A 57,671-nucleotide genomic window follows, 5' to 3' on the forward strand; every position below is an offset into this window, starting at 1 on the left:
GAGGTATTGCCGAAACTCACGCTGGCGCAGGTTGCCGCGCAGCTGGCGGGAGCGAATGCTGTTGTTTCCGTTGATACAGGTTTAAGCCATTTAACCGCGGCGCTGGATCGTCCGAATATTACGATTTTTGGTCCGACCGATCCCGGATTGATCGGGGGTTACGGTAAAAACCAGCATCAGATGGTCAGCCCGACCCAGCAAACGAAGGATATCAGCGCAGATGCTATTTTTTCATTTTTACAGGGCAGCCGTTGGCTTTCCAACAGGGATATCTAACGCATGAGTTACGTATTTCTGCTGATTTTACTCTTTCCGGTGAAGCTTATCCGGAAGCTGTTCCGCAAAGAGACAGGTAAAAACCTGGTCATTCAGACAGCAAAAATCGGCGATTTTGTTAATGCAACGCCCCTTCTGGCATACCTGCAAAAAAGCGACGTGCTCATCAGTCGTAGCGTGGGTGCGCTGGCGAAGCATGATGAGACGATCGATGAGATTTTTTTTATCGAGCAGCATAAGCGTAACCTGTGGCGAAAGCTGGTCTTTGCCTGCCGGATCATGAACCGCTATGACAATGTCTATCTCCTGCAACCCAATAGCGTGAACCTCTTTTTCGCCTCCGTGTGTAACGCTAAAAACAAACAGTTTTTAAGCACTTACACGCGCAGATGGTATCACGGTATTTTCTATGCAACGGCAGACGGTACTGTTGAACACGGTAAGAAGACTCTTTCAGTCACGAACTATCTCAAACTGGCCGATCGCACCTTAACCTGGCAAGACTCGCCAAAGCACGCCACAAAGCCACTTTTCAAACCTGCGACCTATCCGGCAATCCTCGATAAACCCGGCGTGATCCGCATTGGCATCAGCGTAGCCGCGGGAAATAAAGCGAAAACCGTTCCGCCGGTCATCTGGAAGCAAATTTCCGATCGTCTCGCCGACCTGCCCTGCGAATTTTATGTGTTTGGCGCCCCGAATGAACAATCGTGGATGGACGACATCACCCGCGCTTACGGTGAACTGCCCAACTTTATTAATCTGATTGGCAAAATCTCGCTTGAAGAGCTGCCGTGGGCCATTTCTAAAATGGATTGCTATATCGCGTCTGACTCGGGGAATGTCTACATTGCCGATGCAGTCGGCGTGCCGGTAATCTTACTGTTCGGGCCTTGTTGCCACTATGAACAGCGTCCGCTGGGCAACGTATTGCTGATTGGTAATGATGACAACATTTGCTCATATGTTTTTGAAACACGATATTACTTCTCACAGAGCCGGGAAGAACTCTTCGCTGTAACAGACGAAGCGCTACGTGAACTCAAACACTTCATTTGCGAGTTACCCACAATTAATACAGACGCATACTCCTTTGATGCTCAGGGAAACTAATTATTATGGCTTTTCTAAGCATCATTATTGCCGCGCATAACGCCAAAGATACGCTTCACACCACGCTAGAAAGCCTGCAAAACGCGATTGAGGGTGCGTGGGATGATGTAGAGATCATTATCTTTAACGACAGTTCAAACGACTCAACGCAGGATATTATTGAAGCGTGGCTGCCAATGCTTCCGAATGCGCAATCCCGATACGTCGAGTACCGTAACGTAGGCCATGTTCGAAACAGTGCCCTCTCGCTGGCCACAGGTGAATACATTACCATGCTGGATAGCGATGACCGGATGAAACCGGGCAGCATCAGGGACGCGGTGGCGTTTCTCAAATCAGAGCGCCCTGATATGCTCCTGACGCGCCTGCTGGAAATTCGCGACACCAAAAAAATGACAGCCGACTGGCAGGGGTTCTCTCCTGTTGCTTTGTCACAACATGAGGCAATAAAGCGGTTCCTGCAGCACAAAGATTTTCAGGCACATCTCATCGGGCAATTCATTCATCGGGAATTGTATGTGAATAACCCGATTCCTTCGATGGTCTGCTATGAAGATTTTGCCGTGTTTCCCGGCATGCTGATGCAATCGAGTAAAATAGTCTATCAGCGTCAGGGACATTATTATTACATCAAACGTAACGACAGTTTGTCGAGCCGTCTCGACGCCAGTAAAATCGCTACGCTGGTTGATTGCACATTACAAATGGAAGAAACATTCCCTCGTTCTTTTAAGCATCTTGTTAATTGTCACTGGTTTGATATCTACAGAAACCACCGGCAGCATCTGACTGACCTGCAACTCAAACTGGTTAAACAGCGGGTCAATGCACTTTATTCTCTCTCTTTCTTCTTTACCAGAGATGTACGTTTCAGCTACAAAAAAAGGGTCATTGAGGCATTATGGAAAAAGTAAAACTGCGGCTTTATCAGCTGACGCTGATTTTGAGCCTTATTTCGCTTGCGCTGGCGCTGCTGAGTTCAGGTAAGCAGCGAGAGTTTTTCTATATTGCGATTTATGCCAGCATTATCGGCTTAGCGTGCGAATATAAAAAAATCACAATGCGTCCTTTTTCTATCGCATTGCCGATTATATTGATTGGCCTGCTTAATCTTGGCTGGTATCTGGTGTATGAATATCATAGCGAAGGTCTGAACGTTTATAGCGATTATCTCGGTGCAAGTAAAAAATTAATTCTGGCAAGTATTCTCATTTTTTACCTTGACCGGTTTAAGTCTTATATTGATAGAGCATCCTTCCAGAAATATTTTTTATACGCCTCTGGTGCAGGGTTTATACTCGCCACTGGCTATGGCTTATGGCAGGCTTCACAGGGTATGGGGCGTATCGAGATGGCCATAAACCGTGCGACCGTGTCGGCCTATGTTTATTCTGTATTGTCACTGGCGTTTGTATACAGCCTTTATCTACAGAAAAATATCAAACTGTATGTAGCCGCAGGACTCATCATCTTAATATCTTATTTCGTCATTCTTCTAACGGGCACCCGTGCCGCAATGGGGTTATATCTACTCCTGGCGATTGTACTCACGCTTTATCACTTCAGAAGAATACACCTTAAATCTACGCTGATTTTCTTATGTATTGTGGCGGGTATTGTTATCGTTAGCTACAAACCATTAATCCTACCCAAGCTACAACAAACACAAGCTGAAGTTGAAAGTTATCAAAAAGGTAATGATGCAACCTCGCTCGGCGCACGTTTTTCTATGTGGAGTGTTGGCATTCAAAACGGGCTGGCCCATCCTTTAGGGCAGTCAGTTGAAGACCGCGAAATATGGACACAGCAATATGTGAAAAATGGGCACCCACACCTCGCGGCTGCACTCGAGTTTATCAGGGTGCATCTGCACAATGAGTTTATTGAGAAATATTCTCTGCAGGGGATCCCAGGGCTGGCGATATTAGTGTTTTTCTATATATCGATGATCGTTTACGCCCTTAAAAACAGAAATGGCCTGCTGCTGACGACCATGCTTCTTTTATTACTCTATGGCCTGACTGACGTCATACTGTTGAGTTCTGAGGCTTTAATCTTCTTTGTCACCGTGTTTGCGCTGAGTACCCCTTTTTCGCAAACCAGGCAACGCTAATGATAATGCCCGCCTGGCGGGCATTATTTTTTCTTGTATTGATAAAACTCCGCCAGCGTCATCCCTACCGTCTTATCGGATAACCAGCTAAAAAGCGTTTCTAAATCCTGATACAACCCTTCAATCGCCGCCTCATCTTTAAACGTTGGGCTTCCGCCAGGCATAAATTCCGACGAATGAAGCATAAACTCCACGTACTCACTTCCCTGCGACAGGCTTTGCTGTGCGACCTGAATCATTTGCGCCGCATTCCCACCGGACGGTCTTAGCCAGTTCACAGAGGGAGAGCGATATTTACCGCGAAGCCTGTCGTAACCCTGTTTGATCGTGTTCAACCACGCCGGGTGTTTATACTGAATGCTCATCGGCACTTCGAGTAATGGGCTATGGCCTGCCCGGGAAATATTGTCTAAATCCATGAAATAGGCGTGGTCGGGGAAATGCTGATAATCCGTTCCGCCATTACCCTGTGGGGCGCCTTTCGCATTGCGCCAGTTCACGCGTGGCGTCACGGAGCAATCCACCTGGTAGCCCAGTTCAACGAGCAATTTTGCGTAGCGACTGTCAAATGCCCAACGTCCGGCACGGTGGCTTAACATTTTGGTCTGGAAGGTCTCTTCCAGCAGGCGTGTCATGAACAGCACTTTTTCGCGCATCACCTCATCCGAAAATTCAACCAGATAAGGCTGCCATCGCCAGTCATCGCCCGTGAGATCGTGCTCCGGCGGGCTATTCCATGCGTGAAGGTGCATTCCCACCTCCCCCTGACCGCGGGCGATTGCGTCCCTGGCGAATTCGATGAAAACGGGTTCGATCGCCATCTCGTAATTGGTCAGCCACACGGGCTTAAAGCCGAAACGCTCACAAAGCGCCTGGAAACGCGCCAGATAACGCGCATTTTCCGTTTTAATGACGCGGTGATTTTGCCAGAGATTATCGCCCTCAGTATCAATTGTGATGATAAACGCTGGTTTGTTCATAATGAGTCCGCAAGACAGGAAAGTTAGCGCTATGTTACGCACTCTCCAAAGCATGAGTAAACCCTTCCAGGGAAATTACTGAGATTATGGAGAAAGAGTGCAAGTCGCTATCAGGTCTATTAGAATTGCCATCAGTACAACGCCGATAAGATGATGATGAATAACTTACCTGACACACCTGATTTGCGCATTTTACTTATCAAACTCCGCCATCATGGCGACATGTTGCTGACCACTTCCGTCATTGATTCGCTACGTCAAAAATGGCCGCAGGCGCAGATTGATGTCCTGCTGTATGAAGAAACGCGCGATATGCTCGCCGCGCATCCGACGATCGGTACAATTTATGGAATCGATCGTAAATGGAAACAGCTTGGCACGCTGAAGCATCTTCAAAAAGAGTGGCAGTTGCTGCGTGCGTTAAGAAATCAGCATTATCATCTGGTGATTAACCTTGCCGATCAATGGCGTAGCGCGATCGTCACCCGTTTCACCGGTGCACCCGTTCGCCTCGGATTCGCGTTTAACAAACGCAACAGTTCATTCTGGCGTTTTTGTCACACCGATCTGGTCTCTGTCGACGGCCACAAATCCCTGCATACGGTCGAACAGAATCTCTCCATTCTGGCGCCATTACCGGTCGCGCCGCAGCCTGCCGTCACCATGGCTTACACCGCAGAAGACTGGGATCATGCCCGCCAAAAGCTGACGCAGACGGCTGTGGGCGACAGCTATATCGTGATCCAGCCGACGTCCCGCTGGTTCTTTAAATGCTGGAGCGAAGACAAAATGGCGCAAACCATTACTGCACTGCAGCAGGATGGTCATACGGTTGTGCTCACCGCGGGGCCGGATAAAAAAGAGCTGGCGATGATCGATCGCATTCTCGCCGCCTCGCCAAAGACGGGAGTCGTCTCGCTGGCGGGCCAGCTAACGTTGCGCCAGCTGGCCTCACTTATCGATCATGCGCGTCTTTTTATCGGCGTTGACTCCGTTCCAATGCATATGGCCGCCGCGCTGCAAACGCCCTGCGTGGCGCTATTTGGCCCTTCTAAACTCACGTTTTGGTCTCCATGGCAAGTCAACGGTGAAGTCATCTGGGCCGGCGATTACGGCCCGCTACCCGATCCGGATGCCATTGATACCAAAACGAAAGAACGCTATCTCGACGCCATTCCCGTTGATGCTGTCGTCTCCGCCGCAAGGAGATATCTGTCATGAAAAACCATCGTCTGGCCATTGTTCGCCAAAAGTATCGCCCTGATGGCGGAGCGGAACGCTTCGTTTCGCGCGCTCTCACCGCGCTGAGCAATCAGAACCTTGAGCTCAACGTCATCACGCGTGAGTGGCAGGGAGAGAAGCAAGACGACTGGCATATCCATATTTGCAACCCTCAAAAATGGGGCCGCATCAGTCGAGAGCGCGGATTTGCACAGGCCGCGCGCGCGCTGTGGCAGCAACAGCAGTTTGATATTGTTCAAAGCCATGAGCGCATCCCGGGTTGTGATATCTATCGCGCGGGTGATGGGGTGCATCGTCGCTGGCTGCTTCAGCGCGCGCGCATTTTACCAGCCTGGCGTGCGCAAATGCTGATGTATGACCGCTATCACCGCTACGTGATGCGTGCGGAACGGGAAATGTATCAGGCGCCTGAGTTGAAAGCCGTAATCTGTAATGCGGAGATGATCAAACGCGAAATCGTTGAAGACTTTGATATTGACGCAAATAAAATTCATGTGATTTATAATTCTATTGATTCCAGCCGCTTCGTTCCGGCCCAGGAGGCACAGCGTGCGATGCTGCGCCAGCAATTTGGTTTGCCAGCCGATGCCGTTGTGCTCTGTTTTGTTGGCTCAGGGTTTGAACGAAAAGGATTAGCCAGCGCCATACGCGCTATCGCTGGAACATCAGCCTGGCTGATTGTGGTTGGGCAAGATAAAGCAGAGCGTCGTTATCGCGACCTCGCCCGTTCGTTAGGCTGCGAGGGGCAAATCCGTTTCCTGGGGGTGCAAAAAGAAACTCTGCCTTTTTATCAGCTATCCGATGGTTTACTGTTGCCAACGCTGTATGATCCCTTTCCTAACGTCATTCTTGAAGCGATGGCCTGCGGCTTGCCCGTCATTACTTCAGAGAGTTGCGGTGGTGCAGAGTTTATTCAACAAGGCCAGAACGGATTTTATTGTGACGCACTTGATATCAGTACATTGAAGGAAGCGGTAGCCACCATTCCTTCACTGGAAAAAAATAACTATATGGGACGAGCGGCACGTGAACGTGTAAAAGACGCCACTCCCGAAAAACTATCAAGTCAGCTTATTACGCTTTATCAAAAATTACTGGATTAAAAATGCGCATCCTAATGATTATTGATGGTTTACCCGGTGGAGGAGCTGAAAAAACGGTTCTTACGCTCTCCCGTGGATTAATAGAAATGGGACATCAGGTCTCTCTATTCTCTCTGCGGAAAGTGTGCGACTACGCCATCCCGGACGGCATCGATTATCAGGTTGTTCAGGACACATGTAAAAAACCGTGGCGAAAGCTGACGGAAATCCCACGCCGCGCCCAACTGCTGGATCAGGCGATTGAGCAAGCTGAGCGCAGCGGCAAATTTGATGTGGTGTTCTCTCACCTGCACAAAACAGACCGCATTGTGTCGCACTGCCGCGCGCTGGAACGTGACAAAGTCTGGTTCTGCGTGCACGGCATGTTCTCGTTTTCCTATCTTCGCCATCGCAGCGGACTTTCGCGCTGGTTTAAACATCTTAAAATTCGTCATACCTACGAAAACCGCAACGTTGTCGCCGTCTCAGGCGCCGTGTTGACAGATCTTTCCGAGACGCTGGCGCTCAATCTTCGACGCAAAGCGGTTATCCATAATCCTTTCGATATTCCTGAAATTCAGCGTCTGGCGGATGCGCCCTTCGAGATGCAGGGAAAGGATTACATTATTCATGTTGGCCGCTTCCATGAACACAAACGCCACGACCGACTTCTACGTGCGTTCGCCCTGAGTAAAATTGACACAACGCTGGTCATGATGGGCAATGGGTCTGACGCTCAAATTCAAAAACTCAAGCAGCTTGCTGCCGAGCTGGGTATTGAAAACAAAACGGTTTTCCGCCCGTTCGAGTCCAATCCCTATCCCTGGATTAAAGGGGCACGCCTTTTAGTGTTAAGTTCTGACTGCGAAGGTTTTGGTAATGTGCTGGTCGAAGCCATTATCTGCCAGACGCCACCGGTCAGTACAAATTGCCCCGGAGGCCCTGCCGAAATCCTCACCGGCGCTTTAGCGCGCGGGCTGGCAGAGTTAAATGACGAGTCACTGGCAAAAACGCTGGCGGATATTTATACCGCCCCACCGGTCGTTGGCGATACAACCATCGCGTCGTTCGGTATCAATGCCATTTGCCAGCAATATATTGCTCTGGTCGACAATCAAAAATAATCAGGTTTCTTATGCAAAATTCAGCCCCATTGTTAAGCGTGGTGGTTGCCGTTTATAACGGTGAAGCTTTCCTGGATCAGTTCTTTACCTGCCTTGTCAATCAACGCATCGACAGCATGGAAGTCATCATTGTCAATGACGGCTCTACTGACCGCTCGATGGAGATCGTCGAAAACTGGCGAGAAAAACTGCCGCAGCTGCAGGTCATAGAACAGCAAAACCAGGGCGTATCCATCGCGCGTAACACCGGTCTGGCCGTTGCGACGGGTCAATATCTTTCTTTCCCGGATATTGATGATGTCTTTAAACCCGGCATGTACCAACACCTGCTGGATATGGCCGTCACGCAGGATCTGGATGTCGCCACCTGTAACGGGAACTACGTCTGGGAGAATAACAAGAAACCCTCGCGCCCGATCTTCCCTGAAGACAAACTGGCTTCGACTGGGGTCATGGCTGGCCCTGCGTGGTTAAAAATGGCGCTGGACTCTCGTAAATTCCTTCACGTCACCTGGCTGAACATCTATCGCCACGACTTTATCCGTAAACACAATTTCCATTTCGAACCCGGCCTGCGCCATCAGGATATTCCGTGGACCACCGAAGTGCTGCTCGCGGCAGAGCGGGTTCAGTACACCAGTGAACGTTATTACGACTACTACATTCACTCTGCATCGGTGTCCCATATGCCGGACAATGACGACACGCTGATACGTTCCGCGCGTCACTACATGAAAATCCTGCAGATGCTCGACGCCATCAATCAGCGCTACCCGGATAAAGTGAAAGGGATCCCTGCCTGCCACTGGCAAATTGCCAAAGAGGGCCTGGGCATTATTCACACCTTCGACAACATGAAGGATGAGAAGAAGAAATCAATGATTATTAAAGAGTTCTTCGAAACAGGCATCTGGAAACTCATCTGGAAAAGTGCAAAAAGTCCGCGTCTGCGCTGGCGGCTGGGTCGACGTTATTTCCGTTTGAAACGGTATCTGGCATAAGAGATAGCTTTACCTGGCCTAAATGCTTAGAATTTGCCCGCCGAAACTAAAAAAACGGATAATCGCTTGGAATTGTTGTATACCGCTCTGCTCTACATCATTCAGCCACTGGTGTGGCTGAGACTGTTGCTTCGTAGCCGAAAAGCGCCTGCGTATCGTAAACGCTGGGCTGAACGCTATGGCTTCTGCCGCAATAAAGTCGTACCGGACGGTATTTTGCTGCATTCCGTTTCTGTCGGTGAAACGCTGGCGGCGATCCCGCTGGTTCGCGCCCTGCGTCACCGCTACCCTTCGCTGCCAATCACCGTCACGACGATGACGCCAACCGGCTCGGAGCGCGCGTTATCCGCTTTCGGTAAAGACGTGCAGCACGTCTATCTGCCTTACGATCTGCCCTGCGCCATGAATCGTTTCCTGAATACCGTTCGCCCGAAGCTGGTGATCGTGATGGAAACCGAACTGTGGCCGAATATGATTTCCGCCCTGCATGCCCGTAAAATCCCGCTGGTCATTGCCAACGCGCGCCTTTCAGAGCGCTCGGCGAAAGGTTACGGCAAGCTGGGTAAGTTTATGCGCCGCCTGCTGAGCAAAATTACGCTGATTGCCGCGCAGAACGAAGAGGATGCGGCACGCTTTATCGCGCTGGGCCTGAAACGCAACCAGCTTGCGGTAACGGGCAGCCTGAAATTTGATATTTCCGTTACCCCTGAACTCGCCGCCCGTGCGATCACGCTGCGTCGCCAGTGGGCCCCGCGTCGTCAGGTCTGGATTGCCACCAGTACTCATGATGGCGAAGAAGAGATCATTCTGCAGGCTCACCGCAAGCTGCTGGAAAAATTCCCTGATTTACTGCTGATCCTCGTGCCGCGCCATCCGGAGCGTTTTAAAGATGCCCGTGAAATGGTGCAGAAAGGCGGCTTCAGCTTCACGCTGCGCAGCAGCGGTGAAATCCCTTCCGGCAGCACCCAGGTGGTGATTGGCGATACGATGGGCGAGCTGATGCTGCTGTACGGAATCGCTGACCTCGCGTTTGTCGGTGGCAGCCTGGTCGAGCGCGGCGGTCATAACCCGCTGGAGCCGGCAGCCCACGCCATTCCGGTACTGATGGGGCCGCACACGTTTAACTTCAAAGATATCTGCGCGAAACTACAGCAGGCCGATGGTTTAATTACCGTGACCGATGCGGATTCGGTGGTTAAAGAGGTATCGACCCTTCTGACTGACGAAGATTATCGCCTGTGGTACGGGCGCCATGCCGTCGAAGTGCTGCACCAGAACCAGGGCGCACTGACCCGACTGCTGCAGCTTCTGCAACCTTATCTGCCCCAGCGGAGCCACTAATGTCAACGCGTCTGTCGGTCGTCATGATCGCCAAAAACGCCGCCGACCTGCTTCCGGATTGCCTGGCGTCGGTTGCCTGGGCTGACGAAATAGTCATTCTTGACTCTGGAAGTACGGACAACACGGTGAACGTTGCCCGGGCAGCGGGCGCAAAAGTCTTTATCGACGCTGACTGGCAAGGCTATGGCATCCAGCGCCAGCGCGCGCAGGGCTATGCCACAGGTGATTATGTCCTGATGCTCGACACCGACGAACGCATCACGCCTGAGCTTCAGCAGGCCATTCAGGCGGTGATTTCCTCGCCCCAGCCAGGCGCCGTATACAGCATTGCCCGCCGCAACTACTTCCTTGGCCGTTTTATGCGCCACAGCGGCTGGTATCCTGACCGCGTGATGCGCCTCTACGAGCGCGAGCGATATCAGTACAACGGCAATCTGGTGCATGAATCCCTGAGCTGCGATAGCGCCCAGGTGATTCCCCTGACGGGCGATTTGCTGCACCTGACCTGCCGTGATTTCGCGAGCTTCCAGCGTAAACAGCTCAACTATGCCACCGCATGGGCTCAGGAGCGTCACCAGCGCGGCAAGAAGGCCTCGCTGACGGGTATCTTCACCCACACGCTGGGCGCGTTCCTGAAAACGCTGCTGCTGCGTGGTGGCGTCCTGGACGGCAAGCAGGGCTGGTTACTCGCGGTTGTGAATGCCCAGTATACTTTCAACAAATACACCGAGCTGTGGGCGCTCTGCCGCGGCTACTCAGAGAAAACGTGAGCCATGAGCACAAAAGCGATTTATCCGGGTACCTTCGATCCGATCACCAACGGTCATCTTGATATCATCACCCGTGCGGCGTGCATGTTCGACAAGGTGATCCTGGCCATTGCCGCCAGCCCCAGCAAAAAGCCAATGTTTGATCTCAACGAGCGCGTACAGCTCGCCACCGATGCCATTTCGCATCTGCCGAATGTTGAGGTGGTCGGGTTTAGCGACCTGATGGCAAACTTCGCCCGCGCTCAGCAGGCCAATATTCTGATCCGTGGTTTACGCGCGGTGGCAGACTTCGAGTATGAGATGCAGCTGGCGCACATGAACCGCCATCTGATGCCGGAGCTGGAGAGCGTGTTCCTGATGCCCTCCAAAGAGTGGTCGTTTATCTCTTCCACACTGGTAAAAGAGGTGGCGCGTCATCACGGCGATGTCACCCATTTCCTGCCGACTAACGTCCACCAGGCATTGATGGAAAAGCTAAAGTAGCCTTATTTCTGGCACTGACGGCAGTAGAACGTGGCGCGCTGGGCGTGCTTCGTGGCAATCACTGGCGTGCCGCAGACTCTGCACGGTTCGCCTTTACGGCCATACACCTGCAGCTCCTGGGCAAAATAGCCCGGCTTGCCGTCACTTTGCAGGAAGTCCTTCAACGTTGTCCCGCCCTGCTCAATCGAGCGAAGTAATACGGCTTTAATCACCCGGACCAGCAGCTCGCACTCCTGCGCCGACAGCGAAGAGGCCAGCCGATCGGGATGGATCCCCGCCGCAAACAGCGATTCGCTGGCGTAGATATTCCCCACGCCGACCACCAGCTTGTTATCCATCAGCCAGGGCTTAATCGGGCTTTTCTTCTTCGCACACTTCGCCTTGAGGTATTCTGCGTTAAACGCGTCTGAGAGCGGCTCCGGGCCCAGATGCGCCAGCACGTTATGCCCTTCCAGCTCCTTCGTCCACAGCCACGCGCCAAAGCGCCGTGGGTCGGTGTAACGGAGCACTTTGCCGTTGCTCATCACCAGATCGACGTGGTCGTGCTTTTCCGCAGGCAGTTCTTCGGTAAGAATGCGCAGGCTCCCGGACATCCCCAGGTGGATAATAATCCAGCCGTCGGGCAGTTCCAGCAGCAGGTATTTCGCGCGACGCTGTACGCTAAGGACGGGTTTATCGCTCAGGGCATGGATCTCATCGGACACCGGCCAGCGCAGACGTCCATTGCGGACCACCGCGTGAAGAATCGTCGCGCCGACCAGATGGGGCTCAATGCCGCGACGGCTGGTTTCTACCTCAGGTAATTCAGGCATGGTTCCTCCGTTGAGATGCAGAATGCAAAAAACCCCGCAGTTGCGGGGTTTTTCGATACAAGGAGACTAAAATTATTTGATTTTAGCTTCTTTGTACAGTACGTGCTGGCGTACAACTGGATCGAATTTTTTCAGTTCCAGTTTTTCCGGCTTAGTACGTTTGTTCTTCGTGGTGGTGTAGAAGTGACCTGTACCAGCAGAAGAAACCAGCTTGATTTTCTCGCGAATACCTTTAGCCATGATTTATTTCCTCTTTAAGTACTTAGTACTTTTCGCCACGGGCACGCAGTTCGGACAGAACTGTATCGATGCCTTTCTTATCGATTACACGCATACCTTTAGCAGATACGCGCAGGGTGACAAAACGCTTCTCGCTCTCAACCCAGAAACGGTGAGAGTGCAGGTTCGGCAGGAAACGGCGTTTAGTCGCGTTCAGTGCGTGGGAACGGTTGTTACCGGTCACCGGACGCTTGCCAGTAACTTGGCAGACTCGGGACATGTCTATTCTCCAAAAATCAAATTAGCTCGAGCTTCGTATGGGGTATCGGCGCCTCGTCAGGCTTTACAGCCCGGTCATCGCATAGTTCTAAGTGAACTCTCGATTGCCAGGCCCAAATGCCAAACCCGAGATTCTCAAAGGTGGCGTAGTATACGCTGACTCGGCGGTGTGCTCAAGTCCCGAACAGACAAAGATCCCGATGGATCGCGAGAAATAGCCTAAATCCAGCCATGTTCTGCGAAAGAAATGTACTCACCGCGGCCAATTATCAGATGGTCCAGCACACGAATGTCCATGAATTGACAGCATTTGATAATGCGTTCGGTGATTTCTTTGTCCGCTCTGCTCGGTTCTGCACAGCCAGAGGGGTGATTATGCGCGAGGATCACGCCCGCTGCATTCACTTTTATCGCTTCCCGCACAATTTCACGCGGATGCACCTCAACGTGACTCAACGTGCCCGCAAAGAGACAGCTATGTTTCAGCACCCGATTTCTGTTATCGACAAAGATCACCATAAAGATCTCGCGTTCAATATCAGTTAACTGGCTTTGCAGGAATTCACGCGTCATTTCTGGCGTCAGGATCGGATCTTCCTTCTCCATGCGGACATTGTAAAAACGGCGGGCAAGTTCAGCAATGCCCCTCAGCTGGGCATATTTCGCCACGCCAATTCCCTCAACGTGCTTAAACTGCGCCAGATCGGCGGTCAATAAACCGTACAGCGAACCGAAATGTGCTATCAGCTCTTTTGCCAGCGTAAATACCGTTTTTCCGGGCGTTCCGGTACGTAAAAAGAGCGCCAGCAGTTCATCGTCTTTTAACAGGGTAACGCCATAGCGCAGCAGTTTTTCGCGCGGCAGCAGCTCCTCATCCTCTTCTTCCATGCTCTTTCTCCCCTTTTTAACCTCATGCTGCCACAGGCCAATCCGTCGCTCGACGGCCACATTGAGTTCTTGCGTAGCGCCTCGCAAAGTGGACGAAGTACAAAATCACTCCGCTTTGGGGATTGTGATAAAATGCCCGCTCTCTGGTGAAACCCAACAGGAAAGAATCATGATGAGCCTGGCCGGTAAAAAAATCGTTCTTGGCGTGAGCGGCGGCATTGCTGCTTATAAAGCGCCGGAGCTGGTGCGTCGTCTGCGCGAGCGCGGAGCTGACGTGCGGGTCGCGATAACCGAAGGCGGTAAAGCCTTTATCACTCCCCTGAGCCTGCAGGCCGTTTCAGGATACCCGGTATCTGACAGCCTGCTCGATCCGGCCGCCGAAGCCGCGATGGGCCATATTGAGCTGGGAAAATGGGCAGACCTGGTTATCCTCGCTCCCGCCACGGCTGATTTAATCGCTCGGGTGGCAGCCGGTATGGCAAACGACCTGGTCTCCACCATTTGTCTGGCCACCCCTGCGCCTGTTGCCGTCGTTCCTGCCATGAACCAGCAGATGTACCGTAACGCGGCCACCCAGCACAATCTGGAGACGCTGGCCTCACGCGGCCTGCTTATCTGGGGTCCGGACAGCGGCAGCCAGGCCTGCGGCGACGTTGGCCCGGGTCGCATGCTTGATCCGCTGACGATTGTTGATATAGCCGCAGCCCATTTTTCGCCTGTCAACGATCTGCAACATCTCAACATCATGATTACCGCGGGCCCCACGCGCGAGCAGCTGGATCCGGTGCGCTACATCACCAACCACAGCTCCGGCAAAATGGGCTTTGCGATTGCCGCCGCCGCCGCAAGGCGTGGCGCGAACGTCACGCTGGTGAGCGGCCCGGTATCGCTGCCTACCCCTGCGTTTGTGAAGCGAATTGACGTCACCACCGCGCTGGAGATGGAAGCCGCCGTGCAGGCACATGCGCAAAGCCAGCAGATTTTTATCGGCTGTGCGGCCGTCGCAGACTATCGTGCCGAGACTATCGCCGAGGCTAAAATTAAAAAGCAAGGCGATGAATTAACAATAAAAATGGTGAAAAACCCGGACATTGTCGCCGGTGTCGCCGCACTAAAAAGCCATCGTCCATACGTTGTTGGGTTTGCCGCAGAAACGAATAATGTGGAAGAATATGCCCGGCAAAAACGTACCCGCAAAAACCTCGATTTGATTTGCGCGAACGACGTATCGCTGGCCACACAAGGATTTAACAGCGACAGCAACGCACTGCACCTTTTCTGGCAGGATGGAGATAAAGTCTTACCGCTTGAGCGCAAGGAACTCCTGGGCCAACAATTACTCGACGAGATCGTTACCCGTTATGATGAAAAAAATCGACGTTAAGATTCTGGACCCGCGTGTTGGCGAGCAATTCCCGCTGCCAACCTATGCCACCTCCGGCTCTGCCGGTCTTGACCTGCGCGCCTGTCTCGATGACGCCGTAGAACTGGCTCCGGGTGCCACTACCCTGGTTCCAACTGGCCTGGCGATTCACATTGCTGACCCGTCTCTGGCAGCAGTGATCCTGCCGCGTTCTGGTCTGGGCCATAAGCACGGCGTTGTGCTGGGTAACCTGGTCGGCCTGATCGACTCAGACTACCAGGGTCAGCTGATGGTCTCCGTCTGGAACCGTGGTCAGGACAGCTTCACCATTGAACCTGGCGAGCGTATCGCCCAGATGGTCTTTGTACCGGTGGTACAGGCAGAATTTAACCTGGTGGCAGACTTTGACGCCACCGACCGTGGCGAAGGCGGCTTCGGCCATTCCGGGCGCAAATAACGGCCCGAAAGACACGTATCTCACAGCGTTATAATGCAATAACAAACCGCAAACGCCCGTTTGCGGTCGCTGTGTGGATGCCAGCCTGGCAAGTGCTTATTTTCAGGGGTATTTTGTAACATGGCAGAAAAACAAACCGCGAAAAGGAATCGTCGCGAAGAAATACTTCAATCTCTGGCTCTGATGCTTGAATCCAGCGATGGCAGTCAACGCATCACCACCGCTAAACTGGCCGCCTCTGTAGGCGTGTCTGAGGCGGCGCTGTACCGTCATTTCCCGAGCAAGACCCGGATGTTTGACAGCCTGATCGAGTTTATTGAAGACAGCCTGATCACGCGCATCAACCTGATTCTGAAAGACGAAAAAGACACGACCGCGCGTCTGCGTCTGATTGTGCTGTTAATCCTGGGCTTCGGTGAACGCAATCCGGGCTTAACCCGTATCCTCACCGGCCACGCGCTGATGTTTGAACAGGACAGACTGCAGGGCCGCATTAACCAGCTTTTCGAGCGTATTGAAGCGCAGCTGCGCCAGGTACTGCGCGAAAAGAAAATGCGTGAAGGCGAAGGTTACACCATTGATGAAACGCTGCTGGCGAGCCAGATTCTGGCGTTTTGTGAAGGGATGCTCTCCCGCTTTGTGCGTAGCGAATTCAAATACCGTCCAACGGACGATTTTGACGCCCGCTGGCCATTAGTGGCTGCTCAGTTGCAGTAATCCGTAAGCCCGGTAAGCGTAGCGCCACCGGGCAATTTAATTACACCCCGAACTCTTCCCGGTATGCACGTACCGCCGCCAGATGGTCCGCCATCTCAGGCTTCTCTTCCAGATACGCAATCAGGTCTTTCAGGGTAATAATCGACGTCACTTTGCAGCTGTAATCGCGTTCGACTTCCTGAATAGCGGAAATTTCACCGCGACCACGCTCCTGACGATCCAGAGAAATCAGCACGCCAGCAAGCGTCGCACCGTTGGCCTGGATAATCTCCATTGATTCGCGGATCGCCGTACCCGCGGTAATCACGTCATCGACCAGCATGACGCGGCCCTGCAGCGCGCTGCCGACCAGATTCCCGCCTTCACCATGGGTTTTAGCTTCTTTGCGGTTAAAGCAGTACGGCACGTCGCGGTCATGGTGTTCCGCCAGCGCCACCGCGGTGGTGGTCGCAATCGGAATGCCTTTATAGGCCGGGCCAAACAGCAGGTCAAATTCAATCCCGGAATCCACCAGCGCTTCGGCATAGAAACGGCCTAACAGTGCCAGATCGCGCCCGGTATTAAACAGCCCGGCGTTGAAGAAATAGGGACTCTTACGCCCGGATTTCAGCGTAAATTCGCCAAACTTAAGTACCTGCTTGTTAAGCGCAAACTCAATAAACTGGCGCTGATACGATTTCATGGATTTGCTCCTTTGGTTTTTCTGTCTTACAGGCAAAAAAAAGGCGACTCATTGGTCGCCTTTAAAATCAATTTTCTAACGCCGCTTTCTGCGTCGTTACAATGGATTCGATTCCCCCTCGGGCCAACGCCAGCAGGGAGAGAAGCTCTTCGTGGGTGAACGGCTCGCCTTCCGCCGTGCCCTGCACCTCAATGATGCGACCGTCTTCGGTCATCACCACGTTCATGTCGGTTTCGGCTGCGGAATCTTCAACGTATTCCAGATCGCAAAGCGCTTCGCCGTTAACGATACCAACAGAAACCGCCGCAACCATGCCTTTCATTGGGTTGGTTTTCAGCTTACCGGCCGCAACCAGCTTGTTCAGGGCATCCGCCAGCGCCACGCAGGCGCCGGTAATGGATGCGGTACGCGTACCGCCGTCTGCCTGAATGACGTCGCAATCGAGAGTGATGGTGAATTCGCCAAGGATTTTCAGGTCAACGGCGGCGCGCAGCGCACGCGCGATCAGACGCTGAATCTCCATGGTACGGCCGCCCTGCTTACCCTTTGCCGCTTCACGGGCATTACGGGTATGGGTCGCACGCGGCAGCATGCCGTATTCTGCGGTGATCCAACCCTGGCCCTGACCTTTCAGGAAGCGCGGAACGCCTTCTTCGATGGAGGCGGTGCACAGCACTTTAGTGTCACCAAACTCAACCAGCACGGAGCCTTCAGCGTGTTTTGTATAGTTACGGGTCAGGGTGACGGGACGCACCTGGTTGGCGCTACGGCCTGATGGACGCATGATGGATTCTCCGGCTTGAAACGAATGTGGCTGCGCATTATACGGATAAAGGACGCTTATTCCTATCCTGAGAAGCCCCCGAAAGCTATAATCCCCCCATCTCTCCTTTAAAAACGGGAATGTCTATGATCCGCAGTATGACCGCCTACGCCCGGCGTGAAATCAAGGGTAGCTGGGGTAGCGCCACATGGGAAATGCGCTCGGTAAACCAGCGTTACCTGGAAACGTATTTCCGTATGCCGGAGCAGTTCCGCAGCCTTGAGCCTGTCGTACGTGAACGTATCCGTACGCGTCTGACGCGCGGAAAAGTGGAATGTAACCTGCGCTTTGAGCCTGATGCGAGCGCACAGGGCGAGCTCATCCTCAACGAAAAACTGGCAAAACAGCTCGTGAATGCGGCGAACTGGGTCAAAATGCAGAGCGATGAAGGCGAAATCAACCCGGTTGATATTCTGCGCTGGCCTGGCGTCATGGCCGCCGGTGAGCAGGATCTGGACGCCATTGCCGCTGAAATCCTGGCAGCTCTCGACGGCACGCTGGACGACTTTATCATTGCCCGCGAAACCGAAGGCCAGGCGCTGAAAGCGATGATTGAGCAGCGTCTTGAAGGCGTGAGCACCGAAGTAGCGAAAGTCCGCACCCATATGCCAGAAGTGCTGCAATGGCAGCGCGAGCGCCTTGTCGCCAAACTGGAAGAAGCGGAAGTTCAGCTGGAAAACACCCGTCTGGAACAAGAACTGGTGCTGATGGCGCAGCGTATCGATGTCGCTGAAGAGCTGGACCGTCTGGAAGCGCACGTTAAAGAAACCTACAACATTCTGAAGAAAAAAGAAGCTGTGGGCCGCCGTCTGGACTTTATGATGCAGGAGTTCAACCGCGAGTCGAACACCCTGGCGTCTAAGTCGATCAATGCAGAAGTGACGAATTCAGCGATTGAGCTGAAAGTGCTGATTGAACAGATGCGCGAGCAGATCCAGAACATCGAGTAATGCTTTTCGGGTGGTGTCGACAGCACCACCCATTACTATTTCTAATCCATCTTAACGCCAATTTTGTCGCCTTACCGCCTTTCATCAAGCTTTCTCTATAGAACTTGATAAAAATTTTTAGGGCAAACTGGCTCGCCTTAGAAAATCTCAATCGTGATCTTGCGCACAAATCGCTAACCTCCCCCGCGTTCACACCGGAGGGTATATGCTGCTTCACATCCTTTATCTCATTGGCATCACCGCAGAAGCCATGACCGGCGCACTTGCCGCCGGACGTCGCCGTATGGATACCTTCGGCGTGATCATTATTGCTACGGCGACCGCACTGGGCGGCGGTTCCGTGCGCGATATTCTGCTTGGCCATTACCCGCTCGGCTGGGTTAAACACCCTGAATACGTGATTATCGTGGCAACGGCCGCCGTGTTAACCACCATAGTGGCGCCCGTTATGCCCCATCTTCGCCGCCTGTTCCTGGTGCTTGATGCGCTGGGGCTGATCGTATTTTCGATCATCGGCGCGCAAATCGCGCTCGATATGGGGGAAGGACCGGTTATCGCCACCATCGCCGCCGTGGTCACGGGCGTATTCGGCGGTGTGCTGCGCGATATGTTCTGCAAACGCATCCCCCTGGTCTTTCAAAAAGAGCTGTATGCCGGCATCTCCTTTGCAGCAGCGGTGCTCTATATCGCCCTGCAGCATTACGTTTCAAATCATGATGTGGTGGTCATCTCGACGCTGCTGTTTGGCTTTACGGCCCGCATGCTGGCGCTGCGTCTGAAGCTCGGGCTGCCCATTTTTCATTACAAACACAGCGCCCACTAGCTTCAGAACCCGTTGATGTGCTGTTCAGCGAGCCATTTCGCCAGCACATCAATCTGAGGCGCGTGAACCCAGTTTACGATTTGTCGCGCTTTCTCCTCTCCCGTTCCCGGCAGGGTCTGCCAGTGCTTTGCGTTGCGCCCGCTCATCTTCTGCCACGATATGTCTCCCATCGCCTTCAGCGAAGCCTGGGTCAATGGCACACCCATTGCCATGAGCCAGCGGATAAACGGCTTCTCGCGCACCAGATTAAATCGGTGCCAGAGCGCCAGCCCGCGTGCTGAGGAAAACCCCGGTGTAGCCTGCAGCTGCGCCTGCGTTAATAACAGCCATGAAAAGAGATGTTCAAAATGATGCGCCTGCCAGAGGGTCCGCCAGCCTGACTCACCTAATCCTTCAATATCGAATACCTGCTTTGAACTGAGCCAGGTCAGCCGGGCAAAGAACTGCTCCATACACTCCGGCGAAGCATAGAAACAGCTAAGAGCATGATAGCGTGAGGCCGGTGGCTCTGGTTTATGTCTGTCAGTCCCGCGCCAGAGCACCTTATCAAACCGGGGGATACCCTGCCCGGCCAGGCTGATCTGTATCTGATCCCCCGGAGCAATATCCAGACTCTGCAAGCGCCCAACCGAGCCCAGACTCACCCGCTGCACCTGTTTATCATCCAGTTGTACGGGTTCCAGCGCTGCTACAACGGAAATTTTGCCCGTGCGCCCCACGGAAAAATGAATATCGCTCACCTCAGCGACCTGGGCTGCGGGAGGATATTTCCACGCGACAACCCAGCTGCCTTCTCCCGGTAACCACTCTTCGCCCGCAGGTTCATCCTCCGAACGCACTACAATGCCATCCGTGACAAAGGGTAATGCGGTCACGTGCCAGGCCGCGCGCTGCTTCTCGACGGCATCGACAGAATCGGCGGGTAGCGTGTACCGTGCCGACAGCGTAAAACCGGCCTGAGACAGTTCAGCTAAAGATGTCCGCATATCTTTCGGTCCGTCCGGCCAGGCCCAGATGAATACGCCGATTTTGCTCAATAGCGAGTTATCCTTTTGCCGCATCATCGCCCCCGCCACCTTTGCGCGAGCGTTCATTCCGCCCAACTGGCTCTGAATGTGGTTGTCGCGTAACCAGTAAAGCTCGCCCTGCAAGACGCTATTCGCCAGCGCGCCGGTGAGCTTTTGCGGAACCGACGGGATTAAACGCACCTTATCGGTCCAGTCTTCCCCTTTCAGGCCATCACCGCGACTGATAGCCTGGGTTAACTTTCCGTTGCGATAGACCAGCGTTACCGCCACACCGTCAACTTTGGGTTGCAGCCACAGATGTTGTCGGGTACGCATCCACTGTCTCAACTCCTCTTTGCTGGCCACTTTATGTACGCCCGTATGGGCAACGGGATGTTTTACACTTCCCGCCAGCGCCGGGAGTTTCTCTTCTGAAGGCTCACCGCCAAAACAGCGCTGCCACTGCGTTAATCGCCCGTGAAGCTGGTCGTAAACCTCGTCGTTGATCTCACTTACGCCCTGCTTCCAGTAAGCCTCATCCCAGCGTTTGATTTGGGCGCTTAACGACGCCATCTCTTTTTCTGCTTTTGCCTGCGACCACACCGGACACACCGCCGCGCCAGAGCCACACCACAACAGCATTAACCCGCTTATCCATCGCCACATCGCTACCCCTCCTTTGCATTGCAGGAGGTATACCCGGATGCCTGAAACAACGCTAACGACAACGTTTCACAATGCGAGACGCTATCCGGTGTTTCTTTTGGTTGCTGAAAACCACAGATAAAACCTGAAAACGGCACGCAAAATTCAATAATCCAGGGGAAAAAGTGTGACAAAGGCTACGTCACACGGCGGTGACGTGTATAATAAGCCCGTATGTAGGACTTCTTCGTTAACACATACAAAAGACTCTCATGGCTCAAGGCACGCTTTATATTGTTTCTGCCCCTAGTGGCGCGGGTAAATCCAGCCTTATTCAGGCACTGTTAAAAACCCAACCGTTGTACGACACACAGGTTTCTGTTTCTCACACCACGCGAGCGCCGCGTCCGGGTGAAGTGCACGGTGAACACTATTTCTTTGTGGATCACGACGAATTCAGAGCGATGATCGGCAGAGACGCGTTTCTTGAACACGCTGAAGTATTCGGTAATTACTACGGTACCTCGCGTGAAACCATTGAGCAGGTTCTGGCCACGGGCGTGAATGTGTTCCTGGATATCGACTGGCAGGGCGCACAGCAAATTCGTAAGAAAATGCCTGACTCGCGCAGTATCTTTATTTTACCGCCATCGAAAGATGAGCTGGATCGCCGCCTGCGTGGCCGCGGTCAGGACAGCGAAGAAGTGATCGCAAAGCGTATGGAACAGGCTGTTGCAGAAATGAGCCATTACGCGGAATATGATTACCTTATTGTGAATGATGATTTTGATGCCGCACTGAGCGATCTCAAAACCATTCTTCGTGCAGAACGTCTGCGTATGAGCCGCCAGAAGCAGCGACATGACGCATTAATCACCAAACTGTTGGCAGACTGAACCCACTTTCAGTATCATGCCCAGTCATTTCTTCACCTGTGGAGCATTTTAAGTATGGCACGCGTAACTGTTCAGGACGCTGTAGAGAAAATTGGTAACCGTTTTGACCTGGTGCTGGTCGCCGCGCGTCGCGCTCGTCAGATGCAGGTAGGCGGTAAAGATCCGCTGGTACCGGAAGAAAACGATAAAACCACCGTTATTGCACTTCGCGAAATCGAAGAAGGTCTGATCAACAACCAGATCCTCGACGTGCGTGAGCGCCAGGAGCAGCAAGAGCAGGAAGCCGCAGAACTGCAGGCCGTAACCGCTATTGCTGAAGGTCGTCGTTAATTAAACCTGCGGGTCGCCCTTGTATCTGTTTGAAAGCCTGAATCAACTGATTCAAACCTACCTGCCTGAAGACCAGATTAAGCGTCTTCAGCAGGCGTATCTCGTTGCACGTGACGCTCACGAGGGCCAGACACGTTCAAGCGGTGAACCCTATATCACGCACCCTGTAGCGGTGGCCTGTATTTTGGCCGAGATGAAACTCGACTACGAAACGCTGATGGCCGCTCTGCTGCATGACGTGATCGAAGATACCCCTGCCACTTATCAGGACATGGAACAGCTGTTTGGCAAAAGCGTTGCCGAACTGGTGGAAGGGGTCTCTAAGCTTGATAAGCTGAATTTCCGCGACAAGAAAGAGGCGCAAGCCGAAAACTTCCGCAAGATGATTATGGCGATGGTGCAGGATATCCGCGTCATTCTCATCAAACTCGCTGACCGTACCCACAACATGCGCACGCTGGGCTCACTTCGCCCGGATAAACGTCGCCGCATTGCCCGTGAAACCCTCGAAATCTACAGTCCGCTGGCGCACCGTTTAGGTATTCATCACATTAAAACCGAGCTGGAAGAGTTGGGTTTTGAAGCGTTGTACCCGAACCGCTATCGCGTGATTAAAGAGGTGGTGAAAGCCGCACGCGGTAACCGTAAAGAGATGATTCAAAAAATCCTCTCGGAAATTGAAGGGCGCTTACAGGAAGCGGGAATTCCGTGCCGCGTCAGCGGTCGCGAAAAACATTTGTACTCCATCTACTGCAAAATGGTGCTCAAAGAGCAGCGTTTTCACTCGATCATGGATATCTACGCCTTCCGCGTAATTGTCCACGACTCGGACACCTGCTATCGCGTGCTGGGGCAGATGCACAGCCTCTACAAACCGCGTCCGGGCCGCATGAAAGATTACATCGCCATTCCAAAAGCGAACGGCTATCAATCTTTGCACACCTCGATGATCGGGCCACATGGCGTACCTGTTGAGGTGCAAATTCGCACCGAAGACATGGACCAGATGGCAGAGATGGGTGTTGCCGCACACTGGGCGTATAAAGAGCACGGTGGCGAAAGCAGCACGACCGCACAAATCCGCGCCCAGCGCTGGATGCAGAGTCTGCTAGAGCTTCAGCAGAGTGCGGGTAGCTCATTTGAATTTATCGAGAGCGTTAAATCCGATCTCTTCCCGGATGAGATTTACGTTTTCACCCCAGAAGGCCGCATTGTCGAACTGCCTGCGGGCGCAACGCCGGTCGACTTCGCTTACGCCGTGCATACCGATATCGGGCATGCCTGCGTCGGCGCGCGCGTCGACAGACAGCCTTATCCGCTGTCTCAGCCGCTCTCCAGCGGCCAGACGGTAGAAATTATTACCGCGCCGGGCGCACGTCCGAACGCGGCCTGGCTGAACTTTGTCGTGAGCTCCAAAGCACGCGCCAAAATTCGCCAGCTGCTGAAAAACCTCAAGCGCGATGATTCCGTCAGCCTGGGGCGTCGCCTGCTCAACCACGCGTTGGGCGGTAGCCGTAAGCTGGCTGAAATTCCGCAGGAGAACGTACAGCGTGAGCTGGAGCGCATGAAGCTTGCGTCGCTTGACGACCTGCTGGCAGAGATTGGCCTCGGCAACGCCATGAGCGTGGTGGTGGCGAAGAATCTGCAGCAAGGCGACACGACAGCGGTGCCTGCAACCACGCAAAGCCACGGACACCTGCCGATTAAAGGCGCAGACGGGGTGCTGATCACCTTCGCAAAATGCTGTCGTCCAATTCCTGGCGACCCGATTATTGCGCATGTCAGCCCGGGTAAAGGGCTGGTTATCCACCACGAGTCCTGTCGTAACATTCGCGGCTACCAGAAAGAAGCCGAGAAGTTTATGGCGGTCGAGTGGGATAAAGAGACCGCGCAGGAATTTATCACCGAAATTAAGGTGGATATGTTCAACCATCAGGGTGCTCTGGCGAACCTGACGGCAGCGATCAACACGGCTTCTTCCAACATTCAGAGCCTGAATACGGAAGAAAAAGATGGCCGCGTGTACAGCGCCTTTATTCGTCTGACCGCCCGCGACCGCGTGCATCTGGCGAATATTATGCGCAAGATCCGCGTCATGCCGGACGTGATTAAAGTCACCCGAAACCGAAACTAGGTTTATGAATTCACAACGTTATGCACGTATCTGCGAAATGCTCGCCAGGCGTCAGCCTGACCTGACGGTCTGCATGGAGCAGGTGCATAAACCTCATAACGTCTCTGCTATCGTCCGTACCGCAGATGCCGTCGGTGTGCATGAAGTGCACGCCGTCTGGCCGGACGGCCGTATGCGCAATACGGTCTCGGCGGCGGCAGGCAGCAACAGCTGGGTGTCTGTCAAAAATCATCACACCATTGGCGAAGCCGTATCGCACCTGAAAGGGCGCGGGATGCAGATCCTGGCCACGAACCTGTCCGCTAAAGCCGTAGATTTCCGCGAGATCGACTACACCCGACCGACCTGCATTTTGATGGGTCAGGAGAAAACCGGGATCACCCAGGAAGCGCTGGATCTGGCGGATCGTGACATCATCATTCCGATGATCGGCATGGTGCAGTCTTTGAACGTCTCCGTGGCGTCCGCGCTCATTCTGTATGAAGCGCAGCGCCAGCGTCAGAACGCCGGGATGTACGAGCGCAGCAACAGCATGCTGCCGGAAGATGAGCAGCAGCGCCTGCTGTTTGAAGGTGGTTATCCGGTGCTGGCTCGCGTTGCGAAGCAGAAAAAATTGCCTTACCCCCACGTCAACGCGCAGGGCGAAATAGAAGCCGATGCCGAGTGGTGGGCCACCATGCAGTACGCCGGGTAAGCGATGAAAGGCCGCCTGCTGGATGCCATCCCGCTTAACAGCCTGACGGGCGTGGGCGCGGCGCAAAGCAATAAGCTGGCAAAAATTGGCCTGCACACCGTGCAGGATCTCCTGCTTCATCTCCCCCTGCGTTACGAAGACCGCACCCAGCTCTACAAGATTGGCGATCTTCTTCCCGCCATTTACGCCACCGTTGAAGGCGAAGTCCTGAACTGCAACATCACCTTCGGCGGACGCCGAATGATGACCTGCCAGATCAGCGACGGCACCGGCATTCTCACCATGCGTTTTTTCAACTTCAGCGCGGCGATGAAAAACAGCCTGGCGACGGGCCGCAGGGTGCTGGCCTATGGCGAAGCCAAACGCGGGAAATACGGCGCAGAGATGATCCACCCGGAGTACCGTGTGCAGGGCGATCTCAGCACGCCGGAAATGCAGGAGACGCTTACCCCGGTTTACCCGACAACCGAAGGCATCAAGCAGGCGACGCTGCGCAAGCTCACCGATCAGGCGCTGGAGCTGCTGGATACCTGCGCCATTACCGAGCTGCTGCCGCCCGAGCTGGCGCAGGGCATGATGAGCCTGCCCGAGGCGCTGCGCACCCTGCACCGCCCGCCGCCAACGCTGCAGCTCAGCGATTTAGAAAGCGGCAAACACCCCGCACAACAGCGTCTTATCCTTGAGGAATTACTGGCACATAACCTGAGCATGCTGGCGCTTCGCGCGGGCGCGCAGCGTTTCCACGCTCAGCCGTTAAGCCAGAATGATGCGCTCAAAGATAAGCTGCTGGCCTCGCTGCCGTTTAAGCCCACCGGCGCGCAGGCGCGCGTCACCGCCGAGATTGAACGCGATATGGCGCTCGACGTGCCGATGATGCGTCTGGTGCAGGGCGACGTGGGCTCCGGTAAAACGCTGGTTGCCGCCCTGGCGGCCCTGCGCGCGATTGCTAACGGTAAACAGGTGGCGCTAATGGCGCCGACCGAGCTGCTGGCTGAACAGCACGCCAACAATTTCCGCGCCTGGTTTGCGCCACTCGGAATTGAAGTGGGCTGGCTTGCCGGGAAGCAAAAAGGCAAAGCGCGCCTTGCGCAACAGGAGGCTATTGCCAGCGGGCAGGTGCAGATGATTGTCGGCACGCACGCCATCTTCCAGGAGCAGGTGCAGTTTAACGGTCTTGCGCTGGTGATTATCGACGAGCAGCACCGCTTCGGCGTACATCAGCGTCTGGCGCTCTGGGAAAAAGGCCTGCAGCAGGGCTTCCACCCGCATCAGCTGATCATGACCGCTACGCCGATCCCACGCACCCTGGCGATGACCGCCTACGCCGATCTGGATACCTCCACCATTGACGAACTGCCGCCGGGCCGTACGCCGGTCACCACGGTCGCCATTCCCGACACGCGCCGCAGCGATATCATTGACCGCGTGCGCAACGCCTGCACCCAGGAAGGGCGTCAGGCCTACTGGGTCTGTACGCTGATTGAAGAATCTGAACTGCTGGAAGCGCAGGCTGCCGAAGCAACGTGGGAAGAGCTTAAGCTGGCGCTGCCCGAGCTGAACGTGGGTCTGGTTCACGGACGCATGAAGCCCGCCGAAAAACAGGCGGTGATGCAGTCGTTCAAACAGGGTGATTTGCATTTGCTGATCGCCACCACGGTGATCGAAGTCGGCGTGGACGTCCCCAATTCCAGCCTGATGATCATCGAAAACCCGGAGCGTCTCGGCCTTGCCCAGCTCCACCAGCTGCGCGGGCGCGTCGGCCGCGGCGCGGTTGCGTCCCACTGCGTACTGCTCTACAAAGCGCCTCTTTCCAAAACCGCCCAGATGCGTCTGCAGGTGCTGCGCGACAGCAACGACGGTTTTGTGATTGCGCAAAAAGACCTGGAGATCCGCGGCCCGGGCGAACTGCTGGGCACGCGTCAGACGGGTAACGCGGAGTTCAAAGTAGCGGATTTACTGCGCGATCAGACCATGATCCCCGAGGTTCAGCGCCTCGCCCGCCATATTCATGAACGCTACCCCGAACAGGCGGCAGCGTTGATTGAGCGCTGGATGCCGGAAACCGAGCGGTATTCCAACGCCTGATTTCAGGCAAACATCGGCAGCATCAGGTACAGCTTGATCACCAGCGCGTTGACGATATCAATAAAGAACGCCCCAACCATCGGGACCACCAGAAACGCCATGTGCGATGGTCCGAACCGTTCGGTGATCGCCTGCATGTTGGCTATAGCCGTTGGGGTAGCCCCCAGACCAAACCCGCAGTGACCGGCCGCCAGCACCGCCGCATCGTAGTTTTTGCCCATCATGCGCCAGGTCACGAACATGGCGTACAGCGCCATAAACAGCGCCTGCACCGCAAGAATCGCCACCATCGGCAGCGCCAGCGAGGCCAGCTCCCACAGCTTGAGGCTCATCAGCGCCATCGCCAGGAACAGCGACAGGCAGACGTTGCCGAGCACCGATACCGCCCGTTCAAACACGCGGTAGAAGCCCATCAGCGCCAGACCGTTGCTCAGGATCACCCCGATAAACAGCACGCAGACAAACGTCGGCAGTTCAAACGCGGAACCCGCCAGCCATTGCGCAACCACTTTGCCCACGGTCAGGCAGATGGCGATCGTCGCGATAGTTTCAATCAGCACCAGCGAGGTGATGCTGCGGCCAACGTCCGGCTTTTCGAAGGCGGTCGGCACCAGCTCATCGTCCGGCCTGCCGTTCGGCGTGGTGGAGTGCTTAACCAGATACCGCGCCACCGGACCACCAATTAGGCCACCCAGCACCAGGCCAAAGGTCGCACAGGCCATCGCCACTTCCGTCGCGTTTTCAAACCCGTAGCGCTCGATGAACAGCTTGCTCCACGCGGCCCCGGTTCCGTGACCGCCCGAAAGGGTAATCGACCCCGCCAGCAGACCCATCAGCGGATCCAGCCCCAGCAGCGTTGCCATGCCGATGCCAATGGCGTTTTGCATCAGCAGCAGCCCCACCACCACAATCAGGAATACGCCGAGCACCTTACCGCCCGAGCGCAGGCTCGCCAGGTTGGCATTCAGGCCGATAGTGGCAAAGAAGGCCAGCATCAGCGGATCTTTCAGGGACATATCAAAATCGATTTCCCAGCCCATGCTTTTTTTCAGTATCAGCAGGGCCAGCGCCACCAGCAGGCCACCGGCGACAGGTTCAGGAATGGTGTATTTCTTCAGAAGGGAAACGCTATGTACCAGCTTGCGACCAAGCAGAAGAACCAGCGTTGCGGCAACAAGGGTCGACAACGTATCGAGATGAATCATAAAAGGCTCCTGTTATGCGCGTGTTCCATACACACGCGGCGTTATCCTGGGCCGGTTTGCGCTCTTCATGAGCCCCCGGCGCAAAAAGTGTAATTTTTTTTCCCCACGCGTTGTAGAAAACCTGCTCACAGCGGCAGATTTTCTTCCCTTTTTTTGCTGGCAATCGTTTGCTTTTACCAGGTGGTCAGATAAAATGCCCGCTTTTCCACCGTGGGATTGCCGCCGATGTCCGTTAACACCATAGAGTCGCCTGATGCGCAACCGATTGCGCAGAAGCAAAATAGCGAACTGATTTACCGCCTTGAGGATCGCCCGCCGCTGCCGCAAACGCTTTTCGCCGCCTGCCAGCATCTTCTGGCAATGTTTGTTGCGGTGATCACCCCGGCGCTGCTAATTTGCCAGGCGCTCGGTTTACCGGCGCAGGACACGCAGCACATTATCAGCATGTCTCTCTTCGCCTCCGGCGTGGCCTCGATTATTCAAATTAAAGCGTGGGGGCCGGTGGGGTCGGGATTATTGTCGATTCAGGGCACCAGCTTTAACTTCGTGGCACCGCTGATCATGGGCGGTACGGCGCTAAAAACCGGCGGTGCGGATGTCCCAACCATGATGGCGGCGCTGTTCGGCACCCTGATGCTGGCCAGCTGTACGGAGATGGTCATCTCCCGCGTTCTGCATCTGGCTCGCCGCGTTATCACCCCGCTGGTTTCTGGCGTCGTCGTAATGATTATCGGCCTGTCGCTGATTCAGGTGGGCCTGACCTCCATTGGCGGCGGCTATGCCGCAATGAGCGACCACACCTTCGGCGCGCCGAAAAACCTGCTGCTGGCGGGTGTCGTGCTGGCGATCATTATTCTGCTTAACCGTCAGCGTAATCCTTACCTGCGCGTCGCCTCGCTGGTGATCGCCATGGCGGCGGGTTACCTGCTGGCGTGGGCGCTGGGCATGCTGCCGGAGAACACCGCGCCGACCAACAGCGCGCTGATCGTCGTTCCTACGCCGCTGTACTACGGACTGGGCATTGACTGGGGCCTGCTCCTGCCGCTGATGCTGGTCTTTATGATCACCTCTCTGGAGACCATCGGTGATATCACCGCCACCTCCGACGTCTCCGAGCAGCCGGTGTCCGGCCCGCTGTACATGAAGCGTCTGAAAGGCGGCGTGCTGGCGAACGGCCTGAACTCGTTTGTCTCTGCGGTATTCAACACCTTCCCGAACTCCTGCTTCGGCCAGAACAACGGCGTGATCCAGCTGACCGGCGTTGCCAGCCGCTACGTCGGTTTTGTGGTGGCGCTGATGCTGATCGTTCTCGGCCTGTTCCCGGCGGTAAGCGGCTTTGTGCAGCACATCCCTGAGCCGGTGCTGGGTGGCGCAACGCTGGTGATGTTCGGGACCATCGCGGCCTCCGGCGTGCGTATCGTCTCCCGCGAGCCGCTGAACCGCCGCGCGATCATGATTATCGCCCTGTCGCTGGCCGTCGGTCTGGGTGTTTCCCAGCAGCCGCTGATCCTGCAGTTTGCGCCTGACTGGGTGAAAAACCTGCTCTCTTCCGGCATTGCCGCGGGCGGTATCACCGCTATCGTTCTGAACCTCGTTTTCCCGCCTGAAAAGAACTGATCCTCTTCACGGCAGGCAGCCAATGCCTGCCGTGACATCTAATTACACCATTCCCGCCTTGAGGATTGCGCATAAATCGTGCATAACTCCCTTATGTGCGTTTTGCGGGATGGAAGACCATGAAATTTATTGGAAAGCTCCTCATCTATCTTCTGGTAGCCCTGCTCATTGTGCTGCTGGCGTTCTACATTTTGCTCCAGACCCGCTGGGGCGCGTCTCAGGTCAGCAGCTGGGTGACGGTGAATACCGACTACGAACTCAGTTTCGACAAGATGAATCACCGCTTTTCGTCGCCTTCCCACATCATTCTGGAAAACGTCACCTTCGGTCGGGACGGTAAACCCGCCACGCTGGTAGCCAAAAAAGTCGATATCGGTCTGAGCAGCCGCCAGATAACCGATCCGCTGCATATGGACACCATCACCCTGTTCGACGGCACGCTGAATCTCTCGCCCCAGACGGCACCGCTGCCTTTCCAGGCGGATCGCCTGCAGCTGAACAACATGGCCTTTAACAGCCCGAATACTGAATGGGACTTGAGCGCGCAGAAGGTCACGGGCGGCGTCAGCCCGTGGCAGCCGGAAGCGGGCAACGTGCTGGGGAACAACGCGCAGATCCAGATGAGCGCGGGCTCGCTGACCCTGAACGGCGTACTGGCGACCAACGTGCTGATCGAGGGCCAGCTCAACGGCAAGGAAGTGGTGCTGAAAACGATTGGTGCCGACATGGCCCGTGGCTCGCTTACCGGCTCCGCCCTGCGCAACGCCGACGGGAGCTGGATTATCGACACGATGCGCCTGAATGAGATCCGCCTGCAGAGCGATAAAACGCTGATGGCGTTCTTCGCGCCGCTGGCCTCCATCCCCTCTCTGCAGATTGGTCGTCTGGACGTGACCGACGCCCGGCTTCAGGGCCCGGACTGGGCGGTGACCGATCTCGATTTAAGCCTGCGCAACCTGACTCTCAGCCAAGGCGACTGGCAGAGCCAGGAAGGCCGGCTGTCCATGAACGCCAGCGAGTTTATCTACGGCTCGCTGCATCTTTTCGACCCGATCCTGAATGCGGAGTTTTCCCCGCAGGGCATGGCGCTGCGTCAGTTCACCTCCCGCTGGGAAGGCGGCATGGTGCGCACGTCCGGTAACTGGCTGCGCGACGGTAAAGCGCTGGTGCTGGACGATGTTGCCATCGCCGGGCTGGAGTACACCCTGCCGCAGAACTGGAAAACGCTGTGGATGGAGCCTCTGCCGGAATGGCTGAACAGCGTCACGCTGCAAAAATTCGGCCTGAGCCGCAACCTGGTGATCGACATCGATCCCGCCTTCCCGTGGCAGATCACCTCTCTGGACGGCTACGGCGCAAACCTGCAGCTGGTGAAAGATCGCCAGTGGGGTATCTGGGGCGGTAGCGCAACCCTGAACGGCGCGGCGGCGACCTTTAATCGCGTGGACGTGCGCCGTCCGTCGCTGGCGCTGAATGCGAACGCCGCCACGGTGAACATTACCGACCTGAGCGCCTTTACCGAGAAAGGCATTCTGGAAGCCACGGCGACGGTTTCTCAGCTGCCGCAGCGACAGACCACGGTGAGCCTGAACGGGCGCGGCGTGCCGCTCAACGTGCTGCAGCAGTGGGGCTGGCCTGCGCTGCCGATTACGGGCGACGGCAATATTCAGCTCACCGCCAGCGGCAGCGTGCAGGCCAGCGCACCGTTGAAGCCAACGGTGAACGGCAAGCTGAACGCGGTAAATATGGATAAACAGCAGGTGCAGCAGACGATGACGGGCGGTGTAGTATCGACCGCACCCTCACCCCAGCCCTCTCCCTGAAAGGGAGAGGGAGCAAACCCTTCCCTCGCCCCTTTGGGGAGAGGGTTAGGGTGAGGGGAATTAAAGGTGAACCACCACCTCATCCCCCTCCGCTTTCACCACCACGCCCCACTCGCTGCCCGCGTGCGAGCCGCCCTTCACGCCGCTCACCTTCTGTACGTTGCGCAAGCACACCGACCAGTTTTGTGCGTCTCCCGCGCCGGTAAAGGTCACGATGTCGCCCCGACGTGACGCCTTCAGCGTAAACGCCACGGAGCCGTCCGCCGCAGGTACTTCGCTCACCGCCGTTGCGCCATCGTCCAGGTTAAACAGCTGGAAGGCCGTCCCCGCGTTCCACGCGTAGTCCGGCTTCTGGTTATTGTTGCCCAGCGCCAGCAGGGTGTTATCGCGCACGTAGACCGGCAGGCTCATGAAATCGTGCTGCTGCTTATGCCAGCGGCTGCCCTGAATTTCGTCGTTATGCCACAGATGCGTCCAGCGTCCTTCCGGCAGGTAGAACTGCACGTCGCCCGCCTCGGAGAACACCGGCGCGACCATCACCGCATCCCCCAGCATGTACTGGCGGTCGAGGTAATCGCATGCCGGATCGTCCGGGAACTCCAGCATCATCGCCCGCAGCATCGGCGTGCCGAACTCGCGGGCCAGCGCCGCCTGGCGATAAAGATACGGCATCAGCTGGCACTTCAGCTGGGTGAAGTAGCGCACCACGTCGCAGGACTCGTCATCGTACGCCCACGGCACGCGGTAGGATTTGCTGCCGTGCAGGCGGCTGTGGCTGGAGAACAGCCCGAACGCGCACCAGCGCTTGTAGACGTGCGCCGGAGCGGTGTTTTCGAACCCGCCGATATCGTGGCTCCAGAACCCGAAGCCGGACAGGCCAATCGACAGCCCGCCGCGCAGGCTTTCGGCCATGGATTCATAGTTGGCGTAGCAGTCACCGCCCCAGTGCACCGGAAACTGCTGCGCCCCAACGGACGCCGAGCGGGCAAACAGCACCGCCTCTTCCTCCCCCACCGTCTCTTTCAGCACGTTCCACACCAGCTCGTTATAGATATAGGCGTAGTGGTTGTGCATCTTCTGCGGATCGGACCCGTCGAACCACTGCACATCCGTCGGGATACGCTCGCCGAAGTCGGTCTTGAAGCAGTCGACGCCGATCTCCACCAGGCCTTTCAGCCTGTCGGCATACCACCGGCACGCGTCCGGGTTGGTGAAGTCATAAATCGCCAGCCCCGGCTGCCATTTGTCCCACTGCCACAGGGAGCCGTCCGGGCGCCTGAGCAGGTAGCCCTTCTCTTTCAGCTCCCGGAAAATCGGGGATTTCTGGCCGATGTACGGGTTAATCCACACGCAGACCTTCAGCCCTTTCTCCTTCAGGCGTCGGATCATCCCTTCCGGATCCGGGAAGGTCACCGGGTCCCACTCGAAGTCGCACCACTGGAAGGCCTTCATCCAGAAGCAGTCGAAGTGGAAGATGTGCAGCGGCAGGTCGCGCTCGGCCATGCCGTCGATAAAGCTGTTTACCGTGGCTTCGTCGTAGTTGGTGGTGAACGAGGTGGTCAGCCACAGGCCGAACGACCACGCAGGCGGCAGCGCCGGACGCCCGGTAAACCGCGTATAGCGGTTCAGCACCTCTTTCGGCGTCGGGCCGTCGATCACGAAGTATTCGAGATATTCCCCTTCCACGCTGAACTGCACTTTGGAGACCTTCTCGGAGCCGACTTCAAACGAGACGTTTTCCGGATGATTCACCAGCACGCCGTAGCCGCGGTTGGTCAGGTAGAACGGGATGTTTTTGTAGGACTGCTCGGTGCTGGTGCCGCCGTCGCGGTTCCAGGTTTCGACCGTCTGGCCGTTGCGCACCAGCGCGGTAAAGCGCTCGCCCAGACCGTAGACCGTTTCCCCCACGCCCAGATCCAGACGTTCGAAAATGTAATTGCGGTCGGCGTTGGTATCCTGCACGTAGCCGTTGTTTTTCAGCTGGCTGCCGGTAATGCGCTGGCCGTTGCGAAGGAAATCCAGCGCCCAGAACTCGCCTTTGGTGACGCGCACGCTGACGCTGCCGCTTTTCAGCTCGGCAAAGTCGGCGTTGTTTTCAATCTCTACCTTCACGTCTTTCAGAACGTTCAGCGGATAGTGCGGGCCGTTATTCAGCGCGCCCTGGAAATGCTCGATGCGCACCCCGACAATCCCTTCCTGCGGGGAAAACAGGCGCACCGTGAACATCAACGTGTCGAGCTGCCAGGTGCGTTCGCGCACGTCGCGCGGCGCCACATACACCACAAGGTCGTTGCCCTGCTGCTCCACGTCGAACACCTGAACCGGATACGTCACGTTCAGGCCCGGTTGAATAAGCCAGTTTCCATCACTGATTTTCATGCTCTCATCCTCTTAGTTCTGCAATTCTTTGCTGACCGGCAGGTTTTCAAATTCCTGCTGATTGCGGCGCGCGCCCTGCGCCAGCTCGCCCATGATTTTGGTCAGGAAGGGGGTTTTCAGCGTGTAGTAGCGCTTGGCGATAATGGCGCTCAGCACGTAGCAGGCCGCCGGGGCCAGGGTAAACAGGCCGATAATGATGCTGATGGTCGCGCTGTTCTGGGTTTTGGCTGCCGCGTCGTAGCCGCCACCTGCCAGCATCCAGCCGATCATCGCCCCGCCCAGCGCCAGGCCGAGCTTCAGCACGAACAGCGTGCCCGCAAAGCTGATGCCGGTCAGGCGCTTGCCGTTGGTCCATTCGCCGTAGTCGACGGTATCGGACATCATCACCCACTGGATCGGTGTCACCAGCTGGTGCAGCACGCCGATGACGAAGATAAAGGCGAACATCAGCACGGTGGCGTGCATCGGCACGAAGAACATCGCCACGCTGACCACCGCCAGCGCGGCGTTGGTCCACCAGAAGATGCTGACCTTGCACTTCCAGTCGGTGAGCGGTTTCGCCAGCGCGGAGCCAATCAGGTTGCCGACGCAGTAGGTAGTGAGGAACGCGACGAACACCTCCGGCGAGCCCATGATCCAGGTGCAGTAGTACATCATCGCGCCGCCTCGCACGCAGACTGCGAGGATGTTGAGGATGGTGAGTACGCCGACGATGCGCCACTGGTCGTTGTGCCAGATGTCGCGCAGGTCTTCCCGCATGGAGGTGGTGCTCGGCGGCACCTGGATGCGCTCTTTGGTGGTAAAGAAGCAGAACGCCAGCATCAGGAACGCGACCACCGACAGCACGGCGATCCCGCCCTGGAAGCCGAACGCCTTATCGTCGCCGCCAATCAGGTTCACCAGCGGCATCATCAGCACCGTGGAGAGCATGCCGCCCGCCGTTGCCAGCACAAAGCGCCAGGACTGAAGGGAGATACGCTGCGTCGGGTCGTTGGTGATCACGCCGCCCAGCGCGCAGTAGGGGATATTGACCACGGTATAGAGCAGGGTCAGCAGGGTGTAGGTAACGGCGGCGTAAACCATTTTGCCGTTGAGGCTGAGGTCCGGCGTGGTGTAGGCCAGCACGCAGACGATGCCGAACGGGATGGCACCAAATAAAATCCACGGACGGAATTTGCCCCAGCGGCTGCGGGTGCGGTCGGCAATCAGCCCCATGCACGGGTCGGAGATCGCATCCAGCGCGCGCGCCAGCAGGAACATGGTGCCGACAAACCCGGCGGGAATGCCGAAAATATCGGTGTAGAAAAACATCATGTACAACATGACGTTATCAAAAATGATGTGGCTGGCGGCATCTCCCATGCCGTAGCCAATCTTCTCTTTAACTGACAATACTTCGCTCATCTTTTTTTATCCTTCACGCTGTAGGGGGCGCTGAGACCGGTTACAGAGTTTTAAACCATTGTTTCAGGAGCGGGTATTGCGTTTTCTGGTTAGCAGATTACGTTTCTTGTTTTTTGTGATCGCGGTAAATGTTGGGAGCACGAGGGGCTAACATGAGGATTTTCTTAGGAATTAACTGAAACAGGGGTGTACAGGTCAAAAGAGAGGTGAAAAAAGTGTGTCGGGGTATGTGGTAAATGCCTGAAAGTAGCTATAATGCGCCCCGCCTCCATGTAGCAATCGAGGCGCGGAAGATCGTCATCTCCGGTGAGGTGGCTGGACTTCAAATCCAGTTGGGGACGCCAGCGTTCCCGGGCAGGTTCGACTCCTGTGATCTTCCGCCAAAAATGCCATCCGCTTTAATAAAAACTTTATTAATAAATAAATTCCCACATCCCAGTCACCTTATGTGAACATGATCACTTATTCATTTAAATTCTGTAAGGTAAAGATGTTCTAACTATTAATGGGCATCTCATGAAAAAATTTTCTGGTCGCAAAGTTGATTAACATTCAACTATCCGGTTATCCCGGATAGTTCACTAGTTAGGAAAACGCCAATTTTCAGAGAGATAGATCGCTATAATCTCGAAGCAATACACGCCAGCATGAATAGAAAAAACGCTGGAAAGCGCCTCGCAATTTCTTAATTGCACGATCCCGTTTGATATCTCAACTTTGTCATACTCTTGCCACTAACAGCCAGGCTATCGATGACAGCCATTGCATTTATTAACTACAGCTTATATTCTTTTTTATAAGCTACAGCTTATCATGGAAGAAAGCATGTGGACGGTTCTGTTCGGAAAGGTATTCGAGCAATGGCTGCTTGAGCAGGAAGAAGGATTACAGGATAAGGTACTGGCAGACCTGCTAAATCTGCAAAAATATGGGCCACGTCTTCCACGGCCCTATGCTGATACGGTTAAATTCTCACGGTATAACCATATGAAAGAATTATGTATTCAATATGCTGGACGTCCGATACGTGCTTTCTTCGCATTTGATCCTGTCCGTCAGGCCATTGTGCTTTGCGCGGGCGATAAGAGTAACGACAAAGCCTTTTATGAAAAAATGATTCGCATCGCAGATGCCGAATTTTCCTTCCATCTGACAAGCCTGGAGGCAACCAAGTGAAAACCTTAAATGAAGTGATTGCGTCACGTTCACCGGAAAGCCAACAACGTATTAAAGAGATGGCAGATGAAATGATCCTCGAGACGGGTCTGCAACTTTTACGTGAAGAGCTGAGACTTTCGCAAAAAAATGTTGCCGATCTGATGGGGGTGAGTCAGCCCGCAGTGACACAGCTTGAGCAACGTGGAAATGAACTCAAAATTGCCACGCTTAAGCGCTACATTGAGGCAATGGGGGGGAAACTTCATATCGACATTGAACTTCCCACAGGAAAACGCGTTGCATTTCATATCTAAAAGTATGATTTCTGCGTTAAGTTAATATTCATTCACCCAACCGCATATGCAGCAACGGAAACGGATTCCCCTGCCCGTCCAGTTCCGAGCGTCCGACCTGCTCAAACCCCATATGGCGATAAAATCCCACGCCCTGCGGGTTCTGCTCATTCACGTCCACTTCATTCGCGCCGAACTCTGCAATAGCGTATTGCAGCAGTAGTTTCCCGACGCCCTTCCCGCGGCTCGCGTCATCAACAAACAGCATTTCAATGCGGTTTTCATCCACGCCTAAAAAGCCGTGAATAACGCCTGCGTCATCGCGAGCGATCACGACCTTGAGGTTTGGCAGATAGGCGTTAAGCAATAGCGGGCGCAGCGCCGCAATATCGCTTTCCTGCAAAAAGTGATGGGTGGCGCGGACGGAGGATTCCCAGATAGCGACCAGACGTTCGAAGTGTGAGGGGAGTGCGGTTTCTATTTTCATGGGGGGATCATTATAGAGCGCAGAGATTAAATCAAGTATCCAGAAGCATGGAGGCAATAAAACGAAGACCTTAAATGAAGTTATAAACTCTCGTACATCTGAAAGTAGAGAGCGTATCAAGGAAATGGCCCGAAAGTTGGTTCAGGAAACCAGGCAAATGATAGATCATGGCAAGCAAGAATCATCACCTGGGAATGAGAACAGGGAAACGAGTCAATCCTTCATGACAGTTGTTCGGTTTAACCGAACAACTGAGGAACGGTAAATATTGTTGCGCCCTGCTCCCCCTCACCCTAGCCCTCTCCCTCAGGGAGAGGGGACTGTCCGTGCGATTTCTGGCCAACACAGCGTATGTACCCACTAAACCCTAATCTCCATCACCGCGTACACCCCGTCCTTCGGCACCACCACGGTGACGTTTTCCACCGGTACGCCCGCCGCGAGGTGAATATCCTGCAGCTGCTGTAACGATCTCGGGTGAATATCCTCCCAGCCGATACCCCGCAGCACAAAGTCAATTTGCGGGCTGCTGGTGAGCATGTTCGACACAATCACCGCGCCGCCGGGCTTAACCAGCCGCAGCGCGCGCTGGAGAAAAATCACCGCATCGGTATCGTTGAAGTATTCAAAAATCCCCAGCGCGTCGACCAGTTCGGCCTGGTGCTCGCCGAGCTCCAGCAGCAGGTCCTCGTTACGCACCAGCGTATGGAGCAGGTTGCGCCTGAGCAGCGTCAGCTGTTCGCCCACCACAATCCCTTCCTGCGCCGCCATGGTTTCGGCCCAGCTGAGCGCCACCGGGTCTTTGTCCACCAGCGTGAGATACACCCGCTGGCCGTCAAGCTTTGCTTCGCGCAGTGCCTCCAGCACCGGAATGGCGGCACCGCTTGCGAGGCTAACCCAGTTATTTTCACTTTCGTTGTGAATGTACTTATCCACCAGCGCGGCCAGCACCCTGGCGCGGGATCGCACGCCAACCGCATCGTTAGCGTGTATAAACCACTGGCGGCTGTCGCTGTCCATTTTCGTGCCGTCGGGCAGGCGGTCCTCCAGCGGGTTTTGCACCACAAACAGCGCCAGCGCGGAGGGCACCAGCCGGGTGCGCCACGCGGTGAGCGCCGGGCGGTTGCGGAAGGCCTGTTCGGAATAGCGGTTCTGCGGGACAAGCACGGCCTGCCCCCCTTCGTCGTATTCCACCCTCGGAGGCCGGAGCGCTGGCTCGGCTTTCAGGGCGCGGTCAAGGGAGGCGATCTCACGGGCAGCGTCGTCTTTCATCGGCCACTGGTCGCTGACGTCGGGAAATGACGCGCTGAAAATCGTCATATTTTCCGGTGCATCGCCGCGAAAAGGCTGCCAGTTCATGTCGTCTTCCCTCCGTTAGGCTTTTAACGGAAGTCTATCCAGGCGAGCCAGTAATACCCTACGAAGAAAGCACGAAATAGGTGCATCAGTTCTGCGACGTGCGCCATACCCCCGGCGTGCAGCCGTACTCGGTCTGAAAATGACGAATAAAATGGGCGCAGTCGCTAAACCGCATCCGCCGCGCAATATCCGTCACGCTCTGCTGAGAGTTTTTCAGCAGCCAGCAGGCATAGCGCAGCCTGGCGCTGCGAATAAATTCACGCGCCGTTTTGCCAAACTCGGCGTGAAACAGGCGGTTAAGCTGGCGTTCGCTCAGCTTAACGTCCTGCGCGAGCCTGGCGGCGTTCAGCGGGTGAGTCAGATACTGTTCGACGATCGTCACCGCCCTGCGCAGCCGTGAATCAGGGATCATGGCGATATTCGCGGGCCGCGGCGTGGCGGCGTCATGCGGAGGAAGGGACAGCCGCCGGGAGGTGGTGGCCGCAATGTCGTCTCCCCCGTGGGCGCGGATCAGCGACGTTACCAGGGTGAGCGTTGAGATCCCGCCCGGGCAGGTCAGCACATCGCCTTCGTCGATAAAATCGAGGCCTTGCTCAGCATAAACCTGCGGAAACCGTTGCGTGAAAACGTCATGGTGATGAGGATGAATCGAGGCGCGGCGCTCGTTCAGTAACCCTTCCTCCGCCAGAATAAAGCTGCCGGTACCAATACCAATCAGGGGAACGTTGTTGTGATAAGCCTCCGTGAGAAACGCTCTGTCGCCACGGTGTCCCTGGTGAAGATGCTCCAGACCTCCGCCGATCGCCGCAATATAGTCGAAATCGCCGGGCGGCGCATGGGCGGCCTCAGGCCGCACGCTGAGCCCTGAGCTGCTCACTATCGGTAAGTCGGGATAAGTGCTTATCAGGCTGAGTTTAAAGCGTATTTTCTGGCTACGCTTCTGGACGCTGGATGCAATACGTAACGCCTCTATTAATCCTGAATATGCGAAAAGCGAGAAATGGGGCCACAGGAGTAAACCCATATGCAGGGATTTATTCCGTGCAGGCGTCATTCTGACGCTATCATCAATTATATTTTTCATTAACTTGCCGAAGAATAATTACATTATCGCAACATTATTGTCGCTGTTATATTTTCCTAAGATAGGTCCTGGCTGTTAAATCAAGCATAAATGATGCCCGCAAAAACTTAAAAACATTTCTCCCTGTCGCTATCCGTTTTTTGACGTGTGGCACACATAGGTCGGCAGCGTCCCCAGAATAAATAAATAATTCTCATTCTGCTGTTTCTTAATACGCATATAAATATTCTTATTCGGATAGATAAAAAATAAGGGCTCGTACTTCTCCAGCCAGCTGTCGCTGATGTTGTCGTCCGGAAATTTCATATTGCGTATGGACGTCAGATTATAGACGCTGTCTTTGCGCACAATCTGAAAGAAAACTTTGCGATTCAGGGTCTTCGTGGGATCGCTTTTCAACCGGCCATTCATGCTGAGTATTCCGCTGTTACCCTCCACAGTATAATTCAGCCACAGAGAGAGCGTTTCATCACGGTGATGCTGAATAAAGTTCGCCTGGCAGGAAAAGGGCTGGATGTAATGGCGATGCCAGAGGTAATACGCCGCCACGACAGCCCCCATCAACAGGCACAGGCAGAGCGCAACAAGCGTTTGACGGTAGCGAACCATACTAGCGATCCTCTATAAAATAATCGGACATACAGCGGTTGGGTTCCGTCATTGGCCTGTCACAGCGAATGACCGATGCGCGAGGCAGCAGGATGTAGCCGCTGACGTACACCCAGGGATAGTTCGCGCACTGGTCCTTAAACGGGGCGGCATAGGCCAGGGCTTTATCCCGATCGCGCTGCGTTTCAATATCGCGAGAAAAATAGAGCTGGCATTCGCCCATCTTCATCGCGAAGCGATACCCGTCGACGAAATAGCTGTCATGCAGCAGGTTATGGCTGATAACGCTCACGCCAGCCAGCATCAGCAATAGCACCAGCGCGCCCGGCAGCCAGAAGCGGCGTGTCGGGGCCGTCGGGGCGACGGTCTCTTCGGCGGCATCCGGAGCAGCACGTTCTTCCTCATCAGCCTGCGGCTGCGTCTCTTTAACGGTGATTTGCGTATCGCTTGCGAGCGTCAGTCCAATGCGCGGGATAGTGACAATCGGATCGGTTTCAAACCCCACTTTCTTCAGCCCCTTACGCAGAATAGAAATATTCTGGTAGTAGGTATTAGGCGAAACCAGCATCCCCCGGCGCTGCCAGACAATATCCATGCACTCCTGTTGAGTCACAATACTTCCGACTCTTTCTATTAATAACAACAAACAGCGCCCCGCCGGGGAATTTAATACCACCACCCGATCAGGATTGTTGAGATCGCGTAATGTGCTGGCCGCTGGATGAAACTCTACCAGGCCATTAATAATGTAATGCTTATGCATAGAATGGGCTAAATACCTCCGGTCAACGCCTGTTGCTCCAGTAGATTCCCTTCACGGTTAACCTGCGTATCCCTCGCCTGTGTAAGGATTAATGTGACGGATAAATGCGCAACTGTATATCCTGGCGCCTGGCGAAAAATCTTATTTTTCCTTTCTCTTTATCTGACCGGTCTGAAGTTTTCTTAACCGCGATTTTAAGCCGTCTTGACACTGACAAAACTCGACAAAGGTGCCCGTTGAACGCTTTAGCCATCATTGTCTGAATTATTCAGCGCGCTTAATTTGTTTTTTTAATCAAAAGCAGAGAGAACGCGCTCTGCCAGCGGGTTTCGAAATTACGACCAATTCGAAAGCTGTCGTCTTAATTAACAATTTCGGTGCGAAACTGTTAGCCACCGTCAGTAACAACCCTCGTCGCATGACGTCTCCAGACTATTTCCTTACAAAACATTTATTAAAGCCAACTTTTCAATAAAAACTACCGGTATGATTATTTACAGGCAAATAAGCAAAAGCCGGTTCAGCGAGGAGAAATTGACGCTACACCTAAACCGTACTTAAAACAAATTAAGATTAATTCAGGTTACCTCTTTTACGCCCTGAGTATAGTGGGCTCACACCGTGCAATGCTTAATTGCTTCGAAAATACAGGCATCGTTCTGCCAGACAGACGAGTCTCATTACAATTATAAATCGAGGGAATGACATGGCGAATAAGCTCAACAACACACGTCATTTAAATATCGCGCTATTGGGTGGAGATCACTTTGCGCGCCAGGGGATCGCCGCGTTATTAAAAAATATTGTCCCGGCTATGCAGATTACAACATCGATCGATAATTACGCGGAGATCGAAACGATACTCGCGACCGCACCGGTAGACGTGATTTTTTTATCCGGCATGGAGAAATATCACGCGGGATATGACTGCCTGAAATATATCAGGAAGATGAAAGTCCTTTATCCCGACGTACTTATTTGCATGTATTCCGCACCGGCAAATTCCTGGCTGTGGATACGCGGTGAAATAGACGCCTATCTCTCGCTGCAAGACCCGCTTTATCACTGGCGAGCCAGCGTATTAAAAATGGTCGATAGCCGTTATCGCCCACTAAAAAAACCCACGGCGTTATCGCTGACGCCGGGTGAATGGAGGGTATTGAAGGAACTGCGAAAGGGTCTGGATATGCGTTACATCGCCGAAACAGAGCAGCTTTCTTACCGTCGTGTCAGCGCGTTAAAAAGCTCAGCGATAAGAAAACTCGGGCTCAGGAACAAGACAGATTTGCTGGTCTTTTTAACCAGTTAGACCTGCTGCTTTCAGAGCAAATCTCGACATAACACCATAATGGAATCAGGACAATGAAAGCTCAATTCAATAATAAAACGCTGCTCGCTATCGCTATTGCGGCCTTACTGCCAGCGGGCACGGCCCTGGCTGCCGGCACCAGCGGCGGCACGGTGAACTTTAGCGGCAAAGTGGTGACCTCCGCCTGCGCCATCAGCGCAGGAAGCGCCAACATTGACGTGGATATGGGTGAAGTGCGTACCGCAACGCTGAAGACGGCAGGCAGCGTTGCCAGCACGGCAAAAGCGTTTGCCATCACCCTGGAAGATTGCGAAATCGCCGATACCTCAGCCTCTACGGATGAGAACCCGATTGCCGCCACAACCGTGGCCGTCACCTTCACCGGCACGCCGGACACTTCCGATGTTAATAGCTTGTCCGTCGGGGCAAACGGCAGCGCCAACTCTGCGCAAAACGTGGCTATTCGCCTTTATGACGAGCAGGGCAACGTGGTGAACCTGGGTGAACCTGCTGCGGCCATCCCTCTGCGTAAGGGTGCCAACACCCTGAACTTCAGCGCGAAATATTACTCGCCGAAGGGCGGCGCCACCGCGGGTGATGCCAGCGCCGTCGCAACCTACACCGTGACCTATTCGTAATCCTCAGGCCCGGTCTGCGAGCCGGGCCTGTCTTAGCTTTCAGGAGAAACACTATGCGCGTAAACACATGGATTTGCCTGGCAGGTGCGTTATGTTCCTCCGCCGTCTATGCCGGCGGCGTGGGGCTGGGCGCAACGCGAATGGTCTACTCCAGCGCCACCAGCCAGGCCATGATGCAGGTGAGAAACACCCATCCCGACGCTACGTTCCTCATCCAGTCGTGGATGGAGAATGAGAAAGGCGAACGCACCAACGACTTCGCGATCACGCCGCCGCTGTACGTCATGAAGCCGGCCAGCGAAAGCGCGGTGAAAATCATGTTTAACGGCAAAGCCCTGCCAGCGGATCGGGAGACGCTCTACTGGATGACGGTCAAAGCCATCCCCCAGCAGGCGAAAAGCGGCGCCGGGAATACGCTGCAGTTTGCGTCGGCTAACCGCATCAAGGTCTTTTATCGCCCGGAAGGACTCAGCGAGAGCCCGGGAGAGGCGTGGAAAAAACTGGCCGGTGCCTACCGCGCCGGAAAAGTCACGCTCAGCAACCCCACGCCGTACTACCTCACCACCATCAACGTGAAAATTGACGGTATGCCGGTGCAGCCGGTGATGGTGCCCCCGAAAGGCAGCGTGACGCTGGCCGAAACCTTCAGCCATGCGGGCAGCATGAGCTATCAGACCATTAACGATTACGGGGCATGGACCCCCGCCGCGCGCGCGTCGTTATCCCAATAATAAAAACAGTAAGGCGTGACCACGTGAAAATAAAAATCCTGTGCGCCACGGTGATCTCCCTGGTGATTCGGCAAGCCGTGGCTGCTGAAAGCGAGCTGCAATTTAATCCCGCGTTCCTCAACGGCGAGAGCGCAAACAGCGCCGATCTCGCCTGGGTCAACGCCGGGAGCGCGTTGCCGCCGGGTGATTACAACCTCAACGTATATATCAATACGAATTATGCGTTCACGGGTAACGTCACGTTCCGCCTTGCTGAAGACAGCACGGGTGAAGCGCTGCCCTGCCTCACGCCTGAACAATTCGCCGCGCTGGGCATCGATAGCCATCAGGCGAAGGGCGGCGACCTGCCGCTGGCGCAGCGCTGCATCTTCCTAACGAAGGCGTTTGCGGATACGCAGTTTGATCTGGACCAGAAGACGCTCACCCTGAGCTTCACCGTACCGCAAAGTGCGATGCGCAATTTGCCGCGCGGGTACGTCAGCCCGGAAAGCTGGGAGGCGGGCATTCCTGCCGCGTGGCTGAATTACGTGGTCAATGGCTCAAACAATGAGTATCGCGGCGAGACGCGCACGCGGGAGCAGCAGCTGTTTGCGAGCCTCAACAGCGGCGTCAACCTGGGCGCGTGGCGGCTGCGTGATTTCACCACGTGGACCAAAGACAGCAATGAGCTTACCCACGTGCAGACATGGCTGCAGCGCGATATTCACGCCCTGCGCGCGCAGGTGTATGCCGGGGAAACGTACACCTCGGCGCAGGTGTTCGACTCCGTGGGCCTGCGCGGTATCGCCCTGAAAACCGATGACAACATGCTGCCCGCCAGCCTCAGCGGCTATGCACCTGAAGTTCGCGGCATCGCGCGCAGCAACGCCACGGTCACGGTTCGCCAGAACGGCAACATCATCTATCAAACCTCCGTCCCGCCGGGGGCGTTTGTGCTGAAAGATCTCTATCCGACCTCCTCGGGAGGCGATCTGGCGGTCACCATTCAGGAGAACGACGGCAGCAAAACGCAATACACGCTCCCCTTTGCCAGCGTGCCGAACCTGGTGCGTAACGGACAGGTGAAATATGCCCTCGGCGCCGGGAAATACCGTCCGACGGGCAATCAGGACGCGCCCGCTTTCGCGCAGGGCGAGCTGTTCTACGGCTGGCGATACGGCCTGACGTTTTACGGCGGGGCGCAGTTTGCCGATCGCTATAACGGCCTGGCCCTCGGGTTTGGGCAAAACCTCGGCCGCTTTGGCGCCTACTCCATCGATCTGACCCACGCCCGCAGCCAGCTGGCGGACGATCGGCACTATACCGGTGATTCGGTGCGCCTGCGCTACAGCAAGCTGCTGAACGACATTGGCACGCGGGTGAATTTCTTCTCGCTGCGCTACTCCACGAAAGGGTTTTATACCCTCAGCGACACCACGTACAAAGGCATGTCGGGCGGATCGCCAAAGCAGACGGTGGAAGACGATGGCACCGTCACCACCCAATACGACACCGTGTACAACCTGCGCATGTCGCGTAAGGCAAAAAACCAGCTGCTGCTGTCGCAGCCGATGGGACAATACGGCTCGCTGTCACTGTCGTGGGATCAGCAGACCTACTGGAACACGTCAAATACCACGCAAAGCCTGCAGTTTGCGTGGAACGCCACGTTTCGCAACGTGTCGCTTGGCGTCAGCGTCCAGCGAAGCTCGAGCCTGTATGACGACAAGAAAGATAACATCCTGTCGATGTCGATTTCGGTCCCGCTGGGCAACCCGACGCTTTCGACCCGCGCGCGCTTTACCACGACCCATGCGGATTCCACCGGCACAACCACCAGCACGGGCGTGAGCGGCTACCTGCCGGGTGAGGAGAATCTGTTCTATAGCGTCAACCAGCGCTACAGCTCCCGACAGCACTACGGCGGCGATGCCACCCTGCAGTACGAAGGCGCGTGGGGAGACTACAACCTGGGCTACAGCTACGCCAGCGACTCCCGCAACCTCAGCTACGGCATCAGCGGCGGCGCGGTAGTGCATGAAGATGGCCTGACGCTGAGCCAGCCGCTCGGAAATACCAACATTCTGGTAAAAGCCCCGGGAGCCAGCAATGTCGCCGTGCTTAACCATAAGGGCATCAAAACGGACGGCCGTGGCTACGCGGTGATCCCGTACGCTACGCCGTACCGCGTTAACCAGGTCGCGCTGGACGTGACGACCGCTGGCAACGACGTGGAGCTGGAAAACGCCATCGCCAACAAAACGCCTACCGATGGCGCCCTGGTTCGCGCCACCTTCACCACGCACCAGGGGGCAAAAGCGATGTTTATCGTACGTCACGGCAACGACGTGCTCCCCTTCGGCACGCTGGTCTCGCTCGATGATGACAAAACCAGCGGCATCGTTGGCGATGGCGGCAGCCTGTATCTCTCCGGTTTGTCAGAGAAGGGCACGCTGAACGCCGTGTGGGGCCGCGGCAGCCGCCAGCGCTGCGCCATTACCTACGCCTTAAACAAGCAGAACTATAACGCCCGCACCGGTCTTTATTCTCAGGAGGTGGTATGTCAGTAACGCTTCGGATCGGCTGCCTTGCGCTGCTGTTGGTTTTCACGCTCCCCGTTCGCGGCTACGACGTGCTGGTCTCCGTCACCGGCAATTTGATCGGCAACACCTGCGTGGTGGCGCAGGACTCCGTTGAGCAAAACGTGCCGCTGGGCACCATTGGTATTAAACAGTTCAGCCGTGCCGGGGCCGTCAGCAATATCAAAACGCCCTTCACGCTCAGGCTTGAAGCGTGCGGGCCAACCTTTGCTGGCGTAAAAATCCGCTTCAGCGGTACGCCGGATGATGCCAACCCGCAGCTGCTGAAAATTGCCGACGGTGGCGCTACCGGCGTGGCGGTGCAGATCCTCGATAAAGAGAGCGTACTCATTCCCCTGAATACAAAGACCACCGCGTACGGAACGGCGGGGGATGACAGCGTACAGATGACCTTCTACGCGCAGCTGGTTGCCACCGCTACGCCGGTGAGCGCCGGTGATGTGTCAGCCCTCGCCACCTGGACAACGGAGTATCTATGATGCGTTTAGCGTTTCTTCTCAGCGGATTACTTTTCTGCGCCAGCGTGCAGGCTCTGGACTGGAAATCGGACATTACGCTCTCGCCTCAGCCGATGACCTACAGCGGGCCAGCGGACTCCGTGGTGCCGGGCAGCATTATCGGATCGACCTGGAGCGCCACCGCCAGCGTGCAGCAGGTGTTCTGGTGCGGGCTTATTTTTACCTGCAACAAAGGCACGCTGCAGCCCAGCAGCAGCGCCATCTCAAGCGGTGCGACGGTCACCGTCGACGGCGCGAATTACACCATTTTTGAGACCGGCGTACCGGGCGTGGGGTATATCATCGGGCTGAAGGATTTTAAAAGTACACAATATATTCCGCTGCAAACCGGTATCACGCAAAGCTACCCGGCAGAGGGCACCAGTGGGTTTGCCCAGGATCTGGGATGGTCTGCAAAGGTCACCTTTATTAAAACCGGTGCAGCCCTGAAATCCGGCGTCTATAACATCCCGACCATCAACGCCGCGGTGCTCACCGCCTATAACAACGAAACGAAAACGGCGCAGGTCATCATCAGCCCGACCACCATCACGGTGACCGCCAGCGGGTGTACGGTCGGCAGCAAAAACGCCAGCGTGGCGCTGGGCACCATTGATATTCGCACCCTGCCCACGGTGGGAAGCACGTCGCCATCAGGGACGTTTACCGTCGGCCTGACCTGCGACGCGAACGTGGCGGTTCACGCGGTGATGACCGATCAGACCACGCCGTCGAACACCTCGTCGGTGGTGACCCTGACCGGAGACTCCACGGCGTCCGGCGTTGGGGTGCAGTTTTTCTACAACGGCAGCGGGCCGCTGACGATGGGGCCGGACAGCTCGGCCGCGGGTGCGACCGGCCAGTTCTTCATCCAGAGCACCACGGCGGCGCAGACGCTCACGTTACCGTTCCAGGCGCAGTACATCCGAACCGGCGAACTGGTCCCCGGCTCGGCCAACGCGCTGGCCAGCATTACGTTTTCCTACCAGTAGGGGCTACTGCTTCACCCACACCAGCTGATCGGTTCGGAAGCCCAGACCGCGCGCGGTGTTCAGGTAATCCTGCTTCACCGCATCCGGAATGGTTGGCGTGCGTGACAGGATCCACAGGTAGTCGCGGTTTGGGCCGCTGACCAGGGCGTACTGGTACTTATCGTCCAGCCTGATCACGTTATAGCCGCCGTAGAACGGGCCGAAGAAGGACACCTTCATCGCGGCGGTGGTTGGCTCGCCGGTAAAGTACGCTTTGCCTTCGCTCTCGTTCCACTTGTTCTTCACCGGATCGTAGCCCCGGTTGAGCACGCTGATGCCGCCGTCGCTGCGCTTGCCGTAGGTGGCGGTTACCTGCTCCAGCCCGCGTTCAAAGCGGTTTTCCAGACGGGCGACCTCGTACCATTTGCCAAGATAGCGGCTGGCGTCAAAACCGGAAATCGGCTGCACGCCCTTCGGCGGCGTGGGGGATTTACAGGCGACCAGCGTCAGCGCAATGGCAACACCGGTCACTACAGGCCATAGCTTCATGAGAATTCCTTTCATTTGCACGGTTGGACGTTAAGTGTAGTGCACCGTTTCGGCGCTTCATCCCGTTCGGGAAAATTCGTAGTATATTGAGAGTATTCCTCCACTCTGGACACGGACATGGCTTACTCCATCGGCGAATTCGCCAGACTCAGCGGCATCACCGCCACCACCCTGCGGGCGTGGCAGCGTCGCTATGGTTTACTCAAGCCACAGCGCACGGAAGGCGGCCACCGCCAGTACAGCGACGATGACGTCCAGCAGGCGCTAAAAATCCTCGACTGGGTCAAAAAAGGCGTCCCGATCGGCCAGGTCAAACCGCTGCTGGAACGCCCGATGCCGGGTCGGACCAACAACTGGCAAACCCTGCAGCAGAACATGCTGCAACGCCTGCAGGACGGCAAGGTCGAGTCCCTGCGCCAGATGATTTACGACGCCGGACGCGAATACCCAAGGCCGGAGCTGGTCGCGAACGTGCTGCGCCCGCTGCGCAGCCAGGTCTCGGCCAACGTCGCCGCCGCCATGACCCTGCGCGCGATCCTCGACGGCATCATCATCGCCTACACCTCGTTTTGCCTCGAAGGCGATAAAAAAGCGCCGGGCGATAACATTCTGCTCAGCGGCTGGCACCTGAACGACCCGTGCGAGATCTGGCTCGAAGCCTTAACGCGCACCGGGCAGGGCCACCGAATCGACATCCTGCCGGTTCCGCCTGACGCGCTGGCACCGGAAATTTTCCCGGAGCGCAAATGGCTTCTGGTCACCAGCGGCAAACTCACCGCCGGGCGGAAAAAACAGGTGGAGCAGTGGCAGCAGCAGGTATCGCTTGAAGTGATTATCCTCTGATAATTTTCTCCTGCGGGAATCTTCACGAAAAGTTGAATATTTTCCCGCGCCGCAGATGCTAACGTTTTCCTGTAACGAATAACTCAACAGGAAAACACCATGAAAAAAACTGCCCCTCTGCTGATCCTGGCCTCGATGGCCTTTGCCCCTGCCGCCTTTAGCGCCCCTGCCGGCACGCTGAGCGTCCACATTCTCGACCAGCAAACCGGGATGCCGCCATCAGACGTGACCGTTACGCTGGAGAAACAGCAGCAGGACAAATGGACCCCGATTGCCAGCGGTAAAACCGACCACGACGGCCGCATCAAATCGCTCTATCCGCAGGATCAGGACATGCAGCCTGGCGTGTATAAAGTGACCTTCAAAACCGCAGAGTACTTCCACGGCAAAAAGCTGGACTCCTTCTTCCCGGAGATCCCGGTGCTGTTTACCGTGACCCGCACCAACGAGAAGCTGCACATCCCGCTTCTGCTGAGCCAGTACGGTTACTCGACCTACAAGGGCAGTTAAGACGCATTGATTTTAAAGGAATAAAAAAAATAGTTCCGCTAATACTTGGACAAATTAGTCATGTTGTGTAAGTTTTAATTATATGAACGGGAGGACTACACCATGACAACGAAACCTGTGCTCGGTATTAGCGGATGTTTGACCGGATCCGCCGTTCGCTTTGACGGCGGACACAAGCGTATGGGCTTCGTCATGGATGAGCTGGCCCAGTGGGTGAATTTCAGGCCCGTCTGCCCGGAAATGGCTATCGGTCTCCCGACCCCTCGCCCGGCCATACGCCTGACGCTGACGGACAGCGGCGAAACGCAGCTCCGTTTCAGCAAGCCGCCTCATGATGACCTCACGCAGAAAATGGCCGACTTTACGGCAGACTATCTGCCAAAAATCGGCGATCTGTCGGGATTTATCGTCTGTGCAAAATCCCCAAGCTGCGGCCTGGAACGCGTGCGGCTGTACGATGAAAACGGCAACCGGGGCCGCAAGGAGGGCGTCGGGCTGTTCACCGCCGCCCTTCTTGAAACCTACCCGTGGCTGCCCGTCGAGGAAGACGGTCGGCTGCACGACCCGGTGCTACGGGAAAACTTTATCGAGCGGGTATTTGCCCTGCACGAGCTAAACACGCTGCGCGCTAAAGGTCTGACGCGGCGTGGGCTGCTGGATTTCCACAGCCGCTATAAATTGCAGCTGCTGGCGCACCATCAGGCGGGCTACCGCGAAATCGGCCCGTTCGTTGCCTCGCTGCACGAGTGGGAAGACCTGGACGCCTTCTTCGTGGCGTATCGGGAAAAGCTGATGACCATCCTGAAAAAACCCGCCTCGCGGAAGAATCACACCAACGTGCTGATGCATATCCAGGGATATTTCCGTAACCAGCTGAACACCCGCCAGCGCGGCGAGCTGCGCGACGTGATCCTGCACTATCGCAACGGTCAGTTGCCTATTCTCGCCCCGATCACGCTGCTGAAGCACTACCTGGCCGAATACCCCGACCGGTATCTGATGACGCAAAACTACTTTGATCCCTATCCTGATGATTTGGGTCTGCGTCTGGCAGTCAAGTGATCATAAAAATGCGAAGGCCCCATTGACCCGTAGAGGCCCAAAGCAGTACCCCGTTTAGACGACATCCTCACTGTCGTCTCTTTTTTGCATTTCATCTCAAAGACTGTGATTATATACAGGCTTATTCTGCAAAAGGGGCCTGCCAGTGATCAACACCCTGCACATTCAAAACTACCGATCCATCCGCGACATGTCGCTGGAGCTGGAGCAGCTCAACATCGTCTTCGGGCCGAACGGCACCGGGAAATCCAATATTTACAAGGCGATACACCTGATGCACAGCGCCGCCCAGGGGCAATTTTCCCAGGCGCTGGCAAACGAGGGCGGCATTCTGAAGGTGTTCTGGGCAGGCAAAACCCGCAGCGACCAGCTGCGGCGGATGAATCTGGCGGTGGAAACAGAGGCCTACGAATACGAGCTGCAGGTCGGGTTTGTGGAGAAGCTGCCCTATCCCTCGCAGTTTCAGCTCGACCCGGTGATCAAAGAGGAGTCCATCTGGCTGAGCGGTCAGCACCGTCGGCCTTCGTCACAGCTGATGAAGCGTAAGAACCAGGCAGTATTTCTGAACAACGTGCATCACGAGAAAGTGACCCACAGCGGCACGCTGTACGAGAACGAATCGGTGTTCGGGCAGCTCGGCGAACCGCATCTTTACCCGGAAGTGTCGCAGATGCGCGAGTCCCTGCGTAACTGGCGCTTTTATCATGAGTTTTCTGTATCAATCGGCTCGGCGATGCGCGCCCCGCAGGTCGGCTTCCGCTCCCCGGTGCTGGCCAGCGACGGTGCCAACCTGGCGGCCGCGTTTCAGACTATCGTCGAGATCGGCGACGAGCTGCTGCTGATGCGCATCCTTGACCAGGCCTTCCCCGGCTGCGTGTTTTACAGCGACAACGCCGGCGGACGTTTTCGCATGATGATGCAGCGCGAAGGTCTTAGCAGGCCGCTGGAACCGGCGGAGTTCTCCGACGGCACCCTGCGCTTTCTGTGCCTGGCGGTAGCGCTGTTAAGCCCGCGCCCACCGGCGTTTATCGCGTTGAACGAACCGGAAAACAGCCTGCACCCACAGATGCTGCCCGCGCTGGCGAGCTTAATCGCCGAGGCCAGCCGCTACTCTCAAATCTGGCTCACCAGCCACTCGCCGGAGCTGGCGAAGTTGATTGAGAAACAGCGATCGTTTTCGCTGTATCAGCTGTCAATGGTGGAGGGGGAGACGCGGGTGGAGAGGCTGGGGTAGTTCTATACCCTCATTCGGGTAGATCTTCAGAGCGCTTCTTTTCTTTTGAAATAATGCGCAATATTCCTCCAACGGCAAGAGTAGTTATTGGAGAATCAGAATTGACCGGAAGACGATACGGCCAAATACGTCTTATCTGGAAGTGAAAAAGGGCAAATCCAAAAATCCCGCCGACATTTGGCGGGATTTTGAATCAACCTTTGCAACGACTGAGGGCAAGTCGCAGACCCGCGCCAATTTCGGTTGGAGTGCTATCTACAGAGAGAACGACATTCTCTATGCCATCACCTTTAGTTCTTCCCCAACCTTCTAGTTTCTCATGGCGAGTTGGTGAAAAAGTGATAAAACCATTGATACAATGTACACCACAGTTCTTCATATCTTTGAATAAAGCACGTTTGGTTTTATAGCCGTATTTTTTCATCAACATTGCTATCCAGGCAGCATATTGTGCTTTGCCTTTCTCAACATCAAAGAACGTATCACACTCTTCAATCGTCAATGTCCGGCTATCTGACAACGCTTGTAAAACAACTTCACCGATACTTTGATTATCGGCATCGGGGTGCAATAAGTGGGGAGGAAAGAGGGGATCAGCAGCGACCATCCCCAGCCCTGATTGAGTCTCAACAAGCAATAATTCAGAGTTATAGTAACAACTAGCCCTGTAATCCTGACTTTTATTAAATTTCATCATTTCACCTGTGTCACTTTAACTGTCACACCCTGACTCTTGCCATATTCAATGGCTCGGTTTATTTCTGTCCACTGCGTTTTTGTTGTAGTAGCAGGAACAGCAAGCTGGACCTCTCTATTAGCAATCATAGAAGAATCAATTGTCTTTCGAGAGAGTGTGTATGTATCAAATTTTGCAGCTGCATCAATATTTCCTTTGATCGAACTGTAAATCTGATTAGGGTTTGCCAGCTTCGCCATTGTCTGTGTATCCAATGATTTAGCGCTCACAGCTGTTTTAGTCGATACATCATAATAGTCAAACGTTTTAAAATTCTGGGGCAATCTGGCACTGGAGGGTAAGGATGAACCAACATAATCCTCCCAAGGCATACCTTGTTTAATATTACCCTGGCCCCATTGCATTCCGAGTTCAGAGGCTTTGACAGTAGCCGTTGCAGTATTGCGGCTCATGAACGATAGCGCCGCTTTGGTTATGTCTTTTACAAGCAGCCCACCGCTGACAAGCATGGCCTGATTTTCCGGATCGGACGCGAATACCGCATACTTCATCCACTCCGGACTGTTTTGGTCTATTTTCGCCAGATCCTGACCATTCCACTGTTGAACGTAGGTCTTGGCTTCGTCACTGGTCATAACATCAGCGCCGATATTTCCCAACCAGCCGGGGCGCTCCGTCATATCGTAGCCACCCTCAGCAACTTCCTTATTCCATCCAACAGCCGTTAGGGGATCATCCTTCAATAGCTCATCAACTGTAGCACTTTGCTCATCACTGACTTTTTTCCATTTATCGATAATCGCCTGACAGTCACCACCAGATTTTCGACACTCAGAAAGTTCCTTATCGAATGCTACTGCCTGCGTACTGCTCAGATAGTTATTCTCAACACTATTCTTCCCGGCACTGGCCCCGGCCGCCGCACCAGCCGTATTTCCCCCAGCAATCCCGCCGGCTATGCCCGCTGAAACAGATGCCAGCGTACTCACGGTCTGCTTCTGCTCTTCCGTCAGCTTCGACGGGTCTGTGTCCGGATAGAACTGTCTGGCGATTGCTGTCGCAATCAGTTCGCCGGATGCGGCCCCCACAGCGCCCGCTGCGGCACTGTTTCCCTGAAGGGCTGCAGTTACGCCGCCGAGGATGGCATGGGCAATCGCTTTTGCCGCCTTGTCGTCGTTAATGCCTGCGCGGTGACCGATGATGTACGCCAGTTCAGGTGCCGACGCGCCCGCCAGCGCCCCTCCGATATTGCCGCCCGCCAGTCCCTGCAGCGCTGCCGTGGCCGCCTGGATGCCGCGCTGCATATCGCTGCCGGTTCCGTACGTCACCATCACGTTTTTGTATGCCTGGGTATCTCGCAGTTTCGCCAGATAATCCTGGCGCTGTTTCTCTGTCGCGTTTGCGGGGAGTGTTGCGCCGGTTTCTTTCTGGGCCGCCTTCAGCCCGTTCAGGTCACCCTGCGTCCTGGCAATATCCGCCACCTGGCTACCAATGTCGCTGATCATCCCAACCGCGTTCAGGCGGTTCTGCTCTTTCTCCTTGTCGAAGATCGGGCTGATGCTGTCGTTGGCATGTTCGGTGTCGCGGCTCAGATCGGCCACGTCCTGCTTCTGGTTTGCCTTGTCGCGGATGGTGAGGGAGCCCTCTGCCACGGCGGCCTGCGTGGTGCCTTCCTTATGGCCTTTATTACCCGCAGCGGAGATCATGCCGCCCGGCAGGCTGCCCTGGAATTTATCCCCGAAGCTGCCGCCGCCGCTCAGGCTGATACCGGAGTGCGAGGTTTTAAAGTCCGCTTCGTTGTGGATATCGCTGAAGCCCAGCGTTCCGGTATCAAGGCTGTTTTTGTCCGGCGTGGCGGTGGACGCGATAACCGCGCCATCAAGCTGGGTGTGATGCCCCACGGTGATGTCGAAGCCCCCGTCCCCGGCATACAGCCCGGTCTGTTCGGCCACCGAATCAAAGCGGCTCTTCATCTTGTCCTGGCTGGCGTTGATATAGCCTGAACCGGACATGGTGCCGAAGGTGAAGCTGCCACCCGCTGCAACGCTGGTCTGCTTGCTGTCGTAGTCGCTGTTGTTCTGCTGGCTGCGCATCAGCAGGTCGTGACCAACATCTGCCACGATTTTATTGCCGTTAACCTGGGCGCCATCAAGCACGGTGTCGTGCCCGCTTTTTAGGGTGACGTTTTTGCCGCTGTCGATTGTGGTTTCGGTCCAGTCGGTACCGTTGCCTTTATCCTTGCCGTGCGCGGCGTTAACGTTGGCAAACACGCTGATACCCGCGCCGTTGCCTCCGGCACCGATGCTCACGCCAATGCCGCCACCGCTGCTGCTGTTCTTGCCGCTGGTTTTTTGGGTATTCGCCGCGCCGGACAACAGAATATCGTTCTGTGCATCCAGCGTGGTGTCGCCCCCGGCTTTCAGCTGGCTGCCCGCAATCACGATGTCGCCGCTGTTTGCACCTTTGTTTTTGCCGTTCGCGGTGATGGAGAGATTGTTGCCTGCGTTCAGCGTGCTGCCTGCCACCGCATCACTCTCAGCATGCTGCTGTGATTTCGACTTCTGGGTCGTCAGCGAGAGGCTCACACCCATTGCGTTCGGGTCGCCGGTGGTTGCCGCCATATCCGCTGCCTGCCCGGCCTGCACGCCGGACAGCACCGTTTTGGTGGCCTGAAGGGCTTTCAGACGGCCATCACTTTGCTCTTTGGTCTCCTGCGCCGCGCTCACGGCATTGTTAATAGCGCTACCGACGGTGCCGGAGAGCGCCACGGTGAGCCCGCTTTTCTTCTGCTCGAAGGTTTCATCCCGGGTGCGCCTGTCGTGCCCCGGCTCGATGATGACGCTGTCGCCGCTGAGGCTTAAATCCTTCCCGGCGATAAGATCCGCCCCGCCGATGTGGGCCTGGTTTCCGGCAGAAATCGCGACGTTACCGCCCGTCGAGCCCACCGTACTGAAGCTCTGGCTCTGGGTGGTGCCCTTCTCACGAAGATCGTGCGTGCTTTTGCTGCTGCCGATGGTAAAGCCAATCCCGCCCGAGCCCATCAGGCCGGATTTTTTCTCTTCCTTAAAGCGCCAGGAGGTGTCGGTGTTGGTGGCCGCCACGATATCGACGTTGTTGCCCGCCTTAAGCTGCACGTCGCCATCGCCCGCCACGGCGGAGCCGAACACCCGCAGGTTATTGCCCGCCACCACCTGCACGTTATCGCCGCTCAGCAATGAGCCGGATTCACGCGTCGCGCTGTCCTCCTCGATGGTGTGGGTGGTTTTCTTGCTGAGGAAACCTTTTTTGGTTTTGGTCTGCTCTTTGTAGTGATAATCGCTCTCGGTTGCGGTATTGAGGCTGACGTCGCGGCCTGCCGCCACGCCGATATCGCCCTTCGCCGTCACCTGCGCGGCTTCGGTGGTGACATCGCGTCCGGCGAGGATTTGAGTATTCTCCCCGCTGGCGATCTCGGTTCCCTGCTGACGCACCGATTCGTTAATAACGGTTTTCTTGCCTGACCTATAGCTGTCGCCCTGCGTGGTCTCTTCCGCAGCCAGATTCACGTCGCGACCCGCCTGCAGCCCGACGCTTTTCTCCGCCGCCAGCGCGGCGGCCCGGGCGTTGATATCCTGCCCGGCCTTCAGGACCAGGTTATCGCCTGCGGAAATCGTGGTGCGGTCGAGCCCGGTGCTGTGGGACTCGCTTTTCCCTTTCCGGCTGCTTTCACTGGTTTGCTCCGCGTTCAGGTTCAGATCGTTGCCCGCGCTCAGCCCCGCGCTGCCGCCCGCCTTCAGGTCGCTGGCGGTCACGTCAAGGTTGTGCCCGGCATTCACCAGCAGGTTGCCGCCCGCGGTGACGTTACTGCCCTGATACGTGACGGACGAACGGCTGGTTTTCTCCCGGCTGGAGCTGAATGCGTCGTTGATCTGATTCGCGTTGACGGCAATATCGCCCCACGCATTCAGCAGCATATCCCCGCCGGAGGCCAGGTTCGCCCCGGTGACGGTGATGTTTTTCCCCGCCTCAAGCGACAGGCCATCCTGCGCGGTAATCGACGCCGTGTTGCCCAGCAGCGTGTCTTTCAGGCCGATGTTGCCGTACTTCCCGCCGGCGTTGATATCAATCTGCTCAACCTGCGTCAGGTTGTTGATGCTGCCGTCCAGGCTCTCCAGCGCGACCGTTTTGCCGCTGATGGTGGAGCTGATGTTATTGATATCGCCGATGGCGCTCAGGTTCAGGTCGCCGCCCGCTTTCATCAGGCCGTTGCTGAGGTTGCTGATGCTGTTCTGGCTGTCGAGCGTCAGGCTGTTTTTCGCCAGCAGCGAGCTGCCGCCGTTGGTGATGCTGCCGCCCTTCAGGGTGACGTTGTTGCCCGCGATCACGCTGCCGTTGTTGACGGTGACGTCCTTCGGCGACAGGTAGAGTTTCGGCACCATCACCGTTTCGCCGTTGACGGTGGCTTTCTCCCACCACAGCAGGCTGTGGTCGAGCGCGGCAATCTGATCGGCGGTCAGCGAGACGCCAAACTGCAGGCCCAGCGACTGCTGCGCCGCCGCTGC

54 protein-coding genes and 1 tRNA gene (2 of these 55 cut by a window edge) are annotated in these 57,671 nt (G+C 55.6%); 36 read left to right on the top strand and 19 right to left on the bottom strand.

The genetic code is table 11. The features are described from left to right. The 4 genes in view from rfaC to AC27FC_RS17210 are tightly spaced (at most 5 nt apart) and all read left to right on the top strand, a layout consistent with a single transcriptional unit that may run on beyond the window. A protein-coding gene (gene rfaC, locus AC27FC_RS17195) for a lipopolysaccharide heptosyltransferase RfaC (protein ID WP_033147035.1) crosses the window boundary here: on the top strand, positions 1–276 show its 3' end. Its footprint begins 708 nt before the window's first position; 276 of the gene's 984 nt are visible here — the last part of the coding sequence; its start codon lies off the left edge, out of view; it ends in the stop codon at positions 274–276. A 3-nt stretch (positions 277–279) separates the two neighbouring features. Then, entirely contained in the window at positions 280–1,389 is a 1,110-nt protein-coding gene (locus AC27FC_RS17200) for a glycosyltransferase family 9 protein (protein WP_033147036.1), read from the top strand. 5 nt (positions 1,390–1,394) lie between these two features. Continuing rightward, positions 1,395–2,303, top strand: a complete 909-nt coding sequence (locus tag AC27FC_RS17205) for a glycosyltransferase family 2 protein (protein ID WP_033147037.1) — start codon at positions 1,395–1,397, stop codon at positions 2,301–2,303. Next, positions 2,291–3,502, top strand: coding sequence for an O-antigen ligase family protein (locus AC27FC_RS17210; protein ID WP_112778249.1), 1,212 nt, complete (start codon positions 2,291–2,293; stop codon positions 3,500–3,502). The genes AC27FC_RS17205 and AC27FC_RS17210 overlap by 13 nt, the downstream gene beginning before the upstream one ends. Positions 3,503–3,525: 23 nt before the next feature. On the opposite strand, the gene AC27FC_RS17215 is transcribed toward AC27FC_RS17210, so the two are convergent. Further along, positions 3,526–4,482 carry a polysaccharide deacetylase family protein gene (locus tag AC27FC_RS17215; protein ID WP_094935082.1) on the bottom strand — a complete coding sequence of 319 codons (957 nt, stop codon included), beginning with the start codon at positions 4,480–4,482 and terminating at the stop codon, positions 3,526–3,528. A gap of 150 nt (positions 4,483–4,632) precedes the next feature. Between AC27FC_RS17215 and rfaQ the strand changes: the two genes are divergently transcribed. The 7 genes from rfaQ to coaD all read left to right on the top strand — a co-directional run bounded on the left by rfaQ (position 4,633) and on the right by coaD (position 11,525). Further along, positions 4,633–5,703, top strand: coding sequence for a putative lipopolysaccharide heptosyltransferase III (rfaQ, locus tag AC27FC_RS17220; protein ID WP_487160247.1), 1,071 nt, complete (start codon positions 4,633–4,635; stop codon positions 5,701–5,703). After that, positions 5,700–6,827, top strand: a complete 1,128-nt coding sequence (locus AC27FC_RS17225) for a glycosyltransferase family 4 protein (protein WP_196355148.1) — start codon at positions 5,700–5,702, stop codon at positions 6,825–6,827. Before rfaQ ends, AC27FC_RS17225 begins: the two co-directional genes overlap by 4 nt. Before the next feature lie 2 nt (positions 6,828–6,829). After that, complete coding sequence (locus AC27FC_RS17230) at positions 6,830–7,930, top strand: glycosyltransferase (protein WP_069303472.1); 1,101 nt, start codon at positions 6,830–6,832, stop codon at positions 7,928–7,930. Positions 7,931–7,941: 11 nt separating this feature from the next. Further along, positions 7,942–8,931, top strand: coding sequence for a glycosyltransferase (locus AC27FC_RS17235; RefSeq protein WP_045887675.1), 990 nt, complete (start codon positions 7,942–7,944; stop codon positions 8,929–8,931). A gap of 66 nt (positions 8,932–8,997) precedes the next feature. After that, the gene (gene waaA, locus AC27FC_RS17240) at positions 8,998–10,272 is read left to right on the top strand and encodes a lipid IV(A) 3-deoxy-D-manno-octulosonic acid transferase (protein ID WP_032661923.1); all 1,275 of its coding nucleotides are present in this window, start codon (positions 8,998–9,000) and stop codon (positions 10,270–10,272) included. Then, positions 10,272–11,042 (top strand): glycosyltransferase family 2 protein, encoded by a 771-nt coding sequence (locus AC27FC_RS17245; RefSeq protein ID WP_196355147.1) that lies wholly within the window; start codon positions 10,272–10,274, stop codon positions 11,040–11,042. Before waaA ends, AC27FC_RS17245 begins: the two co-directional genes overlap by 1 nt. 3 nt (positions 11,043–11,045) lie before the next feature. Beyond that, positions 11,046–11,525: a pantetheine-phosphate adenylyltransferase gene (gene coaD / locus AC27FC_RS17250; protein ID WP_023334018.1), complete on the top strand. Its 480-nt coding sequence runs from the start codon at positions 11,046–11,048 to the stop codon at positions 11,523–11,525. Between the two features lie 2 nt (positions 11,526–11,527). On the opposite strand, the gene mutM is transcribed toward coaD, so the two are convergent. The 4 genes from mutM to radC all read right to left on the bottom strand — a co-directional run bounded on the left by mutM (position 11,528) and on the right by radC (position 13,723). Then, on the bottom strand, positions 11,528–12,337 hold the full coding sequence (gene mutM, locus AC27FC_RS17255; RefSeq protein WP_023309890.1) for a bifunctional DNA-formamidopyrimidine glycosylase/DNA-(apurinic or apyrimidinic site) lyase: 810 nt from the start codon (positions 12,335–12,337) through the stop codon (positions 11,528–11,530). A gap of 72 nt (positions 12,338–12,409) precedes the next feature. After that, positions 12,410–12,577: a 50S ribosomal protein L33 gene (rpmG, locus tag AC27FC_RS17260; RefSeq protein WP_003024094.1), complete on the bottom strand. Its 168-nt coding sequence runs from the start codon at positions 12,575–12,577 to the stop codon at positions 12,410–12,412. Positions 12,578–12,599: 22 nt separating this feature from the next. Beyond that, the gene (gene rpmB, locus AC27FC_RS17265; RefSeq protein WP_002436699.1) at positions 12,600–12,836 is read right to left on the bottom strand and encodes a 50S ribosomal protein L28; all 237 of its coding nucleotides are present in this window, start codon (positions 12,834–12,836) and stop codon (positions 12,600–12,602) included. A 218-nt stretch (positions 12,837–13,054) separates the two neighbouring features. Then, positions 13,055–13,723, bottom strand: a complete 669-nt coding sequence (gene radC, locus AC27FC_RS17270) for a RadC family protein (RefSeq protein WP_023309889.1) — start codon at positions 13,721–13,723, stop codon at positions 13,055–13,057. 172 nt (positions 13,724–13,895) lie between these two features. Between radC and coaBC the strand changes: the two genes are divergently transcribed. The 3 genes from coaBC to slmA all read left to right on the top strand — a co-directional run bounded on the left by coaBC (position 13,896) and on the right by slmA (position 16,260). Beyond that, positions 13,896–15,107 carry a bifunctional phosphopantothenoylcysteine decarboxylase/phosphopantothenate--cysteine ligase CoaBC gene (gene coaBC / locus AC27FC_RS17275; protein ID WP_487160249.1) on the top strand — a complete coding sequence of 404 codons (1,212 nt, stop codon included), beginning with the start codon at positions 13,896–13,898 and terminating at the stop codon, positions 15,105–15,107. Next, positions 15,085–15,543, top strand: coding sequence for a dUTP diphosphatase (gene dut / locus AC27FC_RS17280; protein WP_008502691.1), 459 nt, complete (start codon positions 15,085–15,087; stop codon positions 15,541–15,543). Before coaBC ends, dut begins: the two co-directional genes overlap by 23 nt. A 120-nt stretch (positions 15,544–15,663) precedes the next feature. Beyond that, positions 15,664–16,260 (top strand): nucleoid occlusion factor SlmA, encoded by a 597-nt coding sequence (gene slmA / locus AC27FC_RS17285; protein ID WP_010426428.1) that lies wholly within the window; start codon positions 15,664–15,666, stop codon positions 16,258–16,260. A gap of 40 nt (positions 16,261–16,300) precedes the next feature. Here the strand turns inward: slmA and pyrE are convergent, their stop codons facing one another. Together pyrE and rph are read right to left on the bottom strand one after the other, a co-directional pair. Further along, complete coding sequence (gene pyrE / locus AC27FC_RS17290) at positions 16,301–16,942, bottom strand: orotate phosphoribosyltransferase (RefSeq protein WP_094935079.1); 642 nt, start codon at positions 16,940–16,942, stop codon at positions 16,301–16,303. Positions 16,943–17,009: 67 nt separating this feature from the next. Next, on the bottom strand, positions 17,010–17,726 hold the full coding sequence (rph, locus tag AC27FC_RS17295; protein WP_010426431.1) for a ribonuclease PH: 717 nt from the start codon (positions 17,724–17,726) through the stop codon (positions 17,010–17,012). Positions 17,727–17,851: 125 nt separating this feature from the next. On the opposite strand from rph, the gene AC27FC_RS17300 reads away from it, so the two are divergent. Beyond that, positions 17,852–18,715 (top strand): YicC/YloC family endoribonuclease, encoded by an 864-nt coding sequence (locus AC27FC_RS17300; RefSeq protein ID WP_048975620.1) that lies wholly within the window; start codon positions 17,852–17,854, stop codon positions 18,713–18,715. 205 nt (positions 18,716–18,920) lie between these two features. Beyond that, positions 18,921–19,538 (top strand): trimeric intracellular cation channel family protein, encoded by a 618-nt coding sequence (locus tag AC27FC_RS17305; RefSeq protein WP_094935078.1) that lies wholly within the window; start codon positions 18,921–18,923, stop codon positions 19,536–19,538. A gap of 2 nt (positions 19,539–19,540) precedes the next feature. Here the strand turns inward: AC27FC_RS17305 and ligB are convergent, their stop codons facing one another. Further along, positions 19,541–21,211, bottom strand: coding sequence for an NAD-dependent DNA ligase LigB (ligB, locus tag AC27FC_RS17310; RefSeq protein WP_094935077.1), 1,671 nt, complete (start codon positions 21,209–21,211; stop codon positions 19,541–19,543). A gap of 251 nt (positions 21,212–21,462) precedes the next feature. Between ligB and gmk the strand changes: the two genes are divergently transcribed. The 5 genes from gmk to recG are packed head-to-tail and all read left to right on the top strand — an operon-like array spanning position 21,463 to position 27,329. After that, positions 21,463–22,086: a guanylate kinase gene (gene gmk, locus AC27FC_RS17315; protein WP_010426438.1), complete on the top strand. Its 624-nt coding sequence runs from the start codon at positions 21,463–21,465 to the stop codon at positions 22,084–22,086. 54 nt (positions 22,087–22,140) lie between these two features. Then, on the top strand, positions 22,141–22,416 hold the full coding sequence (gene rpoZ / locus AC27FC_RS17320) for a DNA-directed RNA polymerase subunit omega (protein WP_000135058.1): 276 nt from the start codon (positions 22,141–22,143) through the stop codon (positions 22,414–22,416). 19 nt (positions 22,417–22,435) lie between these two features. Continuing rightward, positions 22,436–24,550 carry a bifunctional GTP diphosphokinase/guanosine-3',5'-bis pyrophosphate 3'-pyrophosphohydrolase gene (spoT, locus tag AC27FC_RS17325; protein WP_023309883.1) on the top strand — a complete coding sequence of 705 codons (2,115 nt, stop codon included), beginning with the start codon at positions 22,436–22,438 and terminating at the stop codon, positions 24,548–24,550. 4 nt (positions 24,551–24,554) lie between these two features. Then, on the top strand, positions 24,555–25,244 hold the full coding sequence (trmH, locus tag AC27FC_RS17330; protein WP_064673820.1) for a tRNA (guanosine(18)-2'-O)-methyltransferase TrmH: 690 nt from the start codon (positions 24,555–24,557) through the stop codon (positions 25,242–25,244). A gap of 3 nt (positions 25,245–25,247) precedes the next feature. Beyond that, positions 25,248–27,329 carry an ATP-dependent DNA helicase RecG gene (gene recG / locus AC27FC_RS17335; RefSeq protein WP_196355146.1) on the top strand — a complete coding sequence of 694 codons (2,082 nt, stop codon included), beginning with the start codon at positions 25,248–25,250 and terminating at the stop codon, positions 27,327–27,329. Positions 27,330–27,331: 2 nt separating this feature from the next. On the opposite strand, the gene gltS is transcribed toward recG, so the two are convergent. After that, positions 27,332–28,534, bottom strand: a complete 1,203-nt coding sequence (gene gltS, locus AC27FC_RS17340) for a sodium/glutamate symporter (RefSeq protein ID WP_023309880.1) — start codon at positions 28,532–28,534, stop codon at positions 27,332–27,334. Positions 28,535–28,759: 225 nt separating this feature from the next. Here gltS and xanP point away from each other — a divergent pair, with 225 nt between their 5' ends. Together xanP and AC27FC_RS17350 are read left to right on the top strand one after the other, a co-directional pair. Next, positions 28,760–30,151 (top strand): xanthine/proton symporter XanP, encoded by a 1,392-nt coding sequence (gene xanP / locus AC27FC_RS17345; protein ID WP_023309879.1) that lies wholly within the window; start codon positions 28,760–28,762, stop codon positions 30,149–30,151. A 119-nt stretch (positions 30,152–30,270) separates the two neighbouring features. Beyond that, positions 30,271–31,974, top strand: a complete 1,704-nt coding sequence (locus AC27FC_RS17350; RefSeq protein WP_094935075.1) for an AsmA family protein — start codon at positions 30,271–30,273, stop codon at positions 31,972–31,974. Positions 31,975–32,034: 60 nt separating this feature from the next. On the opposite strand, the gene yicI is transcribed toward AC27FC_RS17350, so the two are convergent. Together yicI and AC27FC_RS17360 are read right to left on the bottom strand one after the other, a co-directional pair. Beyond that, complete coding sequence (yicI, locus tag AC27FC_RS17355) at positions 32,035–34,353, bottom strand: alpha-xylosidase (protein WP_196355144.1); 2,319 nt, start codon at positions 34,351–34,353, stop codon at positions 32,035–32,037. Between the two features lie 12 nt (positions 34,354–34,365). Continuing rightward, positions 34,366–35,757: a glycoside-pentoside-hexuronide family transporter gene (locus tag AC27FC_RS17360; protein ID WP_048980239.1), complete on the bottom strand. Its 1,392-nt coding sequence runs from the start codon at positions 35,755–35,757 to the stop codon at positions 34,366–34,368. Between the two features lie 288 nt (positions 35,758–36,045). Here AC27FC_RS17360 and AC27FC_RS17365 point away from each other — a divergent pair. The 3 genes from AC27FC_RS17365 (at position 36,046) to AC27FC_RS17375 (ending at position 37,229) form a co-directional block, all read left to right on the top strand. After that, positions 36,046–36,140 (top strand) — tRNA-Sec (locus AC27FC_RS17365). A 442-nt stretch (positions 36,141–36,582) separates the two neighbouring features. After that, on the top strand, positions 36,583–36,933 hold the full coding sequence (locus AC27FC_RS17370; protein WP_196355128.1) for a type II toxin-antitoxin system RelE/ParE family toxin: 351 nt from the start codon (positions 36,583–36,585) through the stop codon (positions 36,931–36,933). Further along, positions 36,930–37,229, top strand: coding sequence for a helix-turn-helix domain-containing protein (locus tag AC27FC_RS17375; RefSeq protein WP_023309874.1), 300 nt, complete (start codon positions 36,930–36,932; stop codon positions 37,227–37,229). Before AC27FC_RS17370 ends, AC27FC_RS17375 begins: the two co-directional genes overlap by 4 nt. 28 nt (positions 37,230–37,257) lie before the next feature. Here the strand turns inward: AC27FC_RS17375 and AC27FC_RS17380 are convergent, their stop codons facing one another. The 5 genes from AC27FC_RS17380 to AC27FC_RS17400 all read right to left on the bottom strand — a co-directional run bounded on the left by AC27FC_RS17380 (position 37,258) and on the right by AC27FC_RS17400 (position 41,510). Next, positions 37,258–37,695, bottom strand: a complete 438-nt coding sequence (locus tag AC27FC_RS17380; protein ID WP_087823670.1) for an acetyltransferase — start codon at positions 37,693–37,695, stop codon at positions 37,258–37,260. Positions 37,696–38,055: 360 nt separating this feature from the next. Continuing rightward, entirely contained in the window at positions 38,056–39,054 is a 999-nt protein-coding gene (locus tag AC27FC_RS17385; RefSeq protein ID WP_064673829.1) for a class I SAM-dependent methyltransferase, read from the bottom strand. A gap of 85 nt (positions 39,055–39,139) precedes the next feature. Continuing rightward, positions 39,140–40,078 carry a GlxA family transcriptional regulator gene (locus tag AC27FC_RS17390; protein WP_182410838.1) on the bottom strand — a complete coding sequence of 313 codons (939 nt, stop codon included), beginning with the start codon at positions 40,076–40,078 and terminating at the stop codon, positions 39,140–39,142. Positions 40,079–40,267: 189 nt separating this feature from the next. Next, positions 40,268–40,747 (bottom strand): hypothetical protein, encoded by a 480-nt coding sequence (locus AC27FC_RS17395; RefSeq protein ID WP_033147061.1) that lies wholly within the window; start codon positions 40,745–40,747, stop codon positions 40,268–40,270. 1 nt (position 40,748) lies between these two features. Next, entirely contained in the window at positions 40,749–41,510 is a 762-nt protein-coding gene (locus tag AC27FC_RS17400; protein WP_182071908.1) for a winged helix-turn-helix domain-containing protein, read from the bottom strand. Between the two features lie 706 nt (positions 41,511–42,216). On the opposite strand from AC27FC_RS17400, the gene AC27FC_RS17405 reads away from it, so the two are divergent. The 6 genes from AC27FC_RS17405 to AC27FC_RS17430 are packed head-to-tail and all read left to right on the top strand — an operon-like array spanning position 42,217 to position 48,256. Next, entirely contained in the window at positions 42,217–42,819 is a 603-nt protein-coding gene (locus AC27FC_RS17405; protein ID WP_069303460.1) for a helix-turn-helix transcriptional regulator, read from the top strand. A 53-nt stretch (positions 42,820–42,872) separates the two neighbouring features. Further along, entirely contained in the window at positions 42,873–43,457 is a 585-nt protein-coding gene (locus AC27FC_RS17410) for a fimbrial protein (RefSeq protein ID WP_032661969.1), read from the top strand. Positions 43,458–43,510: 53 nt separating this feature from the next. Then, positions 43,511–44,188 carry a fimbrial biogenesis chaperone gene (locus AC27FC_RS17415; protein ID WP_196355126.1) on the top strand — a complete coding sequence of 226 codons (678 nt, stop codon included), beginning with the start codon at positions 43,511–43,513 and terminating at the stop codon, positions 44,186–44,188. A 23-nt stretch (positions 44,189–44,211) separates the two neighbouring features. Beyond that, entirely contained in the window at positions 44,212–46,737 is a 2,526-nt protein-coding gene (locus AC27FC_RS17420; RefSeq protein WP_196355125.1) for a fimbria/pilus outer membrane usher protein, read from the top strand. Further along, positions 46,728–47,246: a fimbrial protein gene (locus AC27FC_RS17425; protein WP_064673835.1), complete on the top strand. Its 519-nt coding sequence runs from the start codon at positions 46,728–46,730 to the stop codon at positions 47,244–47,246. Before AC27FC_RS17420 ends, AC27FC_RS17425 begins: the two co-directional genes overlap by 10 nt. Next, positions 47,246–48,256: a fimbrial protein gene (locus AC27FC_RS17430; RefSeq protein ID WP_045889361.1), complete on the top strand. Its 1,011-nt coding sequence runs from the start codon at positions 47,246–47,248 to the stop codon at positions 48,254–48,256. The genes AC27FC_RS17425 and AC27FC_RS17430 overlap by 1 nt, the downstream gene beginning before the upstream one ends. Before the next feature lie 3 nt (positions 48,257–48,259). On the opposite strand, the gene AC27FC_RS17435 is transcribed toward AC27FC_RS17430, so the two are convergent. After that, positions 48,260–48,784 carry a lipocalin family protein gene (locus tag AC27FC_RS17435; protein WP_196355124.1) on the bottom strand — a complete coding sequence of 175 codons (525 nt, stop codon included), beginning with the start codon at positions 48,782–48,784 and terminating at the stop codon, positions 48,260–48,262. 117 nt (positions 48,785–48,901) lie between these two features. Here AC27FC_RS17435 and AC27FC_RS17440 point away from each other — a divergent pair, with 117 nt between their 5' ends. From AC27FC_RS17440 to AC27FC_RS17455, 4 genes are all read left to right on the top strand, one after another. After that, entirely contained in the window at positions 48,902–49,627 is a 726-nt protein-coding gene (locus AC27FC_RS17440; RefSeq protein WP_048975187.1) for a MerR family transcriptional regulator, read from the top strand. Between the two features lie 99 nt (positions 49,628–49,726). Continuing rightward, positions 49,727–50,137, top strand: coding sequence for a hydroxyisourate hydrolase (gene uraH / locus AC27FC_RS17445; RefSeq protein ID WP_033147068.1), 411 nt, complete (start codon positions 49,727–49,729; stop codon positions 50,135–50,137). 102 nt (positions 50,138–50,239) lie between these two features. Beyond that, positions 50,240–51,199, top strand: coding sequence for a YbgA family protein (locus AC27FC_RS17450; protein WP_023333995.1), 960 nt, complete (start codon positions 50,240–50,242; stop codon positions 51,197–51,199). 145 nt (positions 51,200–51,344) lie between these two features. Next, on the top strand, positions 51,345–52,433 hold the full coding sequence (locus tag AC27FC_RS17455; protein WP_094935841.1) for an AAA family ATPase: 1,089 nt from the start codon (positions 51,345–51,347) through the stop codon (positions 52,431–52,433). 193 nt (positions 52,434–52,626) lie between these two features. Here AC27FC_RS17455 and AC27FC_RS17460 read toward each other — a convergent pair whose 3' ends face one another. Next, complete coding sequence (locus AC27FC_RS17460; protein ID WP_196355165.1) at positions 52,627–53,127, bottom strand: contact-dependent growth inhibition system immunity protein; 501 nt, start codon at positions 53,125–53,127, stop codon at positions 52,627–52,629. Further along, on the bottom strand, positions 53,127–57,671 hold part of the coding region annotated (locus AC27FC_RS17465) for a hemagglutinin repeat-containing protein (protein ID WP_487160248.1) (this coding region is incomplete at its 5' end). The annotated region continues 2,285 nt past the right edge of the window; 4,545 of 6,830 annotated nt are visible. The genes AC27FC_RS17465 and AC27FC_RS17460, both read right to left, overlap by 1 nt.

It is taken from the genome of Enterobacter sp. C3_dUdeg, assembly GCF_057536195.1.

Coding starts and splice junctions, on each gene's coding strand:
- AC27FC_RS17200 (WP_033147036.1), top strand. CDS start 280: ATGAGTTACGTATTTCTGCTGATTTTACTCTTTCCGGTGAAGCTTATC.
- AC27FC_RS17205 (WP_033147037.1), top strand. CDS start 1,395: ATGGCTTTTCTAAGCATCATTATTGCCGCGCATAACGCCAAAGATACG.
- AC27FC_RS17210 (WP_112778249.1), top strand. CDS start 2,291: ATGGAAAAAGTAAAACTGCGGCTTTATCAGCTGACGCTGATTTTGAGC.
- AC27FC_RS17215 (WP_094935082.1), bottom strand. CDS start 4,482: ATGAACAAACCAGCGTTTATCATCACAATTGATACTGAGGGCGATAAT.
- rfaQ (WP_487160247.1), top strand. CDS start 4,633: ATGATGATGAATAACTTACCTGACACACCTGATTTGCGCATTTTACTT.
- AC27FC_RS17225 (WP_196355148.1), top strand. CDS start 5,700: ATGAAAAACCATCGTCTGGCCATTGTTCGCCAAAAGTATCGCCCTGAT.
- AC27FC_RS17230 (WP_069303472.1), top strand. CDS start 6,830: ATGCGCATCCTAATGATTATTGATGGTTTACCCGGTGGAGGAGCTGAA.
- AC27FC_RS17235 (WP_045887675.1), top strand. CDS start 7,942: ATGCAAAATTCAGCCCCATTGTTAAGCGTGGTGGTTGCCGTTTATAAC.
- AC27FC_RS17245 (WP_196355147.1), top strand. CDS start 10,272: ATGTCAACGCGTCTGTCGGTCGTCATGATCGCCAAAAACGCCGCCGAC.
- coaD (WP_023334018.1), top strand. CDS start 11,046: ATGAGCACAAAAGCGATTTATCCGGGTACCTTCGATCCGATCACCAAC.
- mutM (WP_023309890.1), bottom strand. CDS start 12,337: ATGCCTGAATTACCTGAGGTAGAAACCAGCCGTCGCGGCATTGAGCCC.
- rpmG (WP_003024094.1), bottom strand. CDS start 12,577: ATGGCTAAAGGTATTCGCGAGAAAATCAAGCTGGTTTCTTCTGCTGGT.
- rpmB (WP_002436699.1), bottom strand. CDS start 12,836: ATGTCCCGAGTCTGCCAAGTTACTGGCAAGCGTCCGGTGACCGGTAAC.
- radC (WP_023309889.1), bottom strand. CDS start 13,723: ATGGAAGAAGAGGATGAGGAGCTGCTGCCGCGCGAAAAACTGCTGCGC.
- coaBC (WP_487160249.1), top strand. CDS start 13,896: ATGAGCCTGGCCGGTAAAAAAATCGTTCTTGGCGTGAGCGGCGGCATT.
- dut (WP_008502691.1), top strand. CDS start 15,085: ATGATGAAAAAAATCGACGTTAAGATTCTGGACCCGCGTGTTGGCGAG.
- slmA (WP_010426428.1), top strand. CDS start 15,664: ATGGCAGAAAAACAAACCGCGAAAAGGAATCGTCGCGAAGAAATACTT.
- pyrE (WP_094935079.1), bottom strand. CDS start 16,942: ATGAAATCGTATCAGCGCCAGTTTATTGAGTTTGCGCTTAACAAGCAG.
- rph (WP_010426431.1), bottom strand. CDS start 17,726: ATGCGTCCATCAGGCCGTAGCGCCAACCAGGTGCGTCCCGTCACCCTG.
- AC27FC_RS17300 (WP_048975620.1), top strand. CDS start 17,852: ATGATCCGCAGTATGACCGCCTACGCCCGGCGTGAAATCAAGGGTAGC.
- AC27FC_RS17305 (WP_094935078.1), top strand. CDS start 18,921: ATGCTGCTTCACATCCTTTATCTCATTGGCATCACCGCAGAAGCCATG.
- ligB (WP_094935077.1), bottom strand. CDS start 21,211: ATGTGGCGATGGATAAGCGGGTTAATGCTGTTGTGGTGTGGCTCTGGC.
- gmk (WP_010426438.1), top strand. CDS start 21,463: ATGGCTCAAGGCACGCTTTATATTGTTTCTGCCCCTAGTGGCGCGGGT.
- rpoZ (WP_000135058.1), top strand. CDS start 22,141: ATGGCACGCGTAACTGTTCAGGACGCTGTAGAGAAAATTGGTAACCGT.
- trmH (WP_064673820.1), top strand. CDS start 24,555: ATGAATTCACAACGTTATGCACGTATCTGCGAAATGCTCGCCAGGCGT.
- recG (WP_196355146.1), top strand. CDS start 25,248: ATGAAAGGCCGCCTGCTGGATGCCATCCCGCTTAACAGCCTGACGGGC.
- gltS (WP_023309880.1), bottom strand. CDS start 28,534: ATGATTCATCTCGATACGTTGTCGACCCTTGTTGCCGCAACGCTGGTT.
- xanP (WP_023309879.1), top strand. CDS start 28,760: ATGTCCGTTAACACCATAGAGTCGCCTGATGCGCAACCGATTGCGCAG.
- AC27FC_RS17350 (WP_094935075.1), top strand. CDS start 30,271: ATGAAATTTATTGGAAAGCTCCTCATCTATCTTCTGGTAGCCCTGCTC.
- yicI (WP_196355144.1), bottom strand. CDS start 34,353: ATGAAAATCAGTGATGGAAACTGGCTTATTCAACCGGGCCTGAACGTG.
- AC27FC_RS17360 (WP_048980239.1), bottom strand. CDS start 35,757: ATGAGCGAAGTATTGTCAGTTAAAGAGAAGATTGGCTACGGCATGGGA.
- AC27FC_RS17370 (WP_196355128.1), top strand. CDS start 36,583: ATGTGGACGGTTCTGTTCGGAAAGGTATTCGAGCAATGGCTGCTTGAG.
- AC27FC_RS17380 (WP_087823670.1), bottom strand. CDS start 37,695: ATGAAAATAGAAACCGCACTCCCCTCACACTTCGAACGTCTGGTCGCT.
- AC27FC_RS17385 (WP_064673829.1), bottom strand. CDS start 39,054: ATGAACTGGCAGCCTTTTCGCGGCGATGCACCGGAAAATATGACGATT.
- AC27FC_RS17390 (WP_182410838.1), bottom strand. CDS start 40,078: ATGGGTTTACTCCTGTGGCCCCATTTCTCGCTTTTCGCATATTCAGGA.
- AC27FC_RS17395 (WP_033147061.1), bottom strand. CDS start 40,747: ATGGTTCGCTACCGTCAAACGCTTGTTGCGCTCTGCCTGTGCCTGTTG.
- AC27FC_RS17400 (WP_182071908.1), bottom strand. CDS start 41,510: ATGCATAAGCATTACATTATTAATGGCCTGGTAGAGTTTCATCCAGCG.
- AC27FC_RS17405 (WP_069303460.1), top strand. CDS start 42,217: ATGGCGAATAAGCTCAACAACACACGTCATTTAAATATCGCGCTATTG.
- AC27FC_RS17410 (WP_032661969.1), top strand. CDS start 42,873: ATGAAAGCTCAATTCAATAATAAAACGCTGCTCGCTATCGCTATTGCG.
- AC27FC_RS17415 (WP_196355126.1), top strand. CDS start 43,511: ATGCGCGTAAACACATGGATTTGCCTGGCAGGTGCGTTATGTTCCTCC.
- AC27FC_RS17425 (WP_064673835.1), top strand. CDS start 46,728: ATGTCAGTAACGCTTCGGATCGGCTGCCTTGCGCTGCTGTTGGTTTTC.
- AC27FC_RS17430 (WP_045889361.1), top strand. CDS start 47,246: ATGCGTTTAGCGTTTCTTCTCAGCGGATTACTTTTCTGCGCCAGCGTG.
- AC27FC_RS17435 (WP_196355124.1), bottom strand. CDS start 48,784: ATGAAGCTATGGCCTGTAGTGACCGGTGTTGCCATTGCGCTGACGCTG.
- AC27FC_RS17440 (WP_048975187.1), top strand. CDS start 48,902: ATGGCTTACTCCATCGGCGAATTCGCCAGACTCAGCGGCATCACCGCC.
- uraH (WP_033147068.1), top strand. CDS start 49,727: ATGAAAAAAACTGCCCCTCTGCTGATCCTGGCCTCGATGGCCTTTGCC.
- AC27FC_RS17450 (WP_023333995.1), top strand. CDS start 50,240: ATGACAACGAAACCTGTGCTCGGTATTAGCGGATGTTTGACCGGATCC.
- AC27FC_RS17460 (WP_196355165.1), bottom strand. CDS start 53,127: ATGAAATTTAATAAAAGTCAGGATTACAGGGCTAGTTGTTACTATAAC.